A 57,164-nucleotide genomic window follows, 5' to 3' on the forward strand; every position below is an offset into this window, starting at 1 on the left:
CGCCTTCTTTAACGACCTGGCCCGTGAGCTGATCGCCATTATGTTGATTCCAGGAATGGTGGGCCGCAGCCGCTCTACCGCGCTGGGATTATGCGGCGCGACATCAATGGATTTCACCCTGCCCGTTTTACAACGCAGCGGCGGTCTGGAAATGGTCCCGGCAGCCATCGTCCACGGCTTTATTCTGAGTCTGTTAGTACCTCTGCTGATGGCGTTTTTCTCCGCCTGACGCCGGGACAAATACCTCTCTGGCGGTAGTCAGCTACCGCCAAAATTGCGCTAAATCAATCTCCCTGCAAGTAGTAGCAGAAATCCCTTTTATCCCTTCGCGCACAGGCATAACCTTAAACATGTATATCAAATATAACTTTAAAAGGTGTGACCATGTTTTGTGTGCAATGTGAACAAACCATCCGTACTCCGGCAGGAAACGGCTGCTCTTACGCGCAGGGTATGTGCGGTAAAACGGCTGAAACCTCCGATTTGCAGGATCTGCTGATTGCTTCCCTACAAGGTCTGTCTGCATGGGCTGTTAAAGCACGTGAATACGGCATTATCGACCATGAGGTTGATAACTTTGCGCCGCGTGCATTCTTCTCCACGCTGACTAACGTTAACTTCGATTCCCCGCGTATTGTTGGCTATGCCCGTGAAGCTATCGCCATGCGCGACGCCCTAAAAGCGCAATGCCTGAACATCGACGCGAACGCAGCGGTCACCAACCCGATGGCCGATCTGCAACTGGTCAGCGACGATCTGGGCGACCTGCAACGTCAGGCCGCTGAATTTACCCCGAACAAAGACAAAGCAGCCATCGGCGAGAACATTCTCGGCCTGCGTCTGCTGTGTCTGTACGGCCTGAAAGGTGCGGCAGCTTACATGGAGCACGCGCACGTTCTCGGTCAGTACGACAACGAAATCTACGCTCAGTACCACAAAATCATGGCGTGGCTGGGTACTTGGCCTGCCGATATGAACGCTCTGCTGGAGTGTTCAATGGAAATCGGCCAGATGAACTTCAAAGTGATGAGCATTCTGGACGCCGGTGAAACCACCAAATACGGCCACCCGACCCCGACTCAGGTCAACGTAAAAGCAACCGAAGGTAAGTGCATCCTGATCTCCGGTCACGACCTGAAAGATCTGTACAACCTGCTGGAGCAGACCGAAGGTACCGGTGTTAACGTTTATACCCACGGTGAAATGCTGCCGGCGCACGGCTACCCGGAACTGCGTAAGTTCAAGCACCTGATCGGCAACTACGGCAGCGGCTGGCAGAACCAGCAGGTAGAGTTTGCCCGCTTCCCAGGTCCGATCGTCATGACCTCTAACTGCATCATCGACCCGACCGTTGGCGCGTACGACGACCGTATCTGGACCCGTAGCATCGTCGGTTGGCCGGGTGTGAGCCACCTCGAAGGCGACAACTTCGGTCCGGTTATCGCTCAGGCACAGCAGATGGCTGGCTTCCCGTACAGCGAAATCCCGCACCTGATCACCGTAGGTTTCGGTCGTCAGACCCTGCTGGGCGCTGCTGATACCCTGATCGACCTGGTGAGCCGCGAAAAACTGCGTCACATCTTCCTGGTTGGCGGTTGTGACGGTGCACGTGGTGAACGTAACTACTTCACCGACTTCGCCACCAGCGTGCCGGATGACTGCCTGATCCTGACCCTTGCTTGCGGTAAATACCGCTTCAACAAACTAGAGTTCGGAGATATCGAAGGCCTGCCGCGTCTGGTGGATGCTGGTCAGTGTAACGATGCTTACTCTGCCATCATCCTGGCGGTAACCCTGGCTGAGAAACTGGGCTGTGGCGTGAACGATCTGCCGCTGTCTCTGGTGCTCTCCTGGTTCGAACAGAAAGCGATTGTTATTCTGCTGACCCTGCTGTCTCTGGGCGTGAAAAACATCGTCACTGGCCCGACTGCACCTGGTTTCTTCACACCGGATCTGCTGGCAGTTCTCAACGAGAAATTTGGTCTGCGTTCCGTGACCACCGTTGAAGAAGACATGAAGCAACTGCTGAGCGCGTAAGGAGTAAAGAATGACAATGCCAACTCATCAGTGCCCATGGCGGATGCAGGTTCACCACATCCATCAGGAAACGCCGGATGTATGGACAATTTCGTTGCTATGCCACGATTATTATCCTTACCGCGCCGGGCAGTATGCACTGGTCAGCGTACGTAATTCAGCGGATACGCTGCGTGCTTACACCATTTCTTCAACGCCGGGCGTTAGCGAGTACATCACGTTGACCATCCGCCGGATTGACGATGGCGCAGGCTCACAGTGGCTAACCCGCGACGTGAAGCGCGGCGACTATATCTGGCTGTCGGATGCAATGGGTGAGTTCACCTGTGAAGATAAAGCGGAAGACAAGTTCCTGATGCTGGCCGCCGGCTGTGGTGTCACGCCAATCATGTCAATGCGTCGCTGGTTGGCAAAGTACCGCCCACAAGCGGATGTACAGGTAATCTTTAACGTTCGCTCGCCGCAAGATGTCATTTTTGCCGACGAGTGGCGCGAATATCCGGTGACATTAGTTGCTGAAAACAATGCCACAGAAGGTTTTGTTTCCGGCCGACTGACGACTGAACTGCTGAAAAGCGTACCGGATCTGACCTCGCGTACCGTGATGACCTGTGGCCCGGCACCGTATATGGATCTGGTCGAGAAAGAAGTCAAAGCGCTGGGTGTGACGCGCTTTTTTAAAGAGCAGTTCTTCACACCTGTTGCCGAAGCCGCCACCAGTGGCCTGAAGTTTACCAAGCTACAGCCGGCGAAAGAGTTCTACGCGCCAGTGGGCAGTACGCTGCTGGAAGCGCTGGAAAGCAACAAGGTTCCGGTTGTCGCCGCATGCCGTGCAGGCGTTTGCGGCTGCTGCAAAACCAAAGTGGTTGACGGTAACTACACGGTCAGCAGCACCATGACGCTGACCGACGCAGAAATCGCTGAAGGTTATGTGCTGGCTTGTTCCTGTCATCCGCAGGGTGATTTAGTGCTGGCGTAATTGGCCGGTATCTGATGTGCAATAGGCTGCCTGGCTGTACCGGGTGGCCTTTTTTTATGCTGTCAGGCGTTGCAAAATTCTGATGTTTTCACTCTCCCCGCAAATTATCGACCACACTTACCCTGCGCAGATTAAACATAATCCCCGACTAGCACGTCGAACTTTCTACAAGGATCCCCATGAAAAAAGTGGCTATTGTCGGCGTCGGTCCCACCGGGATTTATACGTTTCATGCCCTGGTTGAGCGCGGTGAACCGCTGGAAATAGAGCTTTACGAGCAAGCTGAAGAGGCGGGCGTTGGCATGCCTTACAATAGCGACAACAACGCAGACCACATGCTGGCAAATATAGCCAGCATTGAGATCCCGCCGATCTATATCAGTTATTTGACGTGGCTTCAGAATCAAAGTGATGACTATCTGGCCCAGTTTCAGATTGAACGCACCTCTTTGCATGAGCGGCAATTTTTGCCCCGTGTGATCCTCGGCGACTATTATCGCGATCGTTTCTTAGCCATTGTCGAGAAAGCGCAACAAGCCGGTTTCACGATTCGCGTACATGAATCAAGCGAAGTCACCGACCTGCAAGCGACCCCGAATGGGGTCTCTGTGTGGACCAACTGCGTATCACAACCCGTTGAGGTGGATTTCGCCGCTATCGCCACTGGTCATCTGTGGCCTGAAACGGATGCTCAGGCATACAAATTTTTCCCCAGTCCATGGACCGGTCTGATGGACGCGCAGATTGGTGCTTGCCGGGTAGGGATTCTGGGCACCTCGTTAAGCGCTATAGACGCCGCGATGGCTGTGGCCAGTCAGCATGGCACCTTCACTACCAATACCGACCATTCACTGCAATTCACACCTAAATCCGACAGTCAAAACCTGAAACTGACCCTGATGTCGCGCAGCGGGGTACTGCCTGAAGCGGATTTTTACTGCCCCCTTCCGTATGAATCGCTGAATATCGCGACGCCAGAAGCGATTGAAGATGCCATTGCCCATGGCCAAAACGGATTACTGGACTGCATCTTTCAGCTTATGGCGCAACAACTGCAAGACGCAGCGCCAGGCTGGTGCCAACAGGTGGCGCTTGCGACGCTTAACGCCGACACGTTCCCCGAGGCCTATTTCGCCGACAGGCTCAGGCATGACCCTTTTGACTGGGCGAGACGTAACCTGGTAGAAGTTGAGCGCAACAAGCAGAAACAACATACCGTCGCCTGGCGCTATACCTTGCTGCGCCTGCACGAGGTTATCGAGGAGATAGTCCCTCATCTTGATACCCGCGACGAAAAACGTTTCAGGCGCGGACTGGCGCGGGTATTTATTGATAACTATGCGGCAATCCCGTCAGAGTCAGTTCGCCGACTGCTGGCGCTGCACGAAGCCGGGCTGATTGAGATCCTCGCGCTCGGCACAGATTATGAGCGCATGAATGAACAGGAAATGACGGTAATTTCCCACCACGGTCAGCGCTGCGAATTTGATGTGTTTATTGACGCCCGAGGACAACGGGCATTGCAGAGCAAAGATATCCCGTTCCCAACACTACGCGATCAACTGCTGGCCTGTGGCGATGAGATCCCGGATATCGGCGAAGATTACACGCTGCAAGCGCCGGAAAACGCCCGCAATCGCATCGCTTTTGGCGGGCTGCCGTGGTTGATGCACGATCGTCCGTTTATTCAGGGACTGGTGGTCAGCGCTGAAATAGGCGCCGCGATGGCAAGGGCATTGACGCAGCGAGCGCTGAGACGTCGGCACAAACTATGGAACAGTGACGACATATAGATTAGCGACAAATTGAACGACGAGGCGGAGCAATGCTACGCTTTCCCGCCTCGGTATTGACTCTCAGATGGTAACTATCGCCAGGCAGAATTCCCGGCAACGGAGTAACGCCCCGCTCCCAAAAACGCCACGGCCAGCGCGCCGATAAAGAAATAAACCAGACTTTCAATCGCCCATGCACCGGTTTTATCCAGTGTCCAGGTTTCCCCCATCCCGACCATCAGCCATGCCACAACCATCGTAAACGCCAGCCCTAACGCCGCCGGACGCGTCAGGATGCCAAGAATAATCAGGCACGGTGCCACAACCTCTCCCAACAGAACGCCATACGCAATAAAGCCTGGGAAACCTTTCGCTATCAACATACCGCTGATGCCATCAATACCCGCAAAGAGTTTATGCAGCCCATGAAACAGCATCAGCCCACCGACGGCAAAGCGTAACAATAACTTGCCAAAATCTTCGTGAGTCAGTACTCGGTTAACTGAATTTAATAGTTTTATAACCATTTGAATTTATTCCTTGTTTCACCATGTCCAATAACAAACTACGCTTAATACAGGTTAAATGAAACCTGCCGGAAATAAGGGGGAAATGAGAAGCATAACTATTATCTTCATCTAAACTTGTAACCGGTATCACATTAGAGGAGAAGGAAAACCATGAAACAAACGGTTGCCGCTTTTATTGCTAAAACACTCGAACAGGCTGGCGTAAAACGCATTTGGGGTGTAACGGGTGACTCGCTAAATGGTCTGAGTGACAGTCTGAATCGTATGGGAACAATTGACTGGATGCCAACCCGTCATGAAGAGGTTGCAGCCTTCGCCGCGGGCGCTGAAGCGCAGTTGACGGGCGAACTGGCCGTCTGCGCAGGCTCGTGCGGGCCAGGCAACCTGCACCTGATCAACGGGCTGTTTGATTGTCACCGTAACCACGTCCCGGTACTGGCAATCGCCGCGCATATTCCCTCCAGTGAAATAGGCAGCGGTTATTTTCAGGAGACCCACCCGCAAGAGTTGTTCCGCGAATGTAGCCACTATTGCGAGCTGGTTTCCAGCCCAGAACAGATCCCGCAGGTACTCGCCATTGCCATGCGTAAAGCCGTATTAAATCGTGGCGTCTCGGTGGTGGTTTTACCCGGTGACGTGGCGCTAAAACCTGCACCTGAAAGCGCCACCACGCACTGGTATCATGCGCCGCTCCCGGTGGTGACTCCACAAGAAGAAGAGCTGAGAAAACTGGCGCAACTGCTGCGCTACTCCAGCAATATCGCCCTGATGTGCGGTAGTGGCTGCGCCGGTGCGCATAAAGAACTGGTTGAGTTTGCGGCTAAAATCAAAGCGCCGATTGTTCACGCCCTGCGTGGTAAAGAGCATGTTGAGTACGATAACCCCTATGATGTGGGTATGACCGGGCTGATTGGCTTTTCATCCGGCTTCCATACCATGATGAATGCCGACACGTTGATCCTGCTTGGCACCCAGTTCCCCTATCGCCCGTTCTACCCCACCGACGCCAAAATTATTCAGATTGATATCAATCCGGCGAGCATTGGCGCACACAGTAAAGTTGATATGGCGCTGGTAGGCGATATTAAATCTACGTTACGTGCCCTACTGCCGCTGGTGGAGGAAAAAACCGAGCGGCAGTTCCTGGACAAAGCGCTGGAGCACTATCGCGAGGCGCGCAAAGGGCTGGATGATTTAGCCAAACCCAGCGATAAAGCCATTCACCCGCAGTATCTGGCGCAGCAGATCAGCCACTTTGCCGCTGACGATGCCATCTTTACCTGCGACGTTGGTACGCCAACGGTGTGGGCAGCACGCTATCTGAAAATGAACGGCAAACGTCGCCTGCTCGGATCGTTTAACCACGGGTCGATGGCGAATGCCATGCCGCAGGCACTCGGTGCACAAGCCACCGAACCAGGACGCCAGGTTGTGGCAATGTGCGGTGACGGCGGCTTTAGCATGCTGATGGGAGATTTTCTGTCGGTTGTCCAGATGAAGCTGCCGGTGAAGATTATTGTCTTCAACAACAGCGTACTGGGATTTGTCGCAATGGAGATGAAAGCGGGCGGTTATCTGACCGACGGCACCGAACTGCACGACACCAACTTCGCACGGATTGCCGAAGCCTGTGGCATTACAGGCATTCGCGTCGAAAAATCCTCAGAGGTTGATGAAGCGCTACAAAGGGCGATGTCGATTGACGGCCCGGTGCTGGTCGATGTGGTCGTGGCGAAAGAAGAGCTGGCGATCCCGCCGCAGATCAAACTCGAACAGGCCAAAGGTTTTAGCCTGTATATGCTGCGCGCAATCATCAGCGGACGCGGTGATGAAGTAATCGAACTGGCGAAAACGAACTGGCTCAGGTAAAACATCCTTATTAAATCACACACAAAATCATTCATGATGCATCAAGGCGGCTAGCCCGAAAATCCCCAGTCACATAGGTATACTATGTGACTGGGGTTTAAGGGTGCGGCCAACGCCGAGACAGCTTGAAGGATGAAGTGTAATAAGGAGACACCATGATTGATTTACGCAGTGATACCGTCACCCGGCCGAGTCGCGCCATGCTGGAAGAGATGATGGCAGCCCCGGTCGGGGATGACGTGTATGGAGACGACCCTACCGTTAACGCCCTCCAGCAATACGCCGCAGAGCTTTCTGGTAAAGAAGCCGCTATTTTCTTACCTACCGGTACTCAGGCTAACCTGGTGGCGCTGCTCAGCCATTGTCAGCGTGGCGAAGAGTACATTGCCGGCCAGGGCGCGCATAACTATCTCTACGAAGCAGGTGGCGCAGCGGTGCTCGGTAGCATTCAACCGCAACCTATCGACGCCGCACCGGATGGCTCCCTGCCTCTGGACAAAGTAGCTGCAAAAATCAAAGTGGACGATATCCATTTTGCCCGCACCCGCTTGCTCAGCCTGGAAAATACCCACAACGGCAAAGTGCTGCCGCGCGAGTATCTGAAAGACGCCTGGGAATTCACCCGTGAGCGTAATCTTGCCCTGCACGTCGACGGCGCACGTATTTTTAACGCCATCGTCGCCTACGGCTGTGAACTTAAAGATGTCACGCAATACTGTGATTCGTTCACCATTTGCCTCTCCAAAGGCCTCGGTACCCCCGTTGGTTCACTGCTGGTCGGCAGCCACGAGTACATCAAACGCGCTATTCGCTGGCGCAAAATGACCGGCGGCGGAATGCGTCAGGCCGGTATTCTGGCAGCGGCCGGGCTGTATGCGCTGAAAAATAACGTGGCGCGTTTGCAGGAAGATCATGACAACGCCGCCTGGATGGCGGAGCAGCTGCGCGAAGCAGGGGCGGACGTCATGCGCCATGACACCAATATGCTGTTTGTTCGCGTTGGCGAAGAGCACGCTACCGCGCTGGGCGAGTATATGAAAGCGCAAGGTGTGCTGATTAACGCCTCCCCGATTGTGCGCCTGGTGATGCACCTGGACGTATCACGTGAACAACTTGCTGAAGTCGTCGCCCACTGGCGCGCTTTTCTAACCCAATAAGGAGATGGGCGTGCCGCAACGGATTTTGGTTCTTGGCGCCAGTGGCTACATTGGTCAGCATTTGGTACAGGCGCTCAGTCAGCAAGGGCACCAGGTGTTGGCTGCGGCACGTCGCATTGAACGGCTGGAAAAGCAGCAACTGGCCAATGTCAGTTGCCACAAGGTCGATTTGAATTGGCCAGATAACCTCACCCCGCTGCTGACGGGTGTTGATACGGTTTATTATCTGGTTCATGGTATGGGCGAAGGCGGTGATTTTATTGCCCACGAACGTCAGGTGGCGATGAACGTGCGCGATGCGCTGCGTAATACGCCAGTTAAACAGCTTATTTTCCTGAGCTCATTGCAGGCTCCCCGGCATGAACAATCCGATCATCTGCGTGCGCGACAGATAACCGCAGACACCCTGCGCGAGTCAGGCGTGCCAATGACGGAATTGCGCGCGGGCATTATCGTGGGAGCGGGTTCCGCTGCCTTTGAAGTCATGCGCGATATGGTTTACAACCTACCGGTTCTCACCCCTCCGCGCTGGGTACGCTCGCGTACCACACCTATCGCGCTGGAGAATTTAATGTACTACCTGGTGGCGTTGCTGGATCATCCCACACTGCATCACCGCGTCCTCGAAGCCGCCGGGCCGCAGGTGTTGAGCTATCAGGAACAGTTCGAGCATTTTATGGCGGTCAGCGGTAAACATCGCCTGCTCATCCCCATCCCCTTCCCTACCCGCTGGATTTCGGTCTGGTTTTTGAACGTCATTACGTCAGTGCCGCCAACCACGGCCAAAGCGCTGATCCAGGGCTTAAAACACGACCTGCTGGCCGATGACACCGAATTACGTGCGCTGATCCCACAAAAACTGATTGCCTTTGATGACGCGGTGCGCAGCACGTTGAAGGAAGAAGAGAAGCTGGTCAACTCCAGCGACTGGGGTTACGACGCACAGGCGTTTGCCCGCTGGCGTCCAGAATATGGCTATTTCGCCAAACAAGCTGGCTTTAGCGTTGAAACCTCTGTCAGCACAAAAGCGCTGTGGCAGGTTGTGAATCGACTCGGCGGCAAAGAAGGCTATTTCTTTGGCAATATTCTATGGAAGACGCGCGCGGCGTTGGACCTGCTGGTCGGCCATAAGCTGGCAAAAGGTCGTCCCGAACACCCACTATTGCAAGTTGGCGACACCGTTGATAGCTGGAAAGTCATCATCGTTGAGCCGGAGAAACAGCTGACGCTGCTGTTTGGGATGAAAGCGCCGGGACTGGGTCGCCTGAGCTTCACACTGGAAGATAAAGGCGATCACCGACGCATTGATGTACGCGCGTGGTGGCATCCGCACGGTATGCCTGGCCTCTTCTACTGGCTGTTGATGATCCCCGCCCACCTGTTCATTTTCAGGGGGATGGCGAAGCGTATAGCCAAACTTGCAGAACAAATCACAGACTAATGATAAAAAGAGCCTGTATTCTTTCATGTTTCCCATTGCATACAGGCGTAATTCACGGAAGAATGCGCACGACGTTTTTTAAACACAGTGGATTGATATGAAGGTACTGGTTACCGGAGCCACCAGCGGCTTGGGCCGAAACGCGGTTGAGTTTTTATGCAGCAAAGGCGTCAGCGTCAGAGCCACCGGTCGCAACGAAGCGATGGGCAAGCTGCTGGAGAAAATGGGCGCAGAGTTTGTGCATGCGGATTTGACCGAGCTGGTTTCTTCGCAGGCAAAAGTGATGCTGGCCGGCATTGACACGCTGTGGCACTGCTCCAGCTTCACCTCTCCATGGGGAACTCAGGAAGCTTTTGATCTGGCCAACGTTCGTGCTACCCGCCGTCTGGGCGAGTGGGCCGTAGCCTGGGGCGTACGTAACTTTATTCATATCTCCTCTCCGTCGCTGTATTTTGATTATCACCATCATCGCGATATCAAAGAAGACTTCCGTCCCCATCGCTTCGCCAACGAATTCGCCCGCAGCAAAGCGGCTGGTGAAGAGGTGATTGCGCTGCTCGCCCAGGCCAACCCGCAGACTCGCTTTACTGTCTTACGCCCACAAAGCTTGTTCGGACCTCACGATAAAGTCTTTATTCCCCGCCTCGCCCATATGATGTACCACTACGGCAGCATCCTGTTGCCGCACGGCGGGAGTGCGCTGGTGGATATGACCTATTACGAGAACGCAGTTCACGCGATGTGGCTGGCGAGTCAGGAAGCCTGCGATAAACTGCCGTCGGGTCGCGCGTACAATATAACCAACGGTGAACATCGCACCCTGCGCAGTATTGTGCAGAAACTTATCGACGAGCTGAATATTGATTGCCGTATCCGCTCCGTGCCCTACCCGATGCTGGACATGATTGCCCGCAGCATGGAGCGCTTAGGCAATAAATCGGCGAAAGAGCCAAAGCTTACGCATTACGGCGTTTCGAAGCTGAATTTTGACTTTACGCTGGATACCAGCCGCGCCCAGGAAGAGTTAGGTTATCAGCCCGTTGTGACGCTGGATGAAGGGATTGAGCGTACCGCAGCCTGGCTGCGCGACCACGGTAAGCTGCCGCGTTAGGCTGATAGCCATTGCAGGGTGGCGGCACAAGCGCCACAAAAACCTGCCAAATTAACCGTAGGCCTGATAAGCGAAGCGCCATCAGGCATTGGTGTCTGCGTTAACCCTGCCCGTATTTCTCCAGTAACGCTTCGGCAATCGCCTGCGTTTCCGCGTCCGCCACGCCATTCCACAACGTCGAGCGGAAGTGCATCTGGAACGCCATAATCACCCGCTGCTGTTCACGCGGCGTCATCTCGGGTTTTACCTCATAGCCATAGCGTGACAGCAGATCGAGCAATGACGCGGTTTCTACCGGCGTATGGGGCGCTCGTCCGGCGAGATAAAATGCCACACGCTGAGCATCCGGCCATGCGCCAATGCCCTGAGCGGCCAGTGCTTGCCACGGAAACAGCGGGCCGGGATCGTCCTTACGCTGCGGCGCAATGTCTGCATGAGCCACCACGTTTTGCGGTTTTATGTCGTAGCGGGCGATGATATCTTTCGCCAATGGGATTAACGCCTGAATCTGCGCGGGCTCAAACGGTGCAAAATACTTGCTGCCCGCTGATTTTTGCCAGCCGCGGTTTTCCAGCTCAATGCCAATTGAGGTATCGTTAATACGCGTAGCACCGCGCCAGAAGCTAATCCCCGCATGCCAGGCCAGATCTTTTTCCGGCACCAGTTGCCAGATACGCGGTTTACCATGGTAAAGCGGCGGCACTGCGGGGATCAAATAGTGTGAACTGACGTTTTTATCGGTCAGCGTAGCCAGGGAAGAGTCAAAATCATCGGCCGTGTAATGGATAACCAGTACTTTAATGCGTGGATAAGCAGCCTGGGCCTGACGGCGGGTATCTAACTGATACCCGTCTTTGTCGACAATCCCTTTTTCGCCAGCACATCCCACCAGCAACAGCGTAAATGCCAGCAGACACAACAGACGTTTCATCGGCGAGTTTTCACCGCGGTACCGCTGACGCTCACCATCAGCATGCTACCGTCTTTGCCTACGGTTTCGTAATCGATATCGATACCGACCACCGCATCAGCACCCAGCGCTTTCGCCTGTTCGCCCAGCTCCTGAAAAGCAATTTCACGCGCTTTACGCAGCTCTTTTTCATACGCGCCGGAGCGACCGCCGACAATATCGCGAATACCGGCAAAAAAATCGCGGAAGATATTCGCGCCTAAAATGGCTTCACCGGTAACAACACCGCAGTACTCCACGATGCTCTGTCCTTCCAGCGTAGGGGTTGTCGAAAACTGCATGGTTAATCTCCTTTTTGCGCTAAGAGCACAATCTCAAAAGCATTATCAAACCAATACACTATGACACTCAAAGGAAAGCCCGCCAAATAAAACTGCTATCCTTGTTGATGTGTAGCGGTTTCAGGTGGTGCGTTTTTTATTTTTATTTGACTGGCATGCCGCCAAAAATAAAAAAGCCCCCAGATGCTTGGGGGCCTGAAGTTATTATTTTCTAAAATCTAATGGCGCCTGGCCGGACTGAATGTACATTGCTACGTTATCAAATGTAATCATTTTTGATTTACAAAAAATACATTTTGCCCCGAACGGATTTCCCTCAGTAACATCAAAGGTTGATGTTCTGTATTGGGAACCATGGCAACATGGACAGCGAAAGTGAATATGATTAGTAATGATAGTTACCTCAAAGCGCCACAACATTAATTGCGGATGGACCTTTAGGTCCCTGCTCCACACCGAATTCGACTTTCTGGTTTTCATTCAGCGTCTTAAACTCATTACTTTGAATCGCTGAGAAATGGACAAAGACATCTTTGCTGCCATCTGCAGGCGTAATGAAGCCAAAACCTTTTTCAGGATTGAACCATTTAACTAAACCAGTCATTTTAGTAGACATATATTTATTCCTTAATTTGAACCTTTCGGCAAGCTTGGTTTTTATGACAGAAACTTCGTAGTGCTTAATGAAGAGACTCAAAGAGGGGATAAACGGATTACACCTGAAAATGAGAACTGCTTGAGTAAACTACTTTGTATATCGTCTGTTATTCAAACCGACCGGATCATTAACGCACGGGCACCGAGATTAAGCAACTCTTATTTTAGCCATCCGGAGTCCCTTATAGCCAACAACACGGCATGAGTTTTGTTTAGCCAGGCGTAAAGCGCGGCAAATGGAACATGCAAATGCTCAGATGGTCTATACAGTATAAGAAGCATGAATGGCCGCCAACGCCCCGTTGCAGGTTGATATACTAAAGCTGAAGCTGGCAACGAGCGCCACCAACATACTTCAGGTGGGGTGTCCGCGAATTTGCTTTAGCAAAAACAATGTGTTAATCGATCATCCAATCTTTAGTGAGACCGAATTGTTCATCGTAGAACACAATTAGTAGGAAGCTTATAAGGAAATCATTATGCGCTATTCGAAACTCTCTCTGCTGGTTCCATGTGCACTACTTCTCAGCGCCTGTACGACCGTGACGCCGGTCTATAAAGATAACGGCACGCGTAGTGGTTCATGCATAGAAGGTGGGCCAGACAGCGTGGCTCAACAATTCTATGATTACCGTATTCAGCATCGAAACAATGATATTACCGCCCTTCGTCCGTACCTGAGCGACAATCTGGCTAAACTGCTGACCGATGCCAGCCGTGATAATGCACACCGCGATCTGTTTAACAGCGATCCGTTCTCCAGTCGCGCTACGTTACCAGACAGCGCCAGTGTCGCCAGCGCATCTACTATTCCGAATAGTGATGCACGCAACATTCCACTGCGCGTAGAGCTGAAACAGGGTGACCAAAGCTGGCGCGATGAAGTGCTGATGATCCGTGAAGGTCAGTGCTGGGTCGTTGATGATGTACGCTATCTGGGCGGCAGCGTACACGCGCCAGCCGGGACGCTGCGCCAGTCTGTCGAAAACCGCTAACCGCCCCATTCACCCGCTTAAATCATAACCCCCATAAATTGTCTGGCATTCTGCATAGAATGCCGACATTTATTCTTGCCCACTGGTGGCCCCGCTATTTTGTGCTATGTTTAGAGAAGAATGCGGTTTGCATTTAACTTTTAACGCATAAATATTGCATAACTATTCTGTCAAAGGTAGTATCTGCGGCTTCAATAGCTATCAGACTGCCAGTATCGAGTGTCAATGAGTATTCAATTAAACGGCATTAACTGCTTCTACGGCGCACATCAGGCGCTGTTCGATATCACGCTGGATTGCCCTCAGGGTGAAACACTGGTGTTACTTGGCCCAAGTGGAGCCGGGAAAAGCTCGCTGCTGCGCGTACTCAACCTGCTTGAGATGCCGCGCTCGGGCACGCTCTCTATCGCAGGCAACCGTTTCGACTTCACGAAGACCCCGTCAGATAAAGCCATTCGGGATCTGCGTCAGAACGTAGGCATGGTCTTTCAACAATATAATCTCTGGCCGCATCTCACGGTTGTGCAGAACCTGATTGAAGCACCCTGCCGCGTACTGGGTCTGACAAAAGAGCAAGCGATGGCGCGCGCCGAGAAACTGCTGGAACGTCTGCGCCTCAAGCCTTACAGCGATCGTTACCCATTACATCTTTCCGGTGGCCAGCAACAGCGTGTGGCCATTGCCCGCGCGTTGATGATGGAGCCGCAGGTGCTGCTGTTTGATGAACCGACCGCCGCGCTTGACCCGGAAATTACCGCCCAAATCGTCAGCATCATTCGCGAACTGGCGGAAACCAACATTACTCAAGTGATCGTCACCCACGAAGTGGAAGTTGCACGTAAAACGGCCAGCCGTGTGGTGTATATGGAAAACGGTCATATCGTCGAGTTTGGGGATGCGAGCTGCTTTGCCAACCCGCAAACCGAAGCGTTTAAAAACTATCTTTCTCACTAAGATTCGGGACAATACAATGAAAAAAGTTCTGATTGCCGCGCTAATCGCAGGTTTTAGTCTTTCCGCTACCGCAGCCCAAACCATTCGTTTCGCCACCGAAGCGTCTTATCCTCCGTTTGAATCTATCGATGCGAATAACAAGATCGTAGGTTTTGACGTTGATCTGGCAAACGCGCTGTGTAAAGAGATTGACGCTACTTGTACCTTCACCAATCAGGCCTTCGACAGCCTGATTCCGAGCCTGAAGTTCCGTCGTTTTGACGCGGTGATGGCCGGTATGGATATCACGCCTGAGCGTGAAAAACAGGTGCTGTTCACCACCCCTTACTACGACAACTCTGCGCTGTTTGTGGGCCAGCAGGGTAAATACACCAGCATCGACCAGCTGAAAGGTAAAAAAGTCGGCGTTCAAAACGGTACCACGCACCAGAAATTCATCATGGATAAACATCCGGAAGTGACCACTGTGCCGTATGACAGCTACCAGAATGCCAAACTCGATCTGCAAAATGGTCGTATTGACGGCGTCTTTGGTGATACCGCAGTAGTAACCGAGTGGCTGAAAGACAATCCTAAGCTTGCCGCGGTTGGTGACAAAGTGACGGATAAAGATTACTTCGGTACCGGTCTGGGCATTGCTGTGCGCCAGGGCAATACCGAGCTGCAGCAGAAATTTAACGCTGCGCTGGAAAAAGTGAAGAAAGATGGGACTTACGAGACCATCTACAACAAATGGTTCCAGAAGTAATATTTGATGAATGAATTTTTTCCTTTAGCAAGCGCCGCCGGGATGACCGTCGGCCTTGCCGTTTGTGCGCTGATCATTGGCCTTGCGCTCGCCATGTTTTTTGCCGTCTGGGAGTCAGTAAAATGGCGACCGGTGGCATGGACGGGCTCGGCCCTGGTCACCATCCTGCGCGGTCTGCCAGAAATTCTGGTGGTTCTGTTTATCTATTTCGGCTCCTCACAGCTGCTGCTGACGCTGGCCGATGGCTTTACGATCAATCTCGGGTTTGTACAAATCCCGGTTCAGATGCAGATCGAAAACTTCGATGTCAGCCCGTTCCTGTGCGGTGTCATTGCACTGTCATTACTGTACGCCGCTTACGCATCACAAACGCTGCGTGGCGCGCTGAAGGCCGTGCCACTCGGACAATGGGAATCAGGTCAGGCGTTGGGTTTGTCTAAAGCCGCGATCTTCTTTCGTCTGGTGATGCCGCAGATGTGGCGTCATGCCTTACCGGGACTGGGTAACCAGTGGCTGGTGTTGCTGAAAGATACCGCGCTGGTCAGCCTTATCAGCGTGAACGATCTGATGCTGCAAACGAAGAGTATTGCCACCCGCACCCAGGAGCCATTTACCTGGTACATTGTGGCGGCCGCTATTTATCTGGTGATTACGCTGGTGAGTCAGTACATTCTCAAACGCATTGACCTACGCGCGACACGTTTTGAGCGGAGACCAGGCTGATGCTTGAGTATTTACCTGAATTGTTGAAAGGGCTGCATACCAGCCTGACGCTGACGGTCGCCTCCATCGTGGTTGCTCTGGTGCTGGCGCTGATCTTCACCGTCATCCTGACGCTGAAAACGCCGGTGCTGGTGTGGCTGGTTCGCGCTTATATCACGCTGTTTACCGGTACACCGCTGCTGGTGCAAATCTTCCTGATCTACTACGGACCAGGACAGTTTCCGGCATTGCAAGAATATCCGGTACTGTGGCATCTGCTCTCTGAACCCTGGTTATGCGCCTTAATTGCGCTGTCGTTAAACAGTGCGGCCTACACTACGCAACTGTTTTACGGCGCTATCCGTGCAATCCCGGAAGGCCAGTGGCAGTCCTGCGGAGCGTTAGGGATGAGCAAAAAGGATACGCTGGCGATTCTGTTGCCGTACGCCTTTAAACGCGCCCTCTCCTCGTATTCCAACGAAGTGGTGCTGGTATTTAAAAGTACCTCACTGGCTTACACTATCACGCTGATGGAAGTCATGGGTTATAGCCAGCTGCTGTACGGTCGTACTTATGACGTTATGGTCTTCGGTGCGGCAGGTGTGATTTACCTGATCGTCAACGGCTTGCTGACGCTGATGATGCGCTTAATCGAACGTAAAGCGCTGGCGTTTGAACATCGGAATTAAGCATATGCCTGATGGCGCTACGCTTATCAGGCCTACAGTTCATGCACCTTTTGTAGGCCGGATAAGGTGCTAGCACCGCCATCCGGCAAATATGCATAAAGCAAAATAATCAAGACGGACAACAACCTAAATTGTCCGTCTTTTTTTATACCAGTAAAAATATTTAATCATTTTTATTGCATATAAATTCATTAAATGGCATTGTTACTCCACGCCGCAGACACGGTAATAATCATAAGATTGACAGACGGGAGTTCCACCATGAAAAAGTTAGTACTGGCCGCATTACTTGCTACTTTCGCCGCTGGCGCCTCAGTTGCTGATAAAATTAGTTTCGGTGTATCAGCCACATATCCGCCATTTGAATCACTGGACGCGAGCAATAAAATTGTCGGTTTTGACATCGACCTGGCAACGGCGCTGTGCAAACAAATGCAGGCGGAATGTACTTTTACCAATCATGCTTTCGACAGCCTGATCCCCGCGCTGAAATTCAAGAAATATGATGCGGTAATTTCCGGAATGGATATCACACCTGAGCGTAGCAAGCAGGTTGCATTTACTCAGCCTTACTATGCCAACTCCGCGCTGGTGATTGCGAAAAAAGACACCTATAAAACCTTTGCCGACCTGAAAGGTAAGCGCATTGGTATGGAAAACGGCACCACCCATCAGAAATACCTGCAGGACAAACATCCTGAGGTGAAAACCGTGGCCTACGATAGCTATCAGAATGCGATTATCGACCTGAAAAATGGCCGTATTGATGGCGTATTTGGCGATACCGCTGTAGTTAACGAATGGCTGAAAACCAACCCGCAGTTAGGCGTTGCCACTGACAAAGTAACCGATCCGCAATACTTCGGTACTGGCCTTGGCATCGCGGTTCGCCCGGATAACAAAGCCCTGCTGGAAAAACTGAACAGCGCGCTGGCGGCAATCAAAGCTGACGGCACGTACCAGAAAATCAGCGATCAGTGGTTCCCGCAGTAACGTCTGCCCAATCTGAAAAGCCGCGCTCTGCGGCTTTTTTTATCTCTTCGCCTGCGCTTTCAGTCAGTTCTTACGCCATAAACGCTTTCCTGGCATACACTTGTTAAAACGAAAAAAAGTGAGGCAAACGGATGATAGCGTTCCCTGCCAGTTTACTGATCCTCAATGGAAAAAGTGCTGATAATCTCCCCCTGCGTGATGCCATTGCGAAGCTTCGCGATGAAGGCGTGGAAATCCATGTTCGCGTGACCTGGGAAAAAGGCGATGCCCAACGCTACGTTGATGAAGCTCGTCAGCTAGGCGTTGCTACGGTGATAGCCGGCGGCGGTGACGGCACCATCAACGAAGTTTCGACAGCGCTGATTCAGTCGCAGGGTGGCAATATTCCAGCGCTGGGTATTTTACCGTTGGGAACGGCGAATGACTTTGCCACCAGCGTTGGTATACCCGATGACCTTGAAAAGGCGTTAAAGCTGGCTATCGCTGCAAATGCGACTGCGATCGATATGGTACAGGTCAACGATAAAACCTGTTTTATCAACATGGCTACCGGCGGGTTTGGCACGCGCATCACCACCGAAACGCCGGAAAAACTCAAGGCCGCACTGGGCGGTGTATCGTATTTTATTCACGGATTAATGCGCATGGATACGCTCAAGCCCGACATCTGTGACATTCGTGGGGAGGATTTTCACTGGCAGGGTAAGGCGCTGGTGATTGGTATCGGTAACGGTCGCCAGGCCGGTGGTGGGCAACAGCTTTGCCCGACGGCGCTGATCAACGACGGCCTGCTGCAACTGCGCATTTTTACCGGCGAGGAACTACTGCCAGGACTGCTTTCGGCGTTAACGCAATCCGAAGACAACCCTAACATTATTGACGGCGCATCGTCGTGGTTTGATATCCGCGCCCCACACGAAATTACCTTTAATCTCGATGGTGAACCACTCAGCGGACAAGAGTTTCATATTGAAATCCTGCCCGCTGCGCTACGTTGCAGACTGCCGCCGGGTTGTCCGCTGTTGCGCTAACCCAACAACAATCCGAGGGATCAGGCAATAGTGACTTTGCTGTCCAGATAAACGTCCTGTACGGCGTTAATCAACTTAACGCCGTCGGCCATGGTTTTCTTGAACGCTTTACGCCCCAGAATCAGCCCCATACCACCCGCACGTTTGTTAATAACCGCCGTACGCACTGCATCGCTCAGGTCGGTGTCGCCGCCGGCCGCCCCGCCAGAGTTAATTAACCCGGCACGCCCCATATAACAGTTCGCCAGTTGGTAACGCACCAGGTCAATTGGATTCTCGCTGGTCAACTTGGTATAGACGCGATCGTCGGTATAGCCAAAATTAACCGCTTTATACCCGCCGTTATTTTCCGCCATTTTCTGCTTAACGATATCCGCTCCAATAGTGGCAGCCAGATGGTTAGCCTGCCCGGTAAGATCAGCGGAAACATGGTAATCCACGCCATCTTTTTTAAACGCGGAGTTACGCAGATACGCCCACAGCACGGTAACCATACCCAACTCATGGGCGCGCTCAAACGCTGCTGAAATCTCTTCAATCTGGCGGCGAGATTCCTCAGAACCGAAATAGATGGTTGCCCCTACCGCAACCGCACCCATATTGAACGCCTGTTCTACGCTGGCATACAGCGTCTGGTCAAAGGTATTCGGATAGCTGAGCGTTTCGTTGTGGTTAATTTTAACGAGGAACGGGATACGGTGCGCGTAGCGGCGGGAGACAGAAGCCAGCACACCGTAAGTCGATGCCACGCAGTTGCACCCTGCTTCGATAGCCAACTCCACAATATTCTTCGGATCAAAGTACAGCGGGTTAGCGGCAAACGAAGCCCCAGCAGAATGCTCTACCCCCTGATCCACCGGTAGGATCGACAGATACCCTGTCCCGGCAAGTCGCCCCGTGTTATACAGCGTCTGCATATTACGCAGCACGGCAGGCGGCCGGTTGTTATCCACCATCACGCGATCGACGTAATCATGTCCAGGCAGGTAAAGTTGGTCAGAAGGAATGGTCATACAACGATGCTGTAAAAGGCTGTCGGCATCTTTGCCAAGCAACTGCGCAATATCAGTCATAGCTATGCTCCCGTAAGTTCCGGTTTAAAACCGGAATATGGATTGTCCTGACCCGCCTTTTTGCGGGCAGCATTAAGCCTGGTACCGACTGCGCTTTTTTTCCATCTTTAGCGCACTTTTCCGCAACTTCTGCTGGCTCGATTCAGGAAAAAATAATGTTAAGACGGTCAAAGTTTAATCTCAAAGGTATTTTAAAGGTATTATTGAATGGTACTATCAGCGCGTACCTTACCTGTCATGAAGGATTTAAAGATGAAAACTACAGTTAAGCTGTCGTTCATGATGTTTGTAGAGTGGTTTATCTGGGGCGCCTGGTTTGTACCACTGTGGCTGTGGCTGAGTAAAAGTGGCTTTAGTGCCGGTGAGATCGGCTGGTCCTACGCCTGCACCGCCATTGCGGCGATCCTGTCGCCCATTCTGGTCGGTTCAATCACTGACCGCTTTTTCTCCGCGCAAAAAGTGCTGGCGGTGTTGATGTTCGTCGGCGCTATTCTGATGTACTTCGCCGCCCAGCAAACCACCTTTAGCGGATTCTTCCCTCTGTTACTGGCCTATTCGTTGACCTATATGCCGACGATTGCGCTGACCAACAGTATTGCTTTTGCCAACGTACCGGATGTTGAACGTGATTTCCCGCGCATCCGCGTGATGGGCACCATTGGCTGGATTGCCTCCGGTTTGGCCTGCGGTTTCTTACCGCAAATGCTTGGCTATAACGACATCTCACCGACCAATATTCCCCTGCTTATCACTGCCGGAAGCTCCGCATTGTTAGGCGTTTTTGCCTTCTTTTTACCGGATACGCCGCCAAAAAGTACCGGCAAAATGGATTTCAAAGTTATGCTGGGTCTGGATGCGCTTATCCTGCTGCGCGATAAGAACTTCCTCGTCTTCTTCTTTTGCTCTTTCCTGTTTGCGATGCCACTGGCGTTCTATTACATCTTTGCCAACGGTTACCTGACAGAAGTCGGTATGAAAAACGCCACCGGCTGGATGACACTGGGCCAGTTCTCAGAAATCTTCTTCATGCTGGCGCTACCGTTTTTCACCAAACGCTTTGGCATTAAAAAGGTATTGTTGCTTGGTCTTATTACTGCGGCGATCCGCTACGGATTTTTCGTTTACGGCGGTGCGGAAGAATATTTCACTTACGCCCTGCTGTTTCTCGGCATTCTGCTGCACGGCGTCAGTTACGACTTCTATTACGTCACGGCTTACATCTATGTCGATAAAAAAGCGCCGGTCCACATGCGCACCGCAGCGCAAGGGCTTATCACCCTCTGCTGTCAGGGGTTCGGCAGCCTGCTCGGTTACCGTTTGGGCGGCGTGATGATGGAAAAAATGTTTGCTTATCAGGAACCGGTTAATGGTCTCACCTTTAACTGGGCTGGCATGTGGGGATTTGGCGCGGTCATGATTGCCGTCATTGCCGTGATGTTTATGATTTTCTTTCGCGAATCAGACAAAGAAATCACCGCCATTAAGGTGGACGATCGCGATGTAGCGTTGAAACAAGGGGAAGTAAAATGAAAGCAGAACGTATTCTCGGTGCTCTTTATGGGCAGGCGTTAGGGGATGCGATGGGCATGCCGTCGGAACTGTGGCCAAGAACCCGGGTAAAAGCACACTTCGGTTGGATCGACCGTTTTTTGCCCGGCCCTGCGGAAAATAATGCCGCCTGCTATTTTAACCAGGCGGAGTTCACTGATGACACGTCCATGGCACTGTGTCTGGCAGATGCCCTGCTTGAGTGCGACGGCGAAATTGTGCCAGACGTTATTGGTCGCAATATTCTGGCATGGGCTGAGCAGTTTGATGCTTTTAATAAAAACGTGCTCGGCCCGACCTCGAAAATTGCGTTGAAAGCTATTCGTGACGGTAAACCGGTCGCCGAACTTGAAAACAACGGCGTGACCAATGGCGCGGCAATGCGCGTTTCCCCGCTGGGATGCCTGCTGCCCGCCCGCGATCTTGATGCCTTTATCGATGATGTGGCACTGGCCTCCAGCCCAACGCATAAATCGGATCTGGCTATCGCGGGAGCCGTTGTCGTCGCGTGGGCGGTATCGCGCGCCATCGACGGAGGAAAATGGTCAGAGATTGTCAACGCGCTACCTGCCATTGCCCTGCATGCGCAGCAAAAACGAATCACCACCTTTAGCGCATCGCTTTGTGCACGCCTTGAACTGGCGCTGAAAATCGTCCGTAACGCCGATGGCGTCGAGTCCGCCAGCGAGCAGTTGTATCAGGTTGTGGGGGCAGGAACCAGCACCATTGAGTCCGTTCCTTGCGCTATCGCCATGGTTGAGCTGGCACAGACCGATCCTAACCGCTGCGCCATTTTGTGCGCTAACCTCGGCGGCGATACCGACACCATCGGGGCGATGGCAACCGCCATTTGTGGTGCATTACATGGCGTGAGCGCGATCAACCCGGCATTGAAGCAGGAATTGGACGCGGTGAATCAGCTGGACTTTACCCACTACGCCAACGGGTTAATGCGACTGCGCGAGCAGCGGGAGGCGCTATGAGCAACACGCATCTGCAACAACTTCTCTCGCAGTTACGTACACAGCGGCCAGTAACGGTGGTGGGTGCGGCGGTGATTGATGTCATTGCCGATGCGTATGCCCTCCCCTGGCGCGGCTGTGACATAGAGCTCAAGCAGCAAGGTGTTAACGTTGGCGGCTGTGCACTCAATATCGCCGTCACGCTTAAGCGTTTAGGTATCGATGCCTGCAATGCTCTACCACTGGGTCAGGGAGTGTGGGCCGACATTATCCGCAACCGGATGACAAAAGAGAGACTGCACAGCCGGATCGACAATGCCGAAGGCGATAACGGTTGGTGTCTGGCGCTGGTGGAGCCGGATGGCGAGCGTACCTTTATGTCTTTTAGCGGCGTTGAGAATCAGTGGAATGCCGCCTGGCTGGCACAGCTGGATATCCCGCGTCATAGCCTGGTGTATCTTTCGGGTTATCAGCTAGCGTCCCCGTGCGGTGAATTGCTGGTGCAGTGGCTGGAAGGTCTGGAAGAGGTGACACCATTTATCGATTTTGGCCCGCGCATCGGCGACATTCCCGAGCCCTTACTGGCAAGAATTATGGCCTGTCGTCCGCTGGTGTCACTTAATCGTCAGGAGGCGGAAATTGCTGCCGAGCGGTTTGCATTAAGTCAGGATGTGGAAGGTTTTGGCGCAGAATGGGTGCAGCGTTTCACCGCACCGGTGGTCGTGCGTCACGATAAAGACGGCGCATGGTATTTCAGCACACAGACATCCGGCTGCGTACCGGCATTTGCAACGGCGGTCGTTGATACTATCGGCGCAGGTGACAGCCACGCTGGCGGCATGCTGGCTGGGCTGGCGTCTGGCTGGACGCTGGCCGACTCAGTGCTGTTAGGTAACGCGGTGGCGTCCTGGGTAGTTGGACATCGCGGCGGCGATTGCGCCCCGTCACGCGAGGAGCTACTCCTCGCACACAAAAACGTATAGATCGCTACGACAGTAACTGATGCTGTATTCAATAGGCCGTTGCTGCTGGTCAAGCGCTACCTGCTTGATCACCAGTACCGGCACTTTGCTATCCATTTGAATGTGCGCCTGGAACTCTGCGTCAGGCATTCTGGCGCTAACACGTGAGCGCGTGCGCTGCGGGAAAATATGCTGGCTACGAAAATAGTCATACAGCGAAACACCGATGGCATCCACGTCATGAATTAGATGTGCGGGTACCCAGGACTCTTCAATAGAGACTGCGTCTTCGTCAACGTAACGAATGCGTTTGAGCAAGAAGACATCACTCCCTGCGACAACAGCCAACTGCTGTGCCACCTCTTCCGGGCAAGGCACAATTCTTTTGTTAACCCACAACGTATCCGGTTTTTTACCGCGCAACACCACCTGCTGAGAAAAACCGCGCGCTTCTTTAAGCGAATACTCGAAGATATTGTTAATTTGCGTTCCGTAACCGCGGGCACGTGTTACTACACCTTCTTCTTCCAGAGCCTGCATCGCCTTGCGTACCGTAATCCGAGAAACGCCGGTCAACTGGCTGAGGTCGCGCTCGCCGGGCAGGATATTGCCGTGCTCCAGGATCCCACTGCGCACAGCATTCTTCACCGTCTGCGCAAATTTCATATACAGCGGCGTGTTATCCGCCGCTGAAATACGTTCATTCAGTTGTGCGATAAGCTGGGTATGCGCTTGTTCCATTTATCTTTTTCCTGGCCGCCGTTTCTGCAGCCAGTATACCCATTACCACCACGCGTGGAAATGATGCACCGGACCAATTCCCTCGCCAACTTCCAGCGTGTCGGCCTGTGCCAACGCCGCTGAAAGCCACAGTTTGGCTTCCTGTACGGTATCGGCCCAGTTGTTATGGCGCGGACGCAGGGCTGCCAACGCCGCCGATAGCGTACAACCGGTGCCATGGGTATTTTTGGTCATCACCCTTGGTGCGGTAAAACGCTGCTCACCATCGCGCGTAAAGAGCCAGTCGGGGCTTTGTGCATCATCCAGATGACCGCCCTTCATCAACACTGCCTCGCAGCCCAGCGCCCGTAGCGCCCTTCCCTGCTCTAACATCTCCTGCTCAGTCTGCGCATGCGATGCCCCGAGCAGTGCAGCAGCTTCGGGTAAATTAGGGGTGATAATTGAAACCTGCGGCAGCAAACGGGTACGCAACGTTTCTACCGCCGAGGGCGACAGCAACGGATCGCCGCTTTTCGCCAACATCACCGTGTCCAGCACCACATTTTGTACCCGATGGCGACGTAAACGTTCGGCGACAGCTTCGACAATGTCCGTCTCCGCCAACATACCGATTTTAGTCGTATCAATACGCACATCATTGAACACAGAGTCCAACTGCGCGGCGACAAAATCAGGTTCAATGCGATACACCGACTGCACCCCACGCGTATTTTGCGCCACCAGCGCCGTGATAACGGAACAGCCGTAAGCGCCCAGCGCCGAGAAGGTTTTTAAATCAGCCTGAATACCCGCGCCACCGCTTGGGTCGGTTCCGGCGATCGTTAATGCGTTAATCCGTTTCATGCTTGCTCCTGGGCGTTCAGATTATAGAGGGCGTCGAGAAATGCCGGGACAAAGCTGCCCGGTCCGTTTGATTGTTGTGTGGCTATTTGCCCGGCCTGTTTCATCCAGCTACAGGCGGAGGCGACGTTATCAAGTCGGTCACCACGTAAAGCGCAACTGGCCGCAACAACCGCTGATAGCGCGCATCCGGTGCCCACCACACGAGTCATCAACGGGTCACCACCGTCCACGCAAACGGTACGCTGACCATCGGTGACGTAATCCACTTCGCCGGTAACCACGACAATGGTCCCAATCTGACGAGCCAGCGCCTGCGCTGCCGGAAGCGCAGCAACAGCCGTATCGGTTGTATCCACGCCACGTCCCCCACCGTTCATGCCGGCCAGAGCAAGTATTTCCGAAGCGTTGCCACGAATAGCAGCAGGCTGTAGTGACAATAATTCCAGGCAGAAGCGGCGGCGAAACGCAAGCGCGCCTACGGCAACGGGATCGAGAGTCCACGGGGTTTTAGCATGATGAGCCTGCTTAACTGCGGCACGCATCGCCGCGGCCCGTTCCCGAGTTAAGGTGCCGACATTAACCAGCAATGCACTGGCAATAGCGGCGAATTGGCTGGCTTCCTCAGGTTCGATAACCATCGCAGGCGATGCGCCCAGCGCCAGTAATGTATTGGCAGTAAAGCTTTGAACGACCTCATTGGTCATACAGTGTGTGAGCGGGGATAAGGTTCTAAATTGGTGCAAAGTGTGAGCCGCGAGCGCGCGGCTGTGCAGGTCAGGCTGCATGGTTCAGCTCCTGCCCGCGCGAAGAAGGGACACGAGCAGTGTCAGACTTCCCTACGCTGGCATTATCCAGATCAGGTGGTACGGGTATTTCTCAGCCTTCACCAGAAGGGCACCCCGAGTCGTTGAAACACAAACGTAATACGCTGGTTTCAGTAACAGGATACTGCCTGTGCTTAACGATGTAAATTGGCGCACTCCCCACTCCCGCAGTGAAACTACTGGTCAAGGTTGCTGCAATTCTGTACTTTCATTTACACTTTTTACGAAATGACTGGAGTGATCACAAAATAGTGCTTGTCAGGCATCCGGTATGCCAGGAATGATACATGACTGATTTTGATGACCCGAAGAGGTAGAGAGGATGGGTATGAAGAATAAAATGTTGCTGGGTGCACTTCTGCTTGCAAGCAGCGTCGTCTGGGCCGCACCAGCTGCAACAGCTGCCCCCACCGGTATCGATAAGTATGAACTGAGCAGCTTTATTGCTGACTTCACCCATTTCAAACCCGGTGACAAGGTTCCACCACTGTATCTCACCGAAGAATACACCATTAAACAGTGGAATCTGCGCAACCTGCCCGCGCCGACGGCAGGCACCCACTGGACCTACATGGGCGGCGCGTATGTGCTGGTCAACGATGCCGATGCTAAGATCATTAAAGCCTACGACGGCGAGATTTTTTATCATCGGTGAAGGTATTTAATTAAAATGAAGAACACGTGCTGTCCAATGGGCAATTCGTGTTCTATTTTTTATATATAAAATCAATCATATGCAATAGTAAAAACAACCTTGCTTTGCACTTTCCCTGTTCGTAATGATTCACCATTAATTCGTGCATACCTAGCACTAACTATAAAATTATAATATTTATCAACAACCCCCATCTTTTTTATTCTTTTTAAAACAGAGCCATTTTTTAGGGGGATACTAGTATCTGAACCACTGTAGATATTAAACCCCACACCTTGCGCACCATCAGCTAAAGTATTTTTTAATGTAAGCCCATCATCCGACCAATCGCCAGAAGAAATTTTAAGTGTTACCGGGTTTGTTGCTACATTATTAACACCATTACATTCTAACTTTAATGTATCAGAAACATTTCCTCCATATCTACCTGCATGTAAATCATTTATAGAAATGTTAGGTAATGTAATAGAATAATCAGACTGTAGGAATTTACACGTTGTTGGTTGGTGCGTTACATTAAAAATTATACTTTGTGCAAATGAAGCATTAAGCCCAAAGCATGCAAGAATATTTTGCCAACTGCAGCTAGAATTTGATGAGAATATAATCGCATCAGAAATAGTAAAGGTGTTCACATTAGAAGACCTCAGATTTACATTACCAGGAGCATCGACATACTCCATCTTAAGTACAATATTTTTTGTATTAAATAAACTTGCCGCCGAATATTGCTTTCCGAATATAGATGAACTTGGCGTATCTATCGGGAAATCACCTTCAACAGATGCATTTAACTTTATGTAGATAGGTTTCTCACCTGAAATATCATATAGCTCAACTATGTAATTTTGTAACGCATTGACCATATACATTTTATCAGTAGATAAATGACAAGTAAAATCACCATCGAAATTCGTATTGAAGTTTTGAGAACCCTCTCCGTCTGTTAAGGTAACACTAATATTATTACTCTTTTTTTGTGAGCCATTGCAAGTTGCATAAGACATCATAGGAAATAACATAATTAATATTATAAGATATTTTTTCATCTACCACCTCACCGACAAATATAAACTTTACTTTCATCAATCGTTTTATCGAAGGTGATTGAGCATGAAAGTCCCTGTTGCTTATCAATCGCCACTTTTATCTCCGGCGACACTTCATTGGTACGAATAAAAAGCTGGCTTCCCTGACCTACCACGCCAATATTGTGTCCATGAATATCTTCTACTTCATAACCAAACGTCAGCGGTGAACCATCAGGGCGTTGCGCCCGGATATACCAGGGTTTACGTTGGTCAGTATCAAACGTCGCCAGAACGACTGCTCCCCGATATGGGGCTGTATTACGCCGATTCCCTTGCAGATCGGTTTCGCTATTAGTATTAGAAACATCCAGCATCAAGTGGTTTTCACGATAAGGCGTCAACCCATCGTAGACCACCACACCATTACGGTTGGTGGTACGGTATTTTTGCCCATTTACATACGCCCCTTCCAGACCCGGTGCATGCATTACAGCAAACGTTTCTGATAATCGATTGGCTAAATTCACACCACCAGACCAGGCCACAAGGCCACCCGAAATGCTGCCGCCAGCTTGCGTATATTTAGACGACTGGCTGTAGCTGCCGTTAAGCGTAGCAACTGGCGCATTCCACGTCAGATTGCCGCCCGCTGTTGTCTCGCTGTCCTGCCGTTGATGACTGAGATTCACCCCATAGTTAAACTGATCGCGACTGCCTGCAGTACCGGAAAGCCCGGTATTGTTAGACGCAAAACCATCATCATCAAAAGTCGTTGAGTTCGACACATACAAATGTCTGCGCGGAGCGCTAATATCATCTCCCCAGTCAAACGGAATGGAGATAAAGATGTTAAAACGTTTATCTTCGTGATGATCTTCATCGTAAGTCTGACTAGCTGAAAAGGTATAGCTAATCCGTTGCCAGCTATTGGAATAACTCAGTTGATAATCTTTGCTGCTACCGCTACGCCCCCAGTAATCTCGCCACAGCGTACTGAGCGAGAATGAACCCCAGCCTTGCGGCAGAGACTGGCTGACGTTGGCCGAAAAACTGTTCTTACGACCAAAATCATTCTGATAATAATCTGCAATGTCATACACATCGTTTTCATCACGACGGTAGCTATTTTTGTTATTGGCCCAGACATGATCGTTAAACGTGCGATAGTCTTTTGAAGAGTAGCGATACGCCGCTAAGCCAAAACGGGTGGCGGTTTGCGTCAAATACTTGTTATAGGCAATCTGGTAGCTCTGCCCGTCAAACACATCACCGCTATCCTGCTTACTGTGGGACTGTGTTGCATCAACGGAAATCGCGCCAATACGCGTATTCCAGCCGGTACCCAACGTAAACGCATTGTAGTTATCCGCCAGCATGGTACCGCCGTACAGCGTTAACAGATTATTCAGCCCGTACTGATAGCTCATCTGTGCAAAGTCGGTCTGGTTACTGGCGCCTTCGATATGGCTACGCCCGGCGGCAAAATCATATTTTGAGACACCCGGCTGCAACATATTGGGCACCGCAGCATAGGGCACCAGATAGGTTGTTACCGATCCGTCCGCCTCTTTGATACTGACGTCAAGATCCGCACCGCCACCAGCCAACTGCAAATCAGCAATGGAAAACGGGCCTGGCGGGACTTCTTTCTGATAAACCACAAAGCCGTTCTGCTCGATGGTGACCAGCGCATTGCTTTGCGCAATCCCCTGAACCAGGGGCGTAAAATTCTGCTTTGAGTTTGGCAGCATCTGCATATCGCGATACAACCGTACGCCACGAAAGCGCACAGCATCAAAAATATCTGATGAGGTATACATATCCCCGGCACGCAGAGTGCCCAAAATTTGCGGGATGCCGCGTTCCAGATACAGGGTGTTGCTTTTCCACTCCCCGCTGCTGTCATCGGTTTTGTTATAGCTGGCATCAGAATGCAGCTGCCAGCCCAGCAGGTTTAACCCACTGGTAAAACGCGCATAGGTACTTTTGCTGTTACCAGAATCCTTATAGTCGCTGTAATACTGACTGGCATAATAGGAAGTATAGAAAGCATTGATGCCACGATCCCAATTCTCAGGAGGAACATACCCTTGCTCAAGTTCATCGACAAACGCCTGCGGAACGCTGAGATCCAGACGAAACGTGCCGATATTCCAGGCATAACTGCCCCCTTGCACCACCTGCTTTAGGGTTGGGCATTCATTCTGCTTGTCCAATGCTTGTATATTTATCCCCAGACGCGTTAATGCATCGCGGGATAGACAGGTGTCATCCGGATTATCCTTAACAGTAATATCATACTTACCACGCCACTGTTTATTGACGTAGATGTCAATATCATATTGGCCTGGCAGAGGTTGATTATCATCGAGGCGAAAATCAGAAACTTTCTCACCCTTCATTCCACCCATCATAAAATTTGTATCAAACGTTTCTTCTGCGGCATGGGCATCAATGCCAAGTAGCAACAGTAATACCGCCGAAGCAATCGGAGTCATCCTTAACATAACCAGCTCCTGTTATTTTAGGCTGACGTTATGGCTAATATAATTACCGTGATCGTCAATAATAGTCATTTTATACTGATTGGCATTAGCACTTTTTAATGCCACGTCTGTGCTGGAGAGCGGTGCAAGCATAATACTTTCGTTATTAATTTTAACATTATTAGCTTTTACTTCCGTCACCGTGACCCAGTTAGCGGCATCATTCTTAATGGAATAAATACTACCGCTACGTTTCATGGATAGTTTTTGAAACGTATGTTTATTAACTGGCGAGATACCTTTAGGTCGATAAAATAGTTTAATCCTATTCTGCATAGCAAACTTGAGTACATTCTTTCCTGCGCTATCAGGATTGTTTGGCGGAATATCCAGAACATTGAGAAAAAATAAACTTTCTTTGTTGTTAGGCAGCGTATTCGCCATTTTTTTAATTTTTAACTGCTGGCCAGAGTCCGCTGCGATCTTTGCTACCGGAGGGGTGAGCATAAACGGTACGTGAATTTTTTCCGGTGGTAACGAGCTGTCGCCATCATCAATCCACGACTGTACCAGTGAAGAGCGTTCACCCTGGTTCATCAATTGTACCAGAACTTCATTTTTTTCTGCCGGGTAGATAACACGCGTACCATAAATAACTACACCAGCATGAGCAGGGAGAGTAAACAAAAAAGGAATAAAACTAATGAGTCCTTTCATCTCAACCACCATATATAAGAAAGTAAAAACGGCGGCAAAGCCGCCGGAATAAAATCAATCAGTAGATACTTGCAATTTAATTACAGAGTTAACCTCACCAGCAGTCACCGTTGTCGCAGTTTTCGCATAATAGGCTTTAAAATCTAATTCATATTCACCATTATCGGTTGGTTTCAGCTTAACTGACTCTCCTGGTTGGATAGCTTTTGAAGCCCCACCACTTGCCCTTTCATTCTGCAGATATACTTTATATCCCACACCTTCCGCGGCCCCAGAACTTTTTGCGGTAATATCTCTGTATTGGCTAGTAAATCCATCCTCTATGAATGAAATGCTAGGGTTATTTTTCCCTTCACATTTAAATTTAATCTTTGAGCTAGATGAGTTAGTAAACCCTTCCAATTGTTCACCAACTTCTATTTGGCTTAAAGCGCTCTGACTGACATCAGGCATAACGATATTATCTTCAGCTGCACCACTGACTATAGTGCATGAAACAGGTAAAACAACCCCTTTAATAGTCAGTGTTCCTGTATCATCAGCAGCAAAAGCCCCAGCACTCATAAATACAGCAGACAGCACAGCAACAGAAATAATTGAACGTTTCATAATATCTTCCTTAATAAAATAATTTCTATTTGTTAAGAGGGTTAACTCTTGGATTTAAATTCGCACAACAAAAACGTTATCGCAATGTGAACACGTTGTTTTGTTGATTTAAAACAAGTTACCAATTGCAATATAATTGCAACAAATAAGTGAAGATAAACACTATTTATATATTTAATAAATTAGCGTTATTAATTGTCGTTTTTTATTTGTTAGAGAAATAGAAAAGCACTCATCATTCATATAAATGATGAGTGCTTAATATCAACACTGAGATTCTTAGTCTAATCGTAACGGTTTAACACTATCTGTCGCATAGAATCCCCTGGTACAGAAACGATCTCGGTCACGACGCCCTTCGCTGGAACAGGATCCACATGACTAACATTTGAAAGATGAAGAGATTGACCGCATTTCTGTTGAACGTTGTTATTCACGACGTCAGCACTACAGGTTGGTTCAACGACTCGCCCACTGATTGTTAAGGTCGCAGTATCGGAAGCAAAGGTAGGGGCGCTCATTCCATAAGTCAGAGCTATAATTCCCATCAGTAAACTTTTTTTCATTTTAATCGTTATTCCTGTGGTTAGCATCAAATAGCATACAGAGGACCTGTTCAGCAGATTATGGGCATAACACCCTATTTGAACCAATTGAAATTGTAGATTAATGAGATAGGTTTGATCAATTGTAATGATGCATCGAGGTGATTTATTCGGAAAAAGGCATGAATTATAAACGCAGAGTGAACAATATCGTAAGATTTTTAAATTTAATATATTCACCGCATCAATAATACATTGATACGGTGAATATCTGTAACGCTATAAATTACACCGCGCGGAAGGCAATCTCGCCCGGAATAACTTCTCCTTGCCAGTAGAGCTGTGCAGCCACTCGTCCTGCCAGGTCGCGGTAAATAGCAGTAAATTCGCTATCAGGACGGCTAATCACCGTCGGCGAACCACGATCGAGGTCCTCACGCAGAGAAATATGCAGTGGCATCTGTCCCAGCAGCTGAGTGTGATACTGCTCAGCCAACTTCTGTGCCCCACCGGTACCAAAGATCGGTTCATGGTGACCGCAGTTGCTGCAAATATGCATACTCATATTCTCAACAATACCCAGTACCGGCACTTCGACTTTTTCGAACATCACGATGCCCTTTTTCGCATCGATCAGCGCGATGTCCTGCGGCGTAGTGACAACAACTGCGCCCGTTACCGGAATGTTCTGCGCCAGCGTCAGCTGGATGTCACCGGTGCCCGGCGGCATATCCAGTACCAGATAATCAAGATCCGGCCATAAGGTTTCCTGCAACATCTGCAGCAGCGCTTTGCTGGCCATCGGGCCGCGCCATACCATCGCGTTATCGTCAGTGACCAGATAACCAATGGAGTTCGTTGCCAGACCATGAGACATGATCGGTGCCATGTGGGTACCATCTGGCGAGGTTGGACGCTGGTTTTCCGCGCCAAGCATTGTCGGGATAGACGGACCATAAATATCGGCGTCCAGAATCCCTACCTTCGCCCCTTCTGCAGCCAGCGCCAGCGCCAGGTTCACGGCGGTAGAGGATTTACCCACGCCACCTTTACCTGAACTGACGGCGATGATGTTTTTCACACCATTAATACCCGGCTGGTTTTTCACGCGTTTCAGCGTCGCGATGTTATGCGACAGTTTCCAGTCGATCGCTTTCGCACCGGTAATACGCAGCAGATCGGCGCTACATTGCTCTTTTAAGTCCTCAAACGCGCTATGCCAGACAAACGGCATGACCAGCTCAACGTGCAACGTGTCATCCATCCAGGCGACGTGGTGCAACGCTTTAAGCGTCGTCAGATTATGCTTCAGGGTTGAATGCTGAAAATTCGCCAGCGTCCCGGCAACCATGGCGCGCAGGGTCTCTGGTGATTTGGCCTGGGATTGTGCGTTCATCCCGACTCCTTTTTGTTGTTCTGAATATACAATAGTCACCAGGTAGTTTACTCCAACCGCAACAATTATTCATTTACGGATAAATGCCCTTATCGCTTGGCGCAGTAATTACCATTTTGGTACTATCAAAGCCCTTTTCACTACAAAAGAAGTAATTGCCCACTATGACTCAAGTCGCGAAGAAAATTCTGGTAACGTGCGCGCTGCCGTACGCCAACGGCTCAATCCACCTCGGCCATATGCTGGAGCACATCCAGGCTGATGTCTGGGTCCGTTACCAGCGAATGCGCGGCCACCAGGTTAACTTCATCTGCGCGGACGACGCACACGGTACGCCAATCATGCTGAAAGCACAGCAGCTTGGGATCACGCCAGAGCAGATGATCGGTGAAATGAGTCAGGAGCATCAGACTGATTTTGCAGGTTTTGACATCAGCTATGACAACTACCACTCGACGCACAGCGAAGAGAACCGTGAGTTGTCTGAGCTGATTTATACTCGCCTGAAGGAGAACGGTTTTATTAAGAACCGTACAATCTCCCAGCTTTACGATCCGGAAAAAGGCATGTTCCTGCCGGACCGTTTTGTTAAAGGCACCTGCCCGAAATGTAAGTCTCCGGATCAGTACGGCGATAACTGTGAAGTCTGCGGCGCAACCTACAGCCCGACCGAACTTATCGAGCCGAAATCCGTCGTGTCTGGCGCAACGCCGGTGATGCGTGACTCCGAACACTTCTTCTTTGATCTGCCGTCATTTAGCGAAATGCTGCAGGCGTGGACGCGCAGCGGCGCGTTACAGGAGCAGGTCGCCAACAAAATGCAGGAATGGTTCGAATCCGGCCTGCAACAGTGGGATATCTCTCGCGATTCCCCGTACTTCGGTTTTGAAATCCCGAATGCGCCTGGCAAGTACTTCTATGTCTGGCTGGACGCGCCAATTGGCTATATGGGTTCATTCAAAAACCTGTGCGATAAGCGCGGTGACACCACCAGTTTTGACGAGTACTGGAAGAAAGATTCTGACGCCGAGCTGTATCACTTCATCGGTAAAGATATCGTTTACTTCCACAGTCTGTTCTGGCCTGCCATGCTGGAAGGCAGCAACTTCCGTAAGCCGACCAACCTGTTTGTACACGGTTATGTGACGGTGAACGGCGCGAAGATGTCCAAATCTCGCGGCACCTTCATTAAGGCCAGCACCTGGCTGAAGCACTTCGATGCCGACAGCTTGCGCTACTACTACACCGCGAAGCTTTCTTCACGTATTGATGACATCGACCTGAACCTGGAAGACTTTGTCCAGCGCGTTAACGCCGATATCGTCAACAAAGTAGTCAACCTGGCATCCCGTAACGCTGGCTTTATTGCTAAGCGTTTTGACGGCATTCTGGCGGCTGAGCTGGCCGACCCGGCGCTGTATAAAACCTTCACCGACGCCGCAGCGGTGATTGGCGAAGCATGGGAAAGCCGTGAATTTGGTAAAGCTATCCGTGAAATCATGGCGCTGGCCGACGTGGCAAACCGCTACGTTGACGAACAGGCACCGTGGGTCGTAGCTAAACAGGAAGGCCGCGATGCCGACCTTCAGGCGATCTGCTCCATGGGTATCAACCTGTTCCGCGTGCTGATGACCTACCTGAAACCGGTTCTGCCAACGCTTGCTGAACGTGTTGAAGCTTTCCTGAACAGCGAACTGAGCTGGGATGCCATTGAGCAACCACTGCTCGGCCACAAGGTCAACACCTTTAAAGCGCTCTACAATCGCATCGACATGAAACAAGTTGAAGCGCTGGTTGAGGCGTCGAAAGAAGAAGTGAAAGCAGCTGCTGCACCGGTTACCGGCCCGCTGGCTGATGACCCGATTCAGGAAACCATCACCTTTGACGATTTCGCCAAAGTTGACCTGCGTGTAGCGCTGATTGAAAACGCCGAGTTCGTGGAAGGTTCCGACAAACTGCTGCGTCTGACGCTGGATCTCGGTGGTGAGAAACGTAACGTCTTCTCTGGTATTCGTTCTGCGTATCCAGATCCGCAGGTCCTGATTGGCCGCCAGACCATTATGGTTGCCAACCTGGCACCACGTAAGATGCGCTTCGGCATTTCCGAAGGGATGGTGATGGCCGCAGGTCCTGGCGGGAAAGATATCTTCCTGTTAAGCCCTGACGAAGGTGCAAAACCAGGCCAACAGGTGAAGTAAATCAAACATCTCAAGCGCTGCAACCGCAGCGCTTTTTTTTGCTACGCAAGTGCTTCCTCTAATCTTAACCCCTGCTCCATTTTCGGACTGCTTCGTTGTTAATATTAGATTTATTCTATACTGCTCTGGTATCAAGGTAGTCCGGGCTCACCAGATTCGTGGACGTTATTATTTAACATCCGATATTCATGAAATGGAGTTTTACATGAAAGCGTTACAAAAATTATTTTCTCTCGCCGTGGCATCGATTGTGGTTTTTTCCCTGGCGGGATGTGGTGATAAAGAAGAGACAAAAACATTCAATGCCAACATTAATGGTTCTGATATCACCGTCTCTTACACCTATAAAGGTGATAAGGTCCTGAAGCAAATCTCCGAAAGTAAAATTAGCTATGCGTCAGTCGGTGCCAGCAATAAAGAGGAAGCAGAAAAAGTATTTGACGCATTAAGCGCCAAATATCAGAACATTACTGGCATAGAAGAAAAACTCACCTATTCAGATACCTACGCGCAAGAAAATGTCACTATCGATATGGAAAAAGTTGATATAAAAGCGTTGCAGGCCATTTCAGGGATGAAGCTATCTGAAAACGCCGATAAAAACATCAGCATGAAGCAAATGCAAACGGTAATGGAATCGGCGGGTTTTAAAGAAGTGAAGTAAACCATTGGCGACCCGATGTTAATCGGCGTCGCCCATTTTCTCTTTATGGCTTCGCGTTATGTACCCGTGATGTCAAACCACGCAGAAAATAACGCAGGAACTGATCGCCGCATTCGCGATAGTTCTTATGATCAGGTGCACGCATCATGGCGGTAATTTCCGGCATCGACACACGGAATTTCTGCTCGGTCATAATAGCCAGAATATCGTCGGTTTTCAGCGAAAAGGCGATACGCAGCTTTTTCAGCACCGTATTGTTATTAACACGACGCTCCAGCGCCAGTTCCGGTGCAGAATCATCTTTACCACGCAGATGATAAATCAGGCCGTTTAAAAAACCGGAGAGAATGATATCCGGGCAACGAACAAACCCAGCCTCATCTTCTTTTGTCATCCAGGTATCGAAACCTGCGGAGGTGGATTCCATGTCAGCAAGCGCAAGAATACGCACCATGTCGTTATTGTTCGCTTTCAGGGTGTAGCGCAGGCTACGAAGAATATCGTTACTTAGCATAGAGCCTTCAACTGTCGGTGATGCAATGGCGCGCAGTGTATCAGTTTTACAGTCCAATCGCCTCTTTTAGACTTTTAAGATAACGACGACTCACCGGAACGGTCAGTCCGTTACGCAAAATCAGTTCCGCCTGACCGTTGTCTTCCAGACGGATCTCCTGCAATTGCGCCATATTTACCAGATATTGCCGATGACAACGCAGCAGAGGAGTACGGCTCTCCAGCGTCCTGAGCGTCAACTCAGTGAAGCCTTCTTTACCATCGCTGCTCGTCACATACACACCACTCATGCGACTGCTGATAAACGCCACATCATCCATTTGCAGCAAATAGATCCGGCTATGGCCGCTGCACGGAATAAACTTCAGCGCCTGCTGATTTTCTGGTAGCAGTGATACATCCTGCTTAGTGCGCTCCTGACGCAAACGGATCAGCGTTTTTTCCAGCCGTGCTTCTTCAATCGGCTTGAGCAGATAATCAAACGCATGTTCTTCGAAGGCTTTCACCGCATACTCATCAAAGGCGGTCAGAAAAACAATGTACGGACGATGCTCGGGATCAAGCATGCCAACCATTTCCAGGCCGCTGATTCGCGGCATCTGAATATCAAGGAACAGAACATCCGGACGCAATTTATGCACCGCGCCAATGGCTTCCACCGCATTCGAACATTCACCGACAATCTCGATGTCGCTTTGCTCTTGCAACAGGATCCGCAGATTCTCCCGGGCTAACGGTTCGTCATCGACAATCAGCACTTTGATCATGCCAGTTCCTCCAGAGGAAGTCGTAAAGTGATTCGGGTAAAGCGGTCAGGTTCACACGCTACGCTGATGCCAAAATCATCGCCAAACCGCTCACGCAGTCGTTTATCGACCAGATTCATACCCAGTCCACTGGCTTCTGAGGTTGGCTGATACAGCCCGGCATTGTCTTCGATATCCAGCATCAGATATTGCCCTTCGCGACGGGCGGTGATCGATACTTCACCGGTATCCAGTAACTGAGAAGTACCGTGTTTAATGGCATTCTCCACGATGGGTTGCAGAGTAAAGGCGGGTAATTGCTGATGCGAAAGTTCTTCTGGCACCGTCAAGGTCACCTGAAGACGCGACTGGAATCGTGCCTTTTCAATTTGCAGATAAGCATTAACGTGTTCAATTTCATCGGCCAGCGTCACAATTTCCGACGGGCGTTTTAAATTTTTACGAAAGAACGTCGACAGATACTGCACCAGTTGGCTGGCCTGCTCGCTATCGCGGCGGATTACAGCTTTGATGGTGTTGAGTGCATTAAACAGAAAATGGGGATTGACCTGGGCGTGCAGGAGTTTTATTTCCGACTGCGTGAGCATCGCTTTTTGCCGCTCATACTGCCCGGCCAGAATCTGTGCCGAAAGCAGTTGGGCGATCCCTTCCCCCAGCGTACGGTTGATCGAACTAAAGAGGCGGTTTTTGGCTTCATACAGTTTGATGGTCCCCATTACCCGCTGGTTTTCACCTCGCAGAGGGATCACCAGCGTCGAGCCTAATTTGCATTGCGGGTGCAAAGAGCAACGGTAAGGAACTTCATTCCCATCGGCATACACCACCTCTCCGGTTTCAATCGCGCGTTGGGTATATGACGATGAAATAGGTTTTCCGGGTAGATGGTGATCGTCACCAATACCGGTAAATGCCAGCAGTTTCTCACGATCGGTAATCGCCACCGCACCGATATCCAGCTCTTCATACAGCACCTGAGCAACCTTCATGCTGTTAACCTCGTTGAACCCCTGGCGTAAAATACCTTCCGTTGAGGCGGCAACTTTGAGTGCTGTGGCGGAAAAAGCGGAGGTATATTTTTCAAACATCGCCCGTTTATCGAGCAAAATACGCATAAATAAGGCGGCGCCCACGGTATTGGTCACCATCATAGGCGCGGCAATATTGCTGACCAACCGAAACGCATCGTCAAACGGACGAGCAATTAACAAGATAATTAGCATCTGCACCAGTTCGGCGACAAAGGTAATCGCCCCCGCAGTCAGCGGACTAAAGACTTTATCGGTACGACCACGACGGGTAAGCACGCTGTGCACCAGCCCGCCGAGCAACCCTTCCACAATGGTCGAGATCATGCAGCTAAGCGCAGTCATCCCCCCCATCGAATAACGATGCAAACCGCCGGTAAGACCAACTAAACCGCCAACCACCGGGCCGCCAAGCAGCCCGCCCATCACCGCGCCAATAGCGCGAGTGTTAGCAATGGAGTCATCAATGTGCAGCCCGAAATAGGTGCCTAAAATGCAGAAAATGGAAAAAGTAACATAGCAAAGCAGTTTGTGCGGGAGTCGGATAGTCACCTGCATCAGCGGGATAAACAAACGCGTTTTGCTCATGAGCCACGCGATAACGAGGAACACACACATCTGCTGAAGCAGCAGCAACACCAGATTAAACTCGTACATACCCGCCAACCACACATCACTTAAAAGCGCGTAACATACATGGGCTGCGTGTAACTTTCTTTGAAGTGTTGCAAAAAAAGACGAATTTGTGAGAACGATCACTCGAAAGCGCGAGCATGGTTACAAAATCACCCATTCATAGATCAAAAAACAGACAAAACTACCTGGTTCGCAAAAGAGCGTCTAAAGTAAAACTGGGACCTCGCGAGCAAGAGTGAGACGACGATGGCGCTTTACACAATAGGTGAAGTGGCTTTGCTTTGTGATATCAACCCTGTCACTTTACGCGCGTGGCAGAGGCGTTACGGATTACTTAAACCGCAGCGGACAGACGGCGGGCATCGCCTGTTTAACGATGCGGATATCGACCGGATCCGCGAGATAAAACGCTGGATAAACAACGGTGTCCAGGTCAGCAAGGTTAAAATGTTGCTCAGCAATGAGAGCATTGATGTGCATAACGGTTGGCGTGAACAACAAGAGACGCTGTTGAGCTATTTGCAAAGTAATAATCTGCATAGTCTCAGACTTTGGATCAAAGAGCGTGGCCAGGATTATCCCGCACAAACGCTCAACACCCATTTGTTCATTCCGCTGCGCCGACGTCTGCAATGCCAACAGCCGATCCTGCAGGCGTTACTGGGGATCCTCGACGGCGTACTGATCAACTACATCGCGATTTGTCTTGCCTCAGCACGTAAGAAACAGGGGAAAGATGCTCTGGTGGTTGGCTGGAACATTCAGGATACCACCCGTTTATGGCTGGAAGGTTGGGTCGCCAGCCAGCAGGGATGGCGCATTGACGTCCTTGCCCATTCGCTGAACCAACTGCGACCGGAGCTGTTTGAAGGTCGCACCTTGCTTGTCTGGTGCGGCGAGAACCAAACGCCCGCTCAGCAGCAACAGCTGAACGAATGGCGCGCGTTGGGTCACGATATTTATCCACTCGGTATTTAGAGCCTGGCCCATTAGGGCTATTTTGCTTGCCATTTCGAACCTGGGCAGTGCTCAAACTGTCTGCGCCAATAACGCCTACTGGTCCAGGCTCTTAATATTCTATTAACAAACGTGTACAATCCTTGGATTCACATAAGGAGTGCATAATGAGCGCAGCTAAAATCGGTGTCATTACCCTCTTCCTGCTGATGGCCATCGGCGGTATCGGCGGTGTCATGCTGGCAGGCTATACTTTTATTTTACGTGCCGGGTAAGATGCCTCGCTAATTTCTCAAACCCGCGGTCAACAATTACCGCCGCCAGCGCGACCAGCAGCGCTCCTTGAATCACATAGGCGGTATTGAACCCACTCAGCCCGATAATAATCGGCGTACCCAGCGTGTTCGCCCCAACGGTTGAGGCGATGGTTGCGGTGCCGATATTAATAATCACCGACGTGCGAATCCCGGCCAGAATCACCGGGGCCGCCAGCGGCAACTCGACTTTACGCAGCCGCTGCCCCTGACTCATTCCCATTCCGCTGGCAATATCCATCACGCTGGGTGAAATTCCGCCGAGTCCCGCCAGTGTTGCCTGCAAGATCGGTAATACGCCATACAGGATCAACGCGATAATTGCCGGTTCAGGACCAAATCCCATCACCGGTACAGCTATCGCCAACACCGCAACTGGCGGAAAGGTCTGCCCCACGGCGGCAATGGTTTCCACCATCGGCCGGAATTCCGCGCCCCAGGGTCGGGTTACCGCTATACCGGCCCCGGTGCCAATAAGTACGGCAATCAGGCTTGAAATCCCCACCAGGCCAAAATGGCTCAGTGCCAGCGCCGCAAAACTTTCCTGCTGATACACGGGACGCGGTAGCGCCGGAAATAGCGCACTGAACAAGGCCTGACTATGAGGCAACCCAACTAACAGGACCAGAAACAGGACAATAAGCCATAACAACGGATCAGCAAGACGTTTCACGGGTCGGCATCTCCGAAAGCAAATCACGAAAATGAAGCGTCCCGCAGGACACCCCCTGCGGGGTCACGACCGGCAAGACGTCGCAACCGCGCGCTACGAACACCGACAACGCATCACGCAGCGTCATTTCATCTACCAACGGTTCACCGGCTGTGTGTTCACCGCGACGGATAAAATCCCCTACCGTGCGAAGCGACAACAGACGTACGCCCAGTTCACTACGGCCAAAGAATGTTTGCACGAATTCGTTCGCCGGTGCTGTCAGCATCGACAGCGGCGTGCCTTGCTGCACTACCTTTCCTGCATCCATCAGAACCAGATGCTCCGCCAGCCTTAGCGCCTCGTCGATATCATGCGTCACCAGCACAATGGTACGCCCGAGCAGACGATGAATACGCGTCATCTCCTGCTGCAGCGCACCGCGAGTGACCGGATCCAGCGCGCCAAAAGGCTCATCCATCAGCAGTACCTGCGGATCTGCCGCCAGTGCGCGAGCAACCCCGACCCGCTGCTGTTGCCCGCCAGACAGCTGATGCGGATAACGATGGCGCAAACTGTCCTCAAGACCCAGCAGCGCCATCAGTTCGTCTGTTCGGTCATCAATACGAGAACGCGACCACTTTTGTAGCTGCGGCACCGTGGCGATGTTCTGCGCGACGGTCCAGTGGGGAAACAAGCCAATAGACTGAATCGCGTATCCCATGCGCCGCCTTAACTCCAGTACCGGTAGGCTGCGGATCTCTTCCCCGGCAAAGCGAATCTGTCCGCTGTCATGTTCAACCAGCCGATTGATCATTTTCAGCGTGGTGGATTTCCCGGAACCTGACGTGCCAATTAACACCGAAAAGCTGCCCTCCCCCAACCGCAGGTTAAGGTCGTCAACGGCTGTTTGCTGACCATAGGTTTTACTGACATGGCGAAATTCAATCATTGTTTGTTACCTTCAACAGCGCGAGCCCTAAATCAAACAGCGCATCAATCAATACCGCCAGTACCACAACCGGGATCACGCCCAGCAACACTAAATCGACGGCGCTACTGAGCAATCCCTGAAAGACCAGCGCGCCAAATCCCCCTGCGCCAATCAGCGCAGCAATCACCGCCATTCCCACCGTTTGCACCATCACTACCCGTAAACTGCGCAAGAAGACCGGCAATGCCAGCGGGAACTGCACCGAAACAAATCGCTGGAAAGTGTTCATTCCCATCGCTCGGGCGCTTTCCAGTACATCCCGCGGCACCTGATTCAATCCAGCCACAACGCCACGTACCAGCGGTAACAGCGCATACAGCACTAACGCAATAAGCGCAGGCGTCAGGCCGGTCCCGGCGACGCCGAGCGAACCCAACAAAGGAAAGTGCTTCACCAACCCGGAAAGGGGCGCAATTAACAGGCCAAACAGCGCGACTGAGGGAATGGTTTGGATGATATTCAGTACCGCAAAAACCGGCCCCTGACGGGAGACAGAGAAAGCACACCAGATGCCCAACGGCACACCAATAAGCAGCGCGGGCACCACGGTAGCGAACAGAATTGTCAGATGCTGCGCAAGGGCGTCGTTGAAGACATCCTGACGGTTGGCATATTCTTTAAGTAGGGAAAGTTCGTTAAACGTGCCGGAGAACAAAAGCACCAGCGGAAAAATAAACATTTGCGCGTGTAACAGCCAACGCCATGATGCCTGTTCGGTTATGCGACGAATGGCGTCACTGGCGGCCAGCAACATTAGTCCTAGCCCCAACCAGAACCCGCTGCCCAGGCTGGTTCTGGCCAGTGGACTTCCCGTCTGGGCCAGATACGTTGCCGTTGTTCCTGCGGTTACCAGCGCCGCAATCACTAGCAACTGGCTAATAACAAGCGTCAATATATTGCCGGGCTTTCCCGGTACAAAGCACAGAAAAAACAGCAGCGAACAGGCTACTGCCAATCCCCACGCCATGTCGGGCCGGATATCCCAGAGTTGGCGCCCCTCACCGGAGACCAGGCGATTAGGCGCATAGCTAATGAAAGGCAGCGCTGCCGCCGCGAAGGTAAGAAGTACCAGTAACAACAGCACCCGATTAACTGAAATCTTTGACAAAACACCCACCTGCTGCAAACTCCGTTACTTCACCCATCCTTTTTGCTTCAGGTAGTCTGCTGCAACTTTTTTCGCATCCAGCCCCTCCACGGCAATACTGGCATTCAGCTGCTGCAACGTTTTTTCATCCAGGCTGGCAAAAACCGGTTGTAGCCATTCTCCCATTTGCGGGTAGTCTTTCAGCACCGATTCACGTACGACGGGTGCTGGCGCATAAATGGGCTGGACACCTTTTGGATCGCTTAAAGTTTGCAGACCGAGCGCCGCTACCGGGCCATCGGTGCCATAAGCCATCGCCGCATTGACTCCAGAAGTCTGCTGCGCCGCTGCTTTAATCGTCACCGCGGTATCTCCCCCAGCTAGCGACAACAGCTGATTTTGATTCAGTTTGAAATCATAGGCTTTTTCAAACGCAGGCAACGCGTCAGCCCGTTCGATAAATTCAGCAGAGGCAGCAAGTTTGAACGTTCCCCCGTCTTTCAGGTAGCGGCCTAAATCAGCAAGGGACTCAAGCTTGTTCTTTTGCGCGACATCCTGGCGTACCGCAATGGTCCAGGTATTGTTGGCAGGAGCAGGCGTTAGCCAGACCAGCTTATTTTGCTCTGCATCCAGCTTTTTCACTTTCTCGAAACCGGCCTGCGCATTTTTCCACGCCGGATCATTTTCATCTTTAAAAAAGAATGCGCCATTACCGGTATATTCCGGATAAATATCCAGCTCACCGGAGGTGATTGCCCCACGTACTACTGGGGTGGTGCCCAGCTGTACTTTATTGACAGTTTTCACGCCATGGCTTTCGAGCACCTGCAAAATAATGTTGCCGAGCAGCGCCCCTTCGGTATCTATTTTTGAACCAACCGTGACGGGTGACGCGGCCTGTAAGGGTAGGCTTATCGCGGCTAACAGCGCCAGCGAACCCACCGATACTTTTGAGATTATCATGCTGTACTCCTTATCCTTTTGCGGCCCTTTTCAGAGACTTGAGGAAAAAGCATAGTCGAAAAATCAAGCCTTAACCTGGCAATTGGGTGGTAACGCTGAGAGTTATTAGCGGTAAGGCGATAATAAAATAAAAAAAATCCGGCAAACCCAATGTGAATTTGCCGGATGATACGACTTTGTCAGCCTGATAAGCGTAGAGCCATCAGGCATGCTGCATGACTTTATTCATCTATTACAGCAGTTCAAATTCGCCCTGCTTCACTCTGGCGGAATCCACGCCGATGAAAACGTTAAATTTGCCAGGTTCTGCATCGTATTTCATCTGCTGGTTCCAGAATTTGAGCGCTTCAATATCAATCGGGAAGCTGACGGTCTGGGTTTCACCTGGCTTAAGATTCACTTTTTCAAAACCTTTCAGCTGTTTTACCGGACGACTCATGGAGGCGGTCACATCCTGTAAATACATCTGAATCACCGTTGCACCTTCGCGCTTGCCGGTGTTGGTCACCTGCACGCTGGCCGTCACGGTTCCGTCACGCTTCATCGTCGGAGAAGAGAGCTTCACATCAGAAACCGTAAACGTGGTGTAGCTCAGGCCATATCCAAAGGGATACAACGGACCATTGGCTTCATCAAAGTAGCGCGACGTGTACTTGTTCGGCTTATCGGCGTTATACGGACGACCGGTATTGAGATGGCTGTAATAGACCGGGATCTGTCCAACAGAGCGCGGGAAAGACATCGGCAGCTTGCCTGACGGATTGTAATCACCAAACAGCACATCGGCGATGGCGTTACCGCCCTCCGTCCCGGCAAACCAGGTTTCGAGGATCGCATCGGCTTGTTGATCTTCCTTCACCAGCGCCAGCGGACGACCGTTCATCAACACCAGAACCAACGGTTTACCCGTGGCTTTCAGCGCGGCAATCAGGTCACGCTGACTTTGTGGAATGGTGATATCGGTGCGGCTGGAGGCTTCATGCGCCATGCCCTGCGCTTCACCGACTACCGCGACAACCACATCAGATTGCTTCGCGGCGTTAACGGCTTCATCGATCATCGCCTGCGGCGAACGCGGGTCAACCTTTACCGCTTCTTCATACAGGTTGAGGAAATCGACAATGCCTTTGTCGTTGGTGATATTCGCCCCTTTGGCGTACAGCACTTTGCCCTGATCGCCGACGGCATTTTTAACCCCCGTCAGTACCGTTACCGACTGATCGGCAACACCGGCGGCGGACCAACTGCCCATCACATCACGCTTGCTGTCGGCCAGCGGACCGACAACCGCCACTGTGGCCGATTTTTTCAGCGGCAACGTTTCCAGACGGTTTTTCAGCAGCACCAGGCTTTCGCGCGCCACTTCACGCGCCTCTTTGCGATGCAAACGGCTTTCTGCGTTGGTGTCCTGTGGGTCAGATTCTTTGGCCCCCAGATGGCTGTACGGATCGTTAAACAGCCCCATATCATATTTCACGTTCAGCACGTGGCGCGCGGCGTCGTCCAGCTCCGCCATCGTCACTTTGCCGGATTTAATCAAGCCCGGCAGATATTTGCTGTAATACTCATCGCTCATACTCATGTTGATGCCGGACTTGATCGCCACACGCACCGCATCTTCAGGATCGGAGGCGGTACCGTGCTTAATCAGTTCCTTAATCGCGCCGTGATCGGAAACGGTAATCCCCTTAAAGCCCCACTCATCACGCAGCACGTCTTTTAACAGCCAGGCGTCTGAGGTTGCAGGCGTACCGTTTAGCGAATTAAGACCCACCATCACCGCACCGCTACCGGCATCCAGCCCGGCTTTATACGGCGGCATATAGTCGTTGAACAGACGCTGTGGGCTCATATCGACGGTGTTATATTCCTTGCCACCTTCAACCGCGCCATAGGCGGCGAAGTGCTTGACGCTGGTCATCACCGAATAGCGGTCAGCCGGGCTTTTCCCCTGCATCGCTTCCACCATGGTTTTACCCATCGTAGCCGTTAAATACGTGTCTTCACCAAAACCTTCTGAAGCACGGCCCCAGCGCGGATCGCGAGAGACATCGACCATTGGCGCCCAGGTCATATTCAGACCATCATCGGCAGCTTCATACGCGGAAATACGGCCAACGGTTCTGACCGCATCGAGATTAAAAGAGGACGCCAGGCCGAGACTTATCGGGAACACGGTACGCTGACCGTGCAATACGTCGTAGGCAAAAAAGAGAGGAATTTTCAGGCGGCTGAGCTCCATCACCTGATCCTGCATTTTGCGGATATCCTGGCGCGTGACGGTGTTAAAAATTGCCCCAACCTGCCCGTCTTTGATCATCTCGCGGATGGCTTCTTTCGGGTTATCAGGCCCGACGCTTATCAAGCGTAGTTGCCCAATTTTCTCATCCACGGTCATCTGTTTAAGTAAATCGGTAACGAATGCATCCCGCGCTTCTGGCGTCAGAGGATGGTTACCAAACAGCGTGTCCGCCAGCGCTGGTTGCAACGCCAGACTCACCGCGACACCTACAGAACATAGCCATTTCATGTTGATTCTCTCTTTATTTTTTCCCGACGAGGCAGCGAAAATATAACAAAAACCGCAGTTTGCCGTAAGACTAAACGGGAGCGATAAAGAAAGCTAAGGTTATTCTCCTAATTTTCGAAACCAACGCGACTCAGTGGAGGACAACCCAGAGACAATGTGAATGAGAAAGCGTATTGTCATACAAAGCGCTATGCTTGTTCCTGATATTGAGTCCCACCACAAGGAGTGGAGAATGTCTTCCATTACAACAGATAATAAAGCTTTTCTGAATGAACTGACCCGTCTGGTAGGTCATTCACACCTGCTCACAGACCCTGCTAAAACCGCCCGCTATCGCAAGGGATTCCGTTCCGGTCAGGGCGATGCACTCGCCGTGGTGTTCCCTGGCTCGCTTTTAGAACTGTGGCGCGTCCTCAACGCTTGCGTCGCCGCAGATAAAATTATCCTGATGCAGGCCGCCAACACTGGCCTGACCGAAGGCTCTACGCCGAGCGGTAATGATTACGACCGCGAGATTGTCATTATCAGCACCCTGCGCCTTGATAAGCTGCACGTCATCGGCAAAGGCGAACAGGTGCTGGCCTATCCCGGCACCACGCTTTATTCACTGGAAAAAGCGCTCAAACCGTTTGGCCGTGAGCCGCATTCGGTGATCGGATCTTCCTGTATCGGCGCTTCAGTGATTGGCGGTATTTGTAACAACTCCGGCGGCTCGCTGGTTCAGCGCGGTCCGGCATACACGGAGATGTCGCTGTTTGCGCGTATTGACGAGCAGGGTAAATTACAGCTGGTTAACCATCTGGGTATCGAACTGGGCCAGACCCCAGAACAGATCCTTAGCAAACTTGATGACGAGCGTATCAAAGATGACGATGTGCGCCACGATGGACGTCATGCACACGATCACGACTACGTTACCCGCGTCAGAGATATTGAGGCGGACACGCCCGCTCGCTATAACGCCGACCCGGATCGGTTGTTTGAATCATCCGGTTGTGCAGGCAAGCTCGCGGTTTTTGCGGTGCGTCTGGACACCTTCGAAGCCGAAAAAAACCAGCAGGTCTTTTACATCGGTACCAACCAGCCAGAGGTGCTGACGGAGATCCGCCGTCATATTTTGGCAAAATTTGAGCATCTGCCGGTCGCCGGTGAATATATGCACCGCGATATTTATGACATCGCTGAGCAATACGGCAAAGATACGTTTCTGATGATCGACAAGCTCGGCACCGACAAAATGCCGTTCTTCTTCACCCTGAAAGGTCGCACCGATGCGATGCTGGAAAAAGTGAAAATTTTCCGTCCACATTTCACCGATCGGGCAATGCAGAAATTTGGCCATTTGTTCCCCAGCCACTTACCCGCGCGCATGAAAAGCTGGCGCGATAAGTACGAACATCACCTGCTGTTAAAAATGGCCGGTGGTGGCGTGGCTGAAGCGCAAAACTGGCTAAGCGAGTTTTTCGAAACCGCTGAAGGCGACTTCTTTGCATGTACGCCGGAAGAAGGCAGCAAGGCGTTTTTGCATCGCTTTGCGGCGGCTGGCGCGGCGATTCGTTATCAGGCCGTACATGCCGATGAAGTGGAAGATATTCTGGCGCTGGATATCGCGCTGCGCCGTAACGACACCGAATGGTACGAGCATCTGCCTGCAGAGATCGACAGCCAACTGGTGCACAAACTCTATTACGGCCACTTTATGTGCTACGTCTTCCATCAGGATTACATCGTGAAAAAAGGCGTGGATGCGCATGCGCTGAAAGAGCAGATGCTGGAGCTTCTGCACGAGCGCGGAGCACAGTATCCGGCAGAGCATAACGTCGGACATCTGTATAAAGCACCGGAAACCTTAACCCGTTTTTACCGCGAGAATGACCCCACCAACAGTATGAATCCGGGGATTGGTAAAACGAGTAAGCAAAAGTTCTGGAAAGAGTCGTAAACCAGAAAAAGATAAGCGCCACCGGGCATGTTGCCGGGGGCGCTTCGCTTGCCCGGCCTACCGCTACATTAGCTATGTGTATGCCGGATGAGGTGTCTTATTTAATCGTTCTGTGCAGTTTGCTCGCTCGTCGCTGAACCCGCCGCTGCCATCTGCGCCGCTTTTTGCTTTTTATAGCTCAGCGCCGCTGCCGGAACCGGCATCACCTTGCCCGTTTCGATCCAGGTACGTAAACGGCTGGCATCGGCAAAGTGGGTATATTTACCGAACGCATCCATCACCACCAGCGCCACCGGTTTGTTATTGATCACGGTGCGCATCACCAGACAGTGGCCTGCCGCATTGGTAAACCCGGTTTTGGTTAACTGAATATTCCAGTTATCGCGGTATACCAGATGGTTGGTGTTACGGAATGGCAGCGTATAAGCCGGGTTGGCAAAGGTCGCCATATCTTCACGCGTGGTGCTTAACTGGCCAATCAGCGGATACTGCTTGCTGGCGATCAGCAGCTTGGTTAAATCACGAGCGGTCGAGACGTTATGAATCGATAAGCCGGTTGGTTCCACAAAGCGTGTCTGAGTCATGCCGAGCGCTTTCGCTTTGGCATTCATAGCCTTAATAAACGCGTTATAACCGCCAGGGTAATGATGCGCCAGGCTCGCCGCCGCACGGTTTTCTGATGACATCAGCGCCAGCAGCAGCATGTCTTTACGGCTAATTTCACTGTTCAGTCGCACACGAGAGTAGATGCCTTTCATTTCCGGCGTCTGGCTGATATCAACTTTCAGCTTCTCATCCAACGGCAGTCGTGCATCAAGCACCACCATCGCGGTCATTAATTTGGTAATCGACGCAATCGGACGCACAAGGTCCGGGTGGTTCGAATAGATAACTTTGTTGGTATTCAGATCAACAATCATCGCGCTACCGGACGCTATCTCAGGCTGAGAAGCTGCTGCGGTAGTTGCCGTTTTAGCCACGGCTTGGGGTGCAAAAGGAACGGCCAGCACCAGGGCAAGGCTTAATAATGAAACTCGGAATTTCAGCATGATGAGATTTCTGATAATGGTTCACGCACGTCACAACGCACACCGCCAGAGACTAAGTATTATCTCAAGCTAGCTCAGGCATCATAGCGATCCGGCAGGTTTGCCGCCACAGGAGAATCGTCTCGAAATGCTGCGTTGCTGACTTTTACGTCAACAACGCAGCGCAGACAGGTTTATCCGTCAGAATAACCGATAGCCGTAACCCCACAGGATTACCGTAATCGCCAGCAGAACTTCCAGTACCAGCACACCGATCGCCAGCGTCGAACTGGAAAAGCTCAGGCCTTCCTCTTTAGAGATATTCAGGAACGTCGGAATGCCGAGATAGAGTAAATAACCGGTGTAAAACAACGCAATGGTCCCCACCAATGCGCACAGCCAGACCAGCGGATAAAGTGCGACCAATCCGCTTAAAAACAGCGGCGTCGCGACATACCCTGCAAAGACCATGCAATGCGCCAACGACGGGCGCTGCGGGTAATTACGTGCCATCCACCAGATAACCCGGCCCATGACGGCGACGCCTGCCAGCATCACCCCGTAAAACAGAATTGCCATCGCAAATCCGGTCAACAGAGATAACTTCAGGATATTGCCATCGCCAAAATTCCAGCCGATTTGCGTGGTACCGATAAACGCGCAAACAACCGGGATTGCCGCCATCAGCAGTACATGGTGGGTATAGTGATGCGAAACACTTTCGTTTTCGCTGTTGATCACGTGCATTTCACGATCGGGATGGGAAAACAGCCCCCAGACATGGTTCATACCGCCCCCTTCTTGTCAGCTCCGGACCTCAACACTTCAAGTATAATTCAGCTTTTGATTATTTTATGTACACAGAGAAAATACCGGATCGCTACGGCGAATGTCAGTTAGTAAGCCGTAGGCCTGATAAGCGAAGCGCCATCAGGCATTAGGGAACTGAACGACGTTAAGCGCTACTATGCGTCTTTTCCGGCATCAAGTATTCATAGGGTGTATGCTATTACCGTGGAGGTCATACAACGTATGGATATAACGCATTATGTTGCGCAGTACGGCTATGCTGCGTTAATCATCGGCAGCCTGGCGGAAGGTGAAACCATTACCCTGTTAGGCGGCGTCGTGGCGCATCAGGGAGTCCTGAAATTCCCGCTGGTGGTGCTCTCGGTCGCGCTGGGTGGGATGATTGGCGATCAGTTGCTTTATTTACTCGGACGTCGTTTTGGCGGCAAAATTCTGCGTCGTTTCTCGCGCCATCAGGCGAAAATTCATTATGCGCAGAAAATGATCCAACGGCGTCCTTACCTGTTTGTGGTCGGTACGCGCTTTATGTACGGCTTTCGCGTTATTGGTCCCTTACTGATTGGCGCCAGTCACCTGCCGCCGAAGATATTTTTACCGCTGAATATTCTTGGCGCGTTTGTCTGGGCGTTGCTATTTACCACCCTCGGCTACGTCGGTGGTGAAGTGATCGCGCCGTGGCTGCATAGCCTTGACCAGCATATCAAGCATGGCATCTGGCTGGTGCTGGTTATCGGGATAGTCGCGGGCGTCCGCTGGTGGATGAAACGCCGAAGCACGCGTAAAGCGCAATGAAGATGGCCCGACAGCGGAACACCGTCGGGCCGAACAATCAGGATGCGTGATAACCGCCGCCCAGCGCGCTGGTCAACTGGATTGAGGCATCCAGCCATTGGCCTTGCAAAAGCAGACCGTTGCACTGTTCACGTAATGCCGGGATCTTTGCCTCGCTGACCCTGGAGCCCGCAATAATACCCGCATTAAAGCGCGCCTGCGCCAGCCCCACTACGCGCTGAGCGTCATGTTCAATCTGCTGCTGATGCTGATTTTTCTGCGCCAATGTTTCTACCTGCGATGCCGCACGTGCCACGTCATTCACCGCATCCACCACAGCTTTGTTGTAATTCGCCACCGTCAGGTTACTTTGCGCTTTCGTAATATCGAGATTCGCATTCAGCCTGCCACTGTCAAAGATAGGCAGCGTCAGCCCGGCGGTTACGCCCATTTGCTGCGCGGAATGGCGGAACAGGTCACTCAGATGTAACGCATCCTGTTGTAAAAATGCCATCAGATTCACATCGGGATAAAACGCCGCTTTCGCCGCATCAATGCTACTCAGCGATGACTCAATGTACCAGTGAGCCGCCTGCAAATCTGGTCGACGGGCAAGCAGCGAATAACCTAGCTGGGACGGGAGCTGACTTTCAACCACGGGCAGTTTGGTCGAATGGAGCTTCAGGGCAACGGACTGCGAGTTGCTCAACGCGCTTAGGCGCGCCTCAATCACCTTCATTTTACCGCTGACATCATTCAGCTGCTGCTCTGTTTTGCTGGAATCGATATCGGTTTCGACGCCTTCCACCGAAGAAGTGAGGCCGTTTTGATACAGTTGACGATCGACGGTAATCACATTTTGCTGCTCGCTTTCGATTTGCGTCAGCACGGTTTTCAGCGCCGCCTGCGTCTGCCATTCCCAGTAAAGACGGGAGACACCGCTCGCCAGCAGCTGCCGGGTTTGCTCGCGCTCAGCTTCACGCGCCTTAACGGCTCCAATGCGCGCAGTCACTTCGGCCCGATTCTTACCCCACAGATCCAGATTCCAGCCGGCAGTTAAACCAAAAGTACCGTTGGTATACCACGGCCCCGTGGTTCCTGCTGCGGGATCGGTTATGGCGAAAGGTCCCATCAGCCCCTCAGCTGACATTCTCTGACGCTCAACGTCTGCGGAGAAGTCAATCTCCGGGCCATCTTGTGCTTCCACGGCCTTAGCCTGCGCCTCCGCCAGTTGAATGCGCTGTTCCGCGACCTGCATATCAGGAGAATTTCGCAACGTGCTGTCAATCAACGCATTAAGCTGGGGGTCGTGATATGCCTTCCACCACTGGCTGTCCGGCCAGCCATTTTTTAACGCGGCAGGCAATGTGGTATCGGCATTTGCGGCAGGCGTCTGCTGTGACAGAGACTGGCGGTCATCATGCATCGGCGCGCAGCCAGACATCAGAACAAAAAGCGGCAACAATGCCGTCGTGACAAACACAGAATTACGATTCATGGAGATATACAGGTAAGAAAAGATGTGCAGAGATTACGACTTGTCGCTGTTGCTTTTTTAGTTACGCGTGGCAATACATCTTTGGCAATAAAAATATATAATCAGCAAAATATACACCTAGTGAATAATATAGATTAAATAATTTTAATAATTAATGGATGGAGATGTTATGTCACAGAATATCTATGACAATCCTGAGTTCTTTGCCGGATATGCCACGCTGGATCGTTCAGTAAAGGGACTCGACGGCGCGCCAGAATGGCCGACAATACAAGCGATGCTCCCCTCTCTTCAAGGCAAAAATATTCTTGATTTGGGCTGTGGATATGGTTGGTTTTGCCGCTACGCGCGCGATAATCAGGCAGCCAGTGTAATGGGACTGGATATTTCACAAAAGATGTTAACCCAGGCACACAGTATGACGCAGGGTAATGGCATCGTTTATCAGCGTGAAGATCTCGAAACGCTAACCCTGTCCCCAAATTCTTTTGACCTGGTTTATAGCTCGCTTGCCCTGCACTATTTGCACGATATAGAACGATTATTCGTAACCATTTACCAGTCATTAACACCAGGCGGTATGTTAGTTTTCTCTGCCGAGCATCCAATTTATACCGCACCGCTTAATCAGGGTTGGATAAAAGATAAATCCGGGCAGCTGTCCTGGCCGGTTAATCATTATCAGCAGGAAGGTGAGCGCATCAGTAACTGGTTTGCTGAAGGCGTCAAAAAACAGCACCGTAAGCTGGCGACCTGGATTAATGCGCTGATTGCCGCCGGATTCGAGATCGTCTGTGTCGATGAATGGGGACCGTCCGGGCAACAGATTGCTGAAAACCCGGCTTTAGATGAAGAAAAAGAGCGGCCGATGGTGTTTCTGCTCAGCGCACGTAAACCAGCATAACAACGCCTCCAGGCAGAATGATTGATACTTTCCTATACTCAATCTGAACTTACCAAAAAAAGGAAAGTTAATGAAAATTCTGCTGTGGGTAATTCTGATTATTTTTCTGATTGGGCTATTGGTGGTAACAGGCGTGTTTAAGATGATTTTCTGATGTCGTCATTTCGCCCAGGCCTGATAGCAGAAATCTCAGGCTATTCTTCTCTCTGATGCCGGATGGCGACGTAAACGCCTTATCCGGCCTACTGGAACTGAGATCAGGCAGTAATCTCGATAGCCTGAATCGCACGTGCGATATCCGGCGAATTATTTAACGCTCGAATTTCCTGAAACAGTTCTGTTGCCTCTGAATATTCTTTGCGCAAATACCCTAACCACTGCTTAATCCGCGCTACATGATACAGCCCTGTGTCCCCCTGCTTTTCAAGTCGGGTATATTTTTGCAACAGCGTCACGACTTCAGGCCACGGCATACGCGGCTCGTTGTATTTCACCACGCGGCTCAGGTTCGGAATATTTAATGCGCCACGTCCGATCATCACCGCATCACATCCGCTGATGGCCATACAATCCTGGGCGCTCTGCCAGTCCCAGATTTCGCCATTCGCGATAACCGGAATGGAAAGCCGCTGGCGGATCTCACCGATCGCCTGCCAGTTGATATGTTCGGCTTTATAGCCCTGCTCCTTGGTTCGGCCATGCACGGCCAGTTCGCTGGCGCCAGCCTGCTGGACGGCATCGGCAATTTCAAACTGCCGGTCGCTGTTGTCCCAGCCCAGACGAACTTTCACTGTCACCGGAAGATGAGCCGGGACCGCCTCGCGCATAGCTTTTGCGCCCCGGTAGATAAGCTCAGGATCTTTCAATAACGTTGCGCCACCGCCGCTACCGTTCACCAGCTTCGATGGACAGCCACAGTTTAGATCGACACCGTATGAGCCCAGTTCTACCGCGCGCGCGGCATTCTCCGCCAGCCACTGCGGATACTGTCCTAACAGCTGAATGCGAACCAACGTGCCGGATGGCGTCCGGCTGTTGTTATGGAGTTCCGGGCAGAGTCGATGAAATACTTTTGCCGGCAGGAGCTGATCCACCACGCGCACAAACTCGGTGATGCACAGATCGTAATCATTCACTTCAGTCAGCAGCTCGCGCACCAGTGAGTCGAGCACGCCTTCCATCGGCGCCAGTAAAACACGCATATCGTCACCCGCAAAAAAAGAGGCGCTATGGTAGCGCCTCCGTTCGGGAGATTAAAGAGGCTCAGCGCGGCAACAGGCAGTTATCTTCTTTCCAACCGTACAGCCATTCCATACCGCGATAAAACTCCACCTGCGATTTGTCTTTCCACAGCAGATTACGCACCTGCCGCTCGACGCCTGCGGCGTGGTAGACACGGCCCATTTCACGCGTTGACCAGACGATGCGTGCGGTACGCGGAATACGCACCGACTCATACAGCGCAAAGGCATCAGCCGCATCGCCATCACTCTGCTGTAGCGCTTTACCGAGCGTTACAGCGTCTTCCAACGCCATACAGGCACCCTGAGCCATATATTGCGCCACCGGGTGCGCGGCATCCCCCACCAGCGTGATGCGGTCGGTTCCCCATTTTTCTACCGGCTCGCGGTCGGCGGTGGACCAGCGCCGCCATGACGTCGGTTTATCAAGCATCTGGCGCGGGCGCGGATGAATACCCGCAAAATAGGAGAGCACTTCCTCTTTGCTGCCATCTTTCACGCCCCACTCTTCCTGCTGACGACTGTGGAAGGTCACCACCAAGTTATATTGCTTACCGCCGCGCAGCGGATAGTGCACCAGGTGACAGTGTGGTCCGGCCCACAGCACCGGTGCGTTAATGCGTAAATCCTCCGGCATATCATCGCAATCAATCACGGCACGATAGACCACGTGTCCGGTAACCCGTGGCGCATCGCCAATCAGAGACTGACGAACGACCGATTTTACACCGTCACAGCCCACCAAAATATCCGCCGTCCAGCTGTTGCCGTGCTCATCAAATACCGTGACGTCATTATCTGTCTGGCGAATATCAACCACGTTAGTTGAAGTGCGATACTCAACGTTAGGATGCACCAGCGCCGCTTCCCAAACGCTGGCGTGAATATCAACCCGATGGATAACCGCATAAGGACCGCCAAAGTGATCGCGGAACGCCTGGCCGGTTTCAATGCGGACCACCTCTTTTGCGTTTACCGCATCCATCATCGTGATGTGGTCGGTAAAAACGGCACGCTGACGGGCGACTTCTCCCACGCCAAGGCTGTCCAGAGCAGAGAATGCATTCGGCCCGAGCTGAATACCCGCGCCAATTTCACCAATCTCGTGCGCTTTCTCCAGCAACATCACTTTAATGCCCTGACGGGCCAGCGATAGCGCGGTCGCCGCGCCGCCAATCCCGCCACCCACGATAATTGCGCGTGTCACTTTAGCCATTGTCGTTCTCCTTATCAGGCTGGAATTTTATCTTGTTGATTCTCGGGCGCGGCGGCGATAAACGCCGGAAGCTGAGTACAGGCATCATATACCGCCTTACAGCGCGGATATCCGCTCAGATCGCACCCCATACGTAACGCGTTCGCCCACTGTGGGATCAGACAGCAATCCGCCAGCGTCGGCGCATCACCCACGCAGAACTTCCCCGAATGACTCTGGCGCAGCATCTGTTCCACCGCGCTTAACCCTTGCTGGATCCAATGTGCATACCAGCGTTTTTTATCTTCTTCACTGACCTTTAACTCTTCGCTCAGGTAGCGCAGTACCCGCATGTTATTCACCGGGTGGATATCACAGGCGATGGCATAGACAATTTCCAGCACCTTACTGCGCACCGGGAAGTCGGCAGGCAGCAGTGGCGTTTGCGGAAAGTGGCCATCCAGCCAGTCAATTATTGCCAGCGACTGCCCAAGTGATTCTCCGTCATCGGTCACCAGAGTCGGCACCAGTCCCACCGGGTTCATCCGTCGGTAGGCCAGTTCGTTCTGCTGACCGATGCGAATGTTGACGCCCACCATCTGGTAATCCAGCCCCTTCAGCGCCAGCGCAATGCGCACCCGATATGACGCCGAGCTATTAAAGAAACTGTACAGCTTCATCATCCACCTCAGACAATCTTCACGGCGATGGGGGTTAAACCGTCTACGTTTCCGGTGATCACATCCCCTTTAACTACCGCCCCCACGCCTTCTGGGGTACCGGTGTAGATCAGATCGCCCGGCTGCAGTTCAAAGAAACCAGACAGATAGCTGATGGTTTCATTCACAGACCAGATGAGGTGGCGAATATCGCTACGCTGATGATCGTCGCCGTTGACCTGCAACCAGATTGGCGCATGGTTAACATCCACACTTTCGCTGGCTTTATGCAGCGGCGCGATGGGTGCGGAGAGATCAAACGCTTTGCCAATTTCCCACGGACGCCCCATCTGGCGCATCTCCATCTGCCGATCACGGCGGGTCATATCCAGACCGGTGGCATAGCCCCAGATATATTCGTGCGCTTTTTCCAGCGGAATATCGCTGCCCTTTTTGCCAATCGCCACCACCAGCTCTATCTCATAGTGATAGTTATCGGTTTGCG

57 protein-coding genes and 1 riboswitch (2 of these 58 cut by a window edge) are annotated in these 57,164 nt (G+C 51.7%); of the genes, 27 read left to right on the forward strand and 30 right to left on the reverse strand.

All coding sequences use genetic code 11. The features are described 5' to 3' along the window. The 4 genes from OGX96_RS07985 to OGX96_RS08000 all read left to right on the forward strand — a co-directional run. On the forward strand, positions 1-229 hold the 3' end of the coding sequence (locus OGX96_RS07985; RefSeq protein WP_103014216.1) for a LysO family transporter. The gene continues 671 nt to the left of window position 1, outside the view; the window shows 229 of its 900 coding nt (coding positions 672-900); its start codon lies beyond the left edge, outside the window; the stop codon is at positions 227-229. Between the two features lie 155 nt (positions 230-384). Then, the gene (gene hcp / locus OGX96_RS07990; RefSeq protein WP_008785224.1) at positions 385-2,037 is read left to right on the forward strand and encodes a hydroxylamine reductase; all 1,653 of its coding nucleotides are present in this window, start codon (positions 385-387) and stop codon (positions 2,035-2,037) included. A gap of 10 nt (positions 2,038-2,047) precedes the next feature. After that, entirely contained in the window at positions 2,048-3,016 is a 969-nt protein-coding gene (gene hcr / locus OGX96_RS07995; RefSeq protein WP_003027256.1) for an NADH oxidoreductase, read from the forward strand. A 179-nt stretch (positions 3,017-3,195) separates the two neighbouring features. Next, positions 3,196-4,809: an FAD-NAD(P)-binding protein gene (locus tag OGX96_RS08000; RefSeq protein WP_286582670.1), complete on the forward strand. Its 1,614-nt coding sequence runs from the start codon at positions 3,196-3,198 to the stop codon at positions 4,807-4,809. A gap of 74 nt (positions 4,810-4,883) precedes the next feature. Here the strand turns inward: OGX96_RS08000 and OGX96_RS08005 are convergent, their stop codons facing one another. Beyond that, positions 4,884-5,318, reverse strand: a complete 435-nt coding sequence (locus OGX96_RS08005) for a DoxX family protein (RefSeq protein ID WP_003834302.1) — start codon at positions 5,316-5,318, stop codon at positions 4,884-4,886. Positions 5,319-5,471: 153 nt separating this feature from the next. Here OGX96_RS08005 and poxB point away from each other — a divergent pair, with 153 nt between their 5' ends. The 4 genes from poxB (at position 5,472) to OGX96_RS08025 (ending at position 10,899) form a co-directional block, all read left to right on the forward strand. After that, the gene (gene poxB, locus OGX96_RS08010) at positions 5,472-7,190 is read left to right on the forward strand and encodes a ubiquinone-dependent pyruvate dehydrogenase (RefSeq protein WP_032943955.1); all 1,719 of its coding nucleotides are present in this window, start codon (positions 5,472-5,474) and stop codon (positions 7,188-7,190) included. Positions 7,191-7,345: 155 nt separating this feature from the next. Then, a complete protein-coding gene (gene ltaE, locus OGX96_RS08015) occupies positions 7,346-8,347 on the forward strand; it encodes a low-specificity L-threonine aldolase (protein WP_048234951.1) in 1,002 nt (333 codons plus the stop codon). Positions 8,348-8,357: 10 nt separating this feature from the next. Next, the gene (locus tag OGX96_RS08020) at positions 8,358-9,788 is read left to right on the forward strand and encodes an SDR family oxidoreductase (protein ID WP_286582672.1); all 1,431 of its coding nucleotides are present in this window, start codon (positions 8,358-8,360) and stop codon (positions 9,786-9,788) included. 97 nt (positions 9,789-9,885) lie between these two features. Beyond that, positions 9,886-10,899 (forward strand): 3-beta-hydroxysteroid dehydrogenase, encoded by a 1,014-nt coding sequence (locus OGX96_RS08025; protein WP_003834312.1) that lies wholly within the window; start codon positions 9,886-9,888, stop codon positions 10,897-10,899. A gap of 100 nt (positions 10,900-10,999) precedes the next feature. Here OGX96_RS08025 and OGX96_RS08030 read toward each other — a convergent pair whose 3' ends face one another. The 4 genes from OGX96_RS08030 to cspG form a co-directional block, all read right to left on the reverse strand. Then, positions 11,000-11,830, reverse strand: a complete 831-nt coding sequence (locus tag OGX96_RS08030; RefSeq protein ID WP_008785229.1) for an N-acetylmuramoyl-L-alanine amidase — start codon at positions 11,828-11,830, stop codon at positions 11,000-11,002. Then, positions 11,827-12,150, reverse strand: coding sequence for a heavy metal-binding domain-containing protein (locus tag OGX96_RS08035; RefSeq protein WP_001160725.1), 324 nt, complete (start codon positions 12,148-12,150; stop codon positions 11,827-11,829). The genes OGX96_RS08030 and OGX96_RS08035 overlap by 4 nt, the downstream gene beginning before the upstream one ends. Before the next feature lie 204 nt (positions 12,151-12,354). Beyond that, on the reverse strand, positions 12,355-12,543 hold the full coding sequence (ymcF, locus tag OGX96_RS08040; protein ID WP_071692589.1) for a cold shock small protein YmcF: 189 nt from the start codon (positions 12,541-12,543) through the stop codon (positions 12,355-12,357). A 10-nt stretch (positions 12,544-12,553) separates the two neighbouring features. Continuing rightward, positions 12,554-12,766, reverse strand: coding sequence for a cold shock protein CspG (cspG, locus tag OGX96_RS08045; RefSeq protein ID WP_020996661.1), 213 nt, complete (start codon positions 12,764-12,766; stop codon positions 12,554-12,556). Between the two features lie 520 nt (positions 12,767-13,286). Between cspG and OGX96_RS08050 the strand changes: the two genes are divergently transcribed. The 7 genes from OGX96_RS08050 to yegS all read left to right on the forward strand — a co-directional run bounded on the left by OGX96_RS08050 (position 13,287) and on the right by yegS (position 18,919). After that, a complete protein-coding gene (locus OGX96_RS08050; RefSeq protein WP_003834409.1) occupies positions 13,287-13,802 on the forward strand; it encodes a lipoprotein in 516 nt (171 codons plus the stop codon). Positions 13,803-14,027: 225 nt separating this feature from the next. Then, complete coding sequence (gene artP / locus OGX96_RS08055; protein WP_003027295.1) at positions 14,028-14,756, forward strand: arginine ABC transporter ATP-binding protein ArtP; 729 nt, start codon at positions 14,028-14,030, stop codon at positions 14,754-14,756. 16 nt (positions 14,757-14,772) lie between these two features. Beyond that, complete coding sequence (gene artI, locus OGX96_RS08060) at positions 14,773-15,504, forward strand: arginine ABC transporter substrate-binding protein ArtI (protein WP_003027298.1); 732 nt, start codon at positions 14,773-14,775, stop codon at positions 15,502-15,504. Positions 15,505-15,510: 6 nt separating this feature from the next. Beyond that, positions 15,511-16,227 (forward strand): arginine ABC transporter permease ArtQ, encoded by a 717-nt coding sequence (gene artQ / locus OGX96_RS08065; RefSeq protein ID WP_016153668.1) that lies wholly within the window; start codon positions 15,511-15,513, stop codon positions 16,225-16,227. Next, the gene (artM, locus tag OGX96_RS08070) at positions 16,227-16,895 is read left to right on the forward strand and encodes an arginine ABC transporter permease ArtM (protein WP_003840185.1); all 669 of its coding nucleotides are present in this window, start codon (positions 16,227-16,229) and stop codon (positions 16,893-16,895) included. The genes artQ and artM overlap by 1 nt, the downstream gene beginning before the upstream one ends. Before the next feature lie 261 nt (positions 16,896-17,156). Further along, positions 17,157-17,888 (forward strand): arginine ABC transporter substrate-binding protein ArtJ, encoded by a 732-nt coding sequence (gene artJ, locus OGX96_RS08075; RefSeq protein WP_286582674.1) that lies wholly within the window; start codon positions 17,157-17,159, stop codon positions 17,886-17,888. Between the two features lie 131 nt (positions 17,889-18,019). Then, the gene (gene yegS, locus OGX96_RS08080) at positions 18,020-18,919 is read left to right on the forward strand and encodes a lipid kinase YegS (RefSeq protein ID WP_181641072.1); all 900 of its coding nucleotides are present in this window, start codon (positions 18,020-18,022) and stop codon (positions 18,917-18,919) included. 20 nt (positions 18,920-18,939) lie between these two features. Here the strand turns inward: yegS and fbaB are convergent, their stop codons facing one another. Further along, a complete protein-coding gene (gene fbaB, locus OGX96_RS08085; protein ID WP_003834421.1) occupies positions 18,940-19,992 on the reverse strand; it encodes a class I fructose-bisphosphate aldolase in 1,053 nt (350 codons plus the stop codon). Between the two features lie 252 nt (positions 19,993-20,244). Here fbaB and OGX96_RS08090 point away from each other — a divergent pair, with 252 nt between their 5' ends. Genes OGX96_RS08090 through OGX96_RS08100 form a run of 3 tightly spaced genes read left to right on the forward strand, consistent with a single transcriptional unit; the run spans position 20,245 to position 23,485 of the window. After that, positions 20,245-21,522: a nucleoside permease gene (locus OGX96_RS08090; protein WP_008785233.1), complete on the forward strand. Its 1,278-nt coding sequence runs from the start codon at positions 20,245-20,247 to the stop codon at positions 21,520-21,522. Next, positions 21,519-22,523, forward strand: coding sequence for an ADP-ribosylglycohydrolase family protein (locus OGX96_RS08095; RefSeq protein WP_198801552.1), 1,005 nt, complete (start codon positions 21,519-21,521; stop codon positions 22,521-22,523). Before OGX96_RS08090 ends, OGX96_RS08095 begins: the two co-directional genes overlap by 4 nt. Next, positions 22,520-23,485 carry a PfkB family carbohydrate kinase gene (locus OGX96_RS08100; RefSeq protein ID WP_198801551.1) on the forward strand — a complete coding sequence of 322 codons (966 nt, stop codon included), beginning with the start codon at positions 22,520-22,522 and terminating at the stop codon, positions 23,483-23,485. The genes OGX96_RS08095 and OGX96_RS08100 overlap by 4 nt, the downstream gene beginning before the upstream one ends. Here OGX96_RS08100 and OGX96_RS08105 read toward each other — a convergent pair. From OGX96_RS08105 to thiM, 3 genes are read right to left on the reverse strand one after another with little or no spacing between them, the layout of a single operon-like run. Continuing rightward, a complete protein-coding gene (locus OGX96_RS08105) occupies positions 23,459-24,205 on the reverse strand; it encodes a GntR family transcriptional regulator (RefSeq protein WP_008785236.1) in 747 nt (248 codons plus the stop codon). The two genes, OGX96_RS08100 and OGX96_RS08105, sit on opposite strands and share 27 nt — an antisense overlap. A 42-nt stretch (positions 24,206-24,247) precedes the next feature. Further along, complete coding sequence (gene thiD / locus OGX96_RS08110; RefSeq protein WP_048234945.1) at positions 24,248-25,048, reverse strand: bifunctional hydroxymethylpyrimidine kinase/phosphomethylpyrimidine kinase; 801 nt, start codon at positions 25,046-25,048, stop codon at positions 24,248-24,250. Next, positions 25,045-25,833: a hydroxyethylthiazole kinase gene (thiM, locus tag OGX96_RS08115; RefSeq protein WP_198801550.1), complete on the reverse strand. Its 789-nt coding sequence runs from the start codon at positions 25,831-25,833 to the stop codon at positions 25,045-25,047. The genes thiD and thiM overlap by 4 nt, the downstream gene beginning before the upstream one ends. Positions 25,834-25,864: 31 nt before the next feature. Beyond that, positions 25,865-25,960, reverse strand: a riboswitch (TPP riboswitch). 234 nt (positions 25,961-26,194) lie between these two features. On the opposite strand from thiM, the gene OGX96_RS08120 reads away from it, so the two are divergent. Continuing rightward, positions 26,195-26,527, forward strand: a complete 333-nt coding sequence (locus OGX96_RS08120) for an RcnB family protein (protein ID WP_003834436.1) — start codon at positions 26,195-26,197, stop codon at positions 26,525-26,527. 71 nt (positions 26,528-26,598) lie between these two features. On the opposite strand, the gene OGX96_RS08125 is transcribed toward OGX96_RS08120, so the two are convergent. The 6 genes from OGX96_RS08125 to apbC all read right to left on the reverse strand — a co-directional run bounded on the left by OGX96_RS08125 (position 26,599) and on the right by apbC (position 33,311). Further along, positions 26,599-27,576: a fimbrial protein gene (locus tag OGX96_RS08125; RefSeq protein WP_198801549.1), complete on the reverse strand. Its 978-nt coding sequence runs from the start codon at positions 27,574-27,576 to the stop codon at positions 26,599-26,601. Positions 27,577-27,584: 8 nt separating this feature from the next. Then, positions 27,585-30,065, reverse strand: a complete 2,481-nt coding sequence (locus OGX96_RS08130; RefSeq protein WP_198801548.1) for a fimbrial biogenesis outer membrane usher protein — start codon at positions 30,063-30,065, stop codon at positions 27,585-27,587. A gap of 12 nt (positions 30,066-30,077) precedes the next feature. Beyond that, complete coding sequence (locus OGX96_RS08135; RefSeq protein WP_286582681.1) at positions 30,078-30,761, reverse strand: fimbria/pilus periplasmic chaperone; 684 nt, start codon at positions 30,759-30,761, stop codon at positions 30,078-30,080. Between the two features lie 54 nt (positions 30,762-30,815). After that, positions 30,816-31,370, reverse strand: coding sequence for a fimbrial protein YehD (gene yehD, locus OGX96_RS08140; protein WP_198801547.1), 555 nt, complete (start codon positions 31,368-31,370; stop codon positions 30,816-30,818). Positions 31,371-31,654: 284 nt separating this feature from the next. Then, positions 31,655-31,936 (reverse strand): DUF2574 family protein, encoded by a 282-nt coding sequence (locus OGX96_RS08145; protein WP_048234930.1) that lies wholly within the window; start codon positions 31,934-31,936, stop codon positions 31,655-31,657. Between the two features lie 265 nt (positions 31,937-32,201). After that, a complete protein-coding gene (gene apbC / locus OGX96_RS08150; RefSeq protein ID WP_198801546.1) occupies positions 32,202-33,311 on the reverse strand; it encodes an iron-sulfur cluster carrier protein ApbC in 1,110 nt (369 codons plus the stop codon). Positions 33,312-33,475: 164 nt separating this feature from the next. Between apbC and metG the strand changes: the two genes are divergently transcribed. Both metG and OGX96_RS08160 read left to right on the forward strand, forming a co-directional pair. Then, entirely contained in the window at positions 33,476-35,509 is a 2,034-nt protein-coding gene (metG, locus tag OGX96_RS08155) for a methionine--tRNA ligase (protein ID WP_048215927.1), read from the forward strand. A 205-nt stretch (positions 35,510-35,714) separates the two neighbouring features. Continuing rightward, positions 35,715-36,173: a YehR family lipoprotein gene (locus tag OGX96_RS08160; protein WP_103285543.1), complete on the forward strand. Its 459-nt coding sequence runs from the start codon at positions 35,715-35,717 to the stop codon at positions 36,171-36,173. Positions 36,174-36,216: 43 nt separating this feature from the next. Here the strand turns inward: OGX96_RS08160 and OGX96_RS08165 are convergent, their stop codons facing one another. Genes OGX96_RS08165 through OGX96_RS08175 form a run of 3 tightly spaced genes read right to left on the reverse strand, consistent with a single transcriptional unit; the run spans position 36,217 to position 39,135 of the window. Next, positions 36,217-36,687: a YehS family protein gene (locus OGX96_RS08165; RefSeq protein WP_003834454.1), complete on the reverse strand. Its 471-nt coding sequence runs from the start codon at positions 36,685-36,687 to the stop codon at positions 36,217-36,219. A 46-nt stretch (positions 36,688-36,733) separates the two neighbouring features. Then, positions 36,734-37,453: a two-component system response regulator BtsR gene (btsR, locus tag OGX96_RS08170; protein WP_003840155.1), complete on the reverse strand. Its 720-nt coding sequence runs from the start codon at positions 37,451-37,453 to the stop codon at positions 36,734-36,736. Next, positions 37,450-39,135 carry a sensor histidine kinase gene (locus OGX96_RS08175; protein ID WP_003834458.1) on the reverse strand — a complete coding sequence of 562 codons (1,686 nt, stop codon included), beginning with the start codon at positions 39,133-39,135 and terminating at the stop codon, positions 37,450-37,452. The genes btsR and OGX96_RS08175 overlap by 4 nt, the downstream gene beginning before the upstream one ends. Before the next feature lie 225 nt (positions 39,136-39,360). Between OGX96_RS08175 and mlrA the strand changes: the two genes are divergently transcribed. Together mlrA and OGX96_RS08185 are read left to right on the forward strand one after the other, a co-directional pair. Next, a complete protein-coding gene (gene mlrA, locus OGX96_RS08180; protein WP_003027351.1) occupies positions 39,361-40,092 on the forward strand; it encodes an HTH-type transcriptional regulator MlrA in 732 nt (243 codons plus the stop codon). A 146-nt stretch (positions 40,093-40,238) separates the two neighbouring features. Continuing rightward, the gene (locus OGX96_RS08185) at positions 40,239-40,346 is read left to right on the forward strand and encodes a protein YohO (protein ID WP_003027354.1); all 108 of its coding nucleotides are present in this window, start codon (positions 40,239-40,241) and stop codon (positions 40,344-40,346) included. On the opposite strand, the gene OGX96_RS08190 is transcribed toward OGX96_RS08185, so the two are convergent. The 5 genes from OGX96_RS08190 to bglX form a co-directional block, all read right to left on the reverse strand. Further along, positions 40,327-41,058, reverse strand: a complete 732-nt coding sequence (locus OGX96_RS08190) for an ABC transporter permease (protein ID WP_048234924.1) — start codon at positions 41,056-41,058, stop codon at positions 40,327-40,329. The genes OGX96_RS08185 and OGX96_RS08190 overlap by 20 nt on opposite strands. Beyond that, positions 41,042-41,989, reverse strand: a complete 948-nt coding sequence (locus OGX96_RS08195; RefSeq protein WP_060683543.1) for an ABC transporter ATP-binding protein — start codon at positions 41,987-41,989, stop codon at positions 41,042-41,044. The genes OGX96_RS08190 and OGX96_RS08195 overlap by 17 nt, the downstream gene beginning before the upstream one ends. Further along, positions 41,982-43,148: an ABC transporter permease gene (locus OGX96_RS08200; RefSeq protein WP_286582686.1), complete on the reverse strand. Its 1,167-nt coding sequence runs from the start codon at positions 43,146-43,148 to the stop codon at positions 41,982-41,984. Before OGX96_RS08200 ends, OGX96_RS08195 begins: the two co-directional genes overlap by 8 nt. Before the next feature lie 15 nt (positions 43,149-43,163). After that, positions 43,164-44,081: a glycine betaine ABC transporter substrate-binding protein OsmF gene (osmF, locus tag OGX96_RS08205; RefSeq protein ID WP_103014210.1), complete on the reverse strand. Its 918-nt coding sequence runs from the start codon at positions 44,079-44,081 to the stop codon at positions 43,164-43,166. 232 nt (positions 44,082-44,313) lie between these two features. Beyond that, entirely contained in the window at positions 44,314-46,611 is a 2,298-nt protein-coding gene (gene bglX / locus OGX96_RS08210) for a beta-glucosidase BglX (protein ID WP_198801544.1), read from the reverse strand. 232 nt (positions 46,612-46,843) lie between these two features. Between bglX and dld the strand changes: the two genes are divergently transcribed. Beyond that, positions 46,844-48,553, forward strand: a complete 1,710-nt coding sequence (dld, locus tag OGX96_RS08215; protein ID WP_153752631.1) for a D-lactate dehydrogenase — start codon at positions 46,844-46,846, stop codon at positions 48,551-48,553. A 101-nt stretch (positions 48,554-48,654) separates the two neighbouring features. Here dld and pbpG read toward each other — a convergent pair whose 3' ends face one another. Both pbpG and OGX96_RS08225 read right to left on the reverse strand, forming a co-directional pair. Continuing rightward, positions 48,655-49,602 carry a D-alanyl-D-alanine endopeptidase gene (gene pbpG, locus OGX96_RS08220; protein WP_048234922.1) on the reverse strand — a complete coding sequence of 316 codons (948 nt, stop codon included), beginning with the start codon at positions 49,600-49,602 and terminating at the stop codon, positions 48,655-48,657. Between the two features lie 180 nt (positions 49,603-49,782). Continuing rightward, the gene (locus tag OGX96_RS08225) at positions 49,783-50,370 is read right to left on the reverse strand and encodes a Yip1 family protein (protein WP_003834475.1); all 588 of its coding nucleotides are present in this window, start codon (positions 50,368-50,370) and stop codon (positions 49,783-49,785) included. 243 nt (positions 50,371-50,613) lie between these two features. Here OGX96_RS08225 and OGX96_RS08230 point away from each other — a divergent pair, with 243 nt between their 5' ends. Further along, positions 50,614-51,183: a DedA family protein gene (locus OGX96_RS08230; RefSeq protein ID WP_003834476.1), complete on the forward strand. Its 570-nt coding sequence runs from the start codon at positions 50,614-50,616 to the stop codon at positions 51,181-51,183. Between the two features lie 37 nt (positions 51,184-51,220). On the opposite strand, the gene mdtQ is transcribed toward OGX96_RS08230, so the two are convergent. Beyond that, positions 51,221-52,660 carry a multidrug resistance outer membrane protein MdtQ gene (mdtQ, locus tag OGX96_RS08235; protein ID WP_286582689.1) on the reverse strand — a complete coding sequence of 480 codons (1,440 nt, stop codon included), beginning with the start codon at positions 52,658-52,660 and terminating at the stop codon, positions 51,221-51,223. 169 nt (positions 52,661-52,829) lie between these two features. Here mdtQ and OGX96_RS08240 point away from each other — a divergent pair, with 169 nt between their 5' ends. Both OGX96_RS08240 and yohP read left to right on the forward strand, forming a co-directional pair. Then, entirely contained in the window at positions 52,830-53,564 is a 735-nt protein-coding gene (locus tag OGX96_RS08240) for a class I SAM-dependent methyltransferase (protein ID WP_071444688.1), read from the forward strand. Between the two features lie 70 nt (positions 53,565-53,634). Next, on the forward strand, positions 53,635-53,718 hold the full coding sequence (gene yohP / locus OGX96_RS22670; protein ID WP_015572324.1) for a small membrane protein YohP: 84 nt from the start codon (positions 53,635-53,637) through the stop codon (positions 53,716-53,718). Between the two features lie 103 nt (positions 53,719-53,821). On the opposite strand, the gene dusC is transcribed toward yohP, so the two are convergent. The 4 genes from dusC to OGX96_RS08260 form a co-directional block, all read right to left on the reverse strand. Continuing rightward, the gene (gene dusC, locus OGX96_RS08245; RefSeq protein ID WP_048215919.1) at positions 53,822-54,766 is read right to left on the reverse strand and encodes a tRNA dihydrouridine(16) synthase DusC; all 945 of its coding nucleotides are present in this window, start codon (positions 54,764-54,766) and stop codon (positions 53,822-53,824) included. A gap of 61 nt (positions 54,767-54,827) precedes the next feature. Then, on the reverse strand, positions 54,828-56,021 hold the full coding sequence (locus OGX96_RS08250) for a 3-hydroxybenzoate 6-monooxygenase (protein WP_286582693.1): 1,194 nt from the start codon (positions 56,019-56,021) through the stop codon (positions 54,828-54,830). A 14-nt stretch (positions 56,022-56,035) separates the two neighbouring features. After that, on the reverse strand, positions 56,036-56,680 hold the full coding sequence (maiA, locus tag OGX96_RS08255; protein ID WP_284960350.1) for a maleylacetoacetate isomerase: 645 nt from the start codon (positions 56,678-56,680) through the stop codon (positions 56,036-56,038). Between the two features lie 8 nt (positions 56,681-56,688). Continuing rightward, on the reverse strand, positions 56,689-57,164 hold the 3' portion of the coding sequence (locus OGX96_RS08260; RefSeq protein WP_003845199.1) for a fumarylacetoacetate hydrolase family protein. 226 nt of this gene lie beyond the right edge of the window; 476 of the gene's 702 nt are visible here — the last part of the coding sequence; its start codon lies off the right edge, out of view; the stop codon is at positions 56,689-56,691.

Origin of the sequence: Citrobacter sp. Cpo100, assembly GCF_030332595.1 — a bacterium.
Taxonomy (GTDB): Bacteria; Pseudomonadota; Gammaproteobacteria; order Enterobacterales; family Enterobacteriaceae; genus Citrobacter; species Citrobacter portucalensis.

What these genes read in the sequence shown, in the direction of transcription:
- maiA (WP_284960350.1), bottom strand. Translation starts at nt 56,680, where the DNA reads ATGAAGCTGTACAGTTTCTTTAATAGCTCGGCGTCATATCGGGTGCGC.
- OGX96_RS08000 (WP_286582670.1), top strand. Translation starts at nt 3,196, where the DNA reads ATGAAAAAAGTGGCTATTGTCGGCGTCGGTCCCACCGGGATTTATACG.
- mlrA (WP_003027351.1), top strand. Translation starts at nt 39,361, where the DNA reads ATGGCGCTTTACACAATAGGTGAAGTGGCTTTGCTTTGTGATATCAAC.
- hcr (WP_003027256.1), top strand. Translation starts at nt 2,048, where the DNA reads ATGACAATGCCAACTCATCAGTGCCCATGGCGGATGCAGGTTCACCAC.
- artM (WP_003840185.1), top strand. Translation starts at nt 16,227, where the DNA reads ATGCTTGAGTATTTACCTGAATTGTTGAAAGGGCTGCATACCAGCCTG.
- artI (WP_003027298.1), top strand. Translation starts at nt 14,773, where the DNA reads ATGAAAAAAGTTCTGATTGCCGCGCTAATCGCAGGTTTTAGTCTTTCC.
- OGX96_RS08230 (WP_003834476.1), top strand. Translation starts at nt 50,614, where the DNA reads ATGGATATAACGCATTATGTTGCGCAGTACGGCTATGCTGCGTTAATC.
- OGX96_RS08125 (WP_198801549.1), bottom strand. Translation starts at nt 27,576, where the DNA reads ATGAAAAAATATCTTATAATATTAATTATGTTATTTCCTATGATGTCT.
- OGX96_RS08120 (WP_003834436.1), top strand. Translation starts at nt 26,195, where the DNA reads ATGGGTATGAAGAATAAAATGTTGCTGGGTGCACTTCTGCTTGCAAGC.
- thiM (WP_198801550.1), bottom strand. Translation starts at nt 25,833, where the DNA reads ATGCAGCCTGACCTGCACAGCCGCGCGCTCGCGGCTCACACTTTGCAC.
- OGX96_RS08005 (WP_003834302.1), bottom strand. Translation starts at nt 5,318, where the DNA reads ATGGTTATAAAACTATTAAATTCAGTTAACCGAGTACTGACTCACGAA.
- mdtQ (WP_286582689.1), bottom strand. Translation starts at nt 52,660, where the DNA reads ATGAATCGTAATTCTGTGTTTGTCACGACGGCATTGTTGCCGCTTTTT.
- OGX96_RS08130 (WP_198801548.1), bottom strand. Translation starts at nt 30,065, where the DNA reads ATGTTAAGGATGACTCCGATTGCTTCGGCGGTATTACTGTTGCTACTT.
- OGX96_RS08025 (WP_003834312.1), top strand. Translation starts at nt 9,886, where the DNA reads ATGAAGGTACTGGTTACCGGAGCCACCAGCGGCTTGGGCCGAAACGCG.
- pbpG (WP_048234922.1), bottom strand. Translation starts at nt 49,602, where the DNA reads ATGCTGAAATTCCGAGTTTCATTATTAAGCCTTGCCCTGGTGCTGGCC.
- OGX96_RS08165 (WP_003834454.1), bottom strand. Translation starts at nt 36,687, where the DNA reads ATGCTAAGTAACGATATTCTTCGTAGCCTGCGCTACACCCTGAAAGCG.
- OGX96_RS08145 (WP_048234930.1), bottom strand. Translation starts at nt 31,936, where the DNA reads ATGAAAAAAAGTTTACTGATGGGAATTATAGCTCTGACTTATGGAATG.
- OGX96_RS08250 (WP_286582693.1), bottom strand. Translation starts at nt 56,021, where the DNA reads ATGGCTAAAGTGACACGCGCAATTATCGTGGGTGGCGGGATTGGCGGC.
- OGX96_RS08100 (WP_198801551.1), top strand. Translation starts at nt 22,520, where the DNA reads ATGAGCAACACGCATCTGCAACAACTTCTCTCGCAGTTACGTACACAG.
- OGX96_RS08105 (WP_008785236.1), bottom strand. Translation starts at nt 24,205, where the DNA reads ATGGAACAAGCGCATACCCAGCTTATCGCACAACTGAATGAACGTATT.
- fbaB (WP_003834421.1), bottom strand. Translation starts at nt 19,992, where the DNA reads ATGACTGATATTGCGCAGTTGCTTGGCAAAGATGCCGACAGCCTTTTA.
- yehD (WP_198801547.1), bottom strand. Translation starts at nt 31,370, where the DNA reads ATGAAACGTTCAATTATTTCTGTTGCTGTGCTGTCTGCTGTATTTATG.
- yohP (WP_015572324.1), top strand. Translation starts at nt 53,635, where the DNA reads ATGAAAATTCTGCTGTGGGTAATTCTGATTATTTTTCTGATTGGGCTA.
- artJ (WP_286582674.1), top strand. Translation starts at nt 17,157, where the DNA reads ATGAAAAAGTTAGTACTGGCCGCATTACTTGCTACTTTCGCCGCTGGC.
- dld (WP_153752631.1), top strand. Translation starts at nt 46,844, where the DNA reads ATGTCTTCCATTACAACAGATAATAAAGCTTTTCTGAATGAACTGACC.
- OGX96_RS08175 (WP_003834458.1), bottom strand. Translation starts at nt 39,135, where the DNA reads ATGTACGAGTTTAATCTGGTGTTGCTGCTGCTTCAGCAGATGTGTGTG.
- artP (WP_003027295.1), top strand. Translation starts at nt 14,028, where the DNA reads ATGAGTATTCAATTAAACGGCATTAACTGCTTCTACGGCGCACATCAG.
- OGX96_RS08160 (WP_103285543.1), top strand. Translation starts at nt 35,715, where the DNA reads ATGAAAGCGTTACAAAAATTATTTTCTCTCGCCGTGGCATCGATTGTG.
- OGX96_RS08035 (WP_001160725.1), bottom strand. Translation starts at nt 12,150, where the DNA reads ATGCAGTTTTCGACAACCCCTACGCTGGAAGGACAGAGCATCGTGGAG.
- osmF (WP_103014210.1), bottom strand. Translation starts at nt 44,081, where the DNA reads ATGATAATCTCAAAAGTATCGGTGGGTTCGCTGGCGCTGTTAGCCGCG.
- OGX96_RS08095 (WP_198801552.1), top strand. Translation starts at nt 21,519, where the DNA reads ATGAAAGCAGAACGTATTCTCGGTGCTCTTTATGGGCAGGCGTTAGGG.
- ltaE (WP_048234951.1), top strand. Translation starts at nt 7,346, where the DNA reads ATGATTGATTTACGCAGTGATACCGTCACCCGGCCGAGTCGCGCCATG.
- hcp (WP_008785224.1), top strand. Translation starts at nt 385, where the DNA reads ATGTTTTGTGTGCAATGTGAACAAACCATCCGTACTCCGGCAGGAAAC.
- bglX (WP_198801544.1), bottom strand. Translation starts at nt 46,611, where the DNA reads ATGAAATGGCTATGTTCTGTAGGTGTCGCGGTGAGTCTGGCGTTGCAA.
- artQ (WP_016153668.1), top strand. Translation starts at nt 15,511, where the DNA reads ATGAATGAATTTTTTCCTTTAGCAAGCGCCGCCGGGATGACCGTCGGC.
- OGX96_RS08090 (WP_008785233.1), top strand. Translation starts at nt 20,245, where the DNA reads ATGAAAACTACAGTTAAGCTGTCGTTCATGATGTTTGTAGAGTGGTTT.
- poxB (WP_032943955.1), top strand. Translation starts at nt 5,472, where the DNA reads ATGAAACAAACGGTTGCCGCTTTTATTGCTAAAACACTCGAACAGGCT.
- thiD (WP_048234945.1), bottom strand. Translation starts at nt 25,048, where the DNA reads ATGAAACGGATTAACGCATTAACGATCGCCGGAACCGACCCAAGCGGT.
- btsR (WP_003840155.1), bottom strand. Translation starts at nt 37,453, where the DNA reads ATGATCAAAGTGCTGATTGTCGATGACGAACCGTTAGCCCGGGAGAAT.
- OGX96_RS08195 (WP_060683543.1), bottom strand. Translation starts at nt 41,989, where the DNA reads ATGATTGAATTTCGCCATGTCAGTAAAACCTATGGTCAGCAAACAGCC.
- OGX96_RS08050 (WP_003834409.1), top strand. Translation starts at nt 13,287, where the DNA reads ATGCGCTATTCGAAACTCTCTCTGCTGGTTCCATGTGCACTACTTCTC.
- OGX96_RS08240 (WP_071444688.1), top strand. Translation starts at nt 52,830, where the DNA reads ATGTCACAGAATATCTATGACAATCCTGAGTTCTTTGCCGGATATGCC.
- OGX96_RS08135 (WP_286582681.1), bottom strand. Translation starts at nt 30,761, where the DNA reads ATGAAAGGACTCATTAGTTTTATTCCTTTTTTGTTTACTCTCCCTGCT.
- metG (WP_048215927.1), top strand. Translation starts at nt 33,476, where the DNA reads ATGACTCAAGTCGCGAAGAAAATTCTGGTAACGTGCGCGCTGCCGTAC.
- yegS (WP_181641072.1), top strand. Translation starts at nt 18,020, where the DNA reads ATGATAGCGTTCCCTGCCAGTTTACTGATCCTCAATGGAAAAAGTGCT.
- OGX96_RS08185 (WP_003027354.1), top strand. Translation starts at nt 40,239, where the DNA reads ATGAGCGCAGCTAAAATCGGTGTCATTACCCTCTTCCTGCTGATGGCC.
- OGX96_RS08225 (WP_003834475.1), bottom strand. Translation starts at nt 50,370, where the DNA reads ATGAACCATGTCTGGGGGCTGTTTTCCCATCCCGATCGTGAAATGCAC.
- cspG (WP_020996661.1), bottom strand. Translation starts at nt 12,766, where the DNA reads ATGTCTACTAAAATGACTGGTTTAGTTAAATGGTTCAATCCTGAAAAA.
- apbC (WP_198801546.1), bottom strand. Translation starts at nt 33,311, where the DNA reads ATGAACGCACAATCCCAGGCCAAATCACCAGAGACCCTGCGCGCCATG.
- dusC (WP_048215919.1), bottom strand. Translation starts at nt 54,766, where the DNA reads ATGCGTGTTTTACTGGCGCCGATGGAAGGCGTGCTCGACTCACTGGTG.
- OGX96_RS08030 (WP_008785229.1), bottom strand. Translation starts at nt 11,830, where the DNA reads ATGAAACGTCTGTTGTGTCTGCTGGCATTTACGCTGTTGCTGGTGGGA.